Origin of the sequence: Agathobaculum sp., assembly GCF_034098985.1 — a bacterium.
Lineage (GTDB): Bacteria > Bacillota > Clostridia > Oscillospirales > Butyricicoccaceae > Agathobaculum.
Map to the genome: position 1 here is coordinate 56,842 of NZ_JAXEOA010000030.1, position 57,447 is coordinate 114,288.

At 57.7% G+C, this 57,447-nt stretch carries 53 protein-coding genes and 1 pseudogene (1 of these 54 only partly in view); 24 read left to right on the forward strand and 30 right to left on the reverse strand.

Features of this window, described 5'->3' with window-relative positions:
- The 8 genes from purF to SO058_RS10520 form a co-directional block, all read right to left on the reverse strand.
- Window positions 1-818: the 5' portion of an amidophosphoribosyltransferase gene (purF, locus tag SO058_RS10485; RefSeq protein WP_320842950.1), read on the reverse strand. 643 nt of this gene lie to the left of the window's left edge; the window shows 818 of its 1,461 coding nt (coding positions 1-818); its start codon is at window positions 816-818; its stop codon lies beyond the left edge, outside the window.
- Window positions 819-824: 6 nt separating this feature from the next.
- Complete coding sequence (purC, locus tag SO058_RS10490) at window positions 825-1,535, reverse strand: phosphoribosylaminoimidazolesuccinocarboxamide synthase (RefSeq protein WP_320842951.1); 711 nt, start codon at window positions 1,533-1,535, stop codon at window positions 825-827.
- A gap of 77 nt (window positions 1,536-1,612) precedes the next feature.
- Entirely contained in the window at window positions 1,613-2,104 is a 492-nt protein-coding gene (gene purE / locus SO058_RS10495) for a 5-(carboxyamino)imidazole ribonucleotide mutase (protein WP_320842952.1), read from the reverse strand.
- A gap of 297 nt (window positions 2,105-2,401) precedes the next feature.
- Window positions 2,402-3,580, reverse strand: a complete 1,179-nt coding sequence (locus SO058_RS10500; RefSeq protein ID WP_320842953.1) for a glycosyltransferase — start codon at window positions 3,578-3,580, stop codon at window positions 2,402-2,404.
- Window positions 3,577-5,805, reverse strand: coding sequence for a polysaccharide pyruvyl transferase CsaB (gene csaB / locus SO058_RS10505; RefSeq protein WP_320843059.1), 2,229 nt, complete (start codon window positions 5,803-5,805; stop codon window positions 3,577-3,579). Before csaB ends, SO058_RS10500 begins: the two co-directional genes overlap by 4 nt.
- Before the next feature lie 108 nt (window positions 5,806-5,913).
- Window positions 5,914-7,002, reverse strand: a complete 1,089-nt coding sequence (locus SO058_RS10510) for an ABC transporter permease subunit (protein ID WP_320842954.1) — start codon at window positions 7,000-7,002, stop codon at window positions 5,914-5,916.
- A 5-nt stretch (window positions 7,003-7,007) separates the two neighbouring features.
- Window positions 7,008-8,537: a sugar ABC transporter ATP-binding protein gene (locus tag SO058_RS10515; protein WP_320842955.1), complete on the reverse strand. Its 1,530-nt coding sequence runs from the start codon at window positions 8,535-8,537 to the stop codon at window positions 7,008-7,010.
- 45 nt (window positions 8,538-8,582) lie between these two features.
- Window positions 8,583-9,623: a sugar ABC transporter substrate-binding protein gene (locus SO058_RS10520; protein WP_320842956.1), complete on the reverse strand. Its 1,041-nt coding sequence runs from the start codon at window positions 9,621-9,623 to the stop codon at window positions 8,583-8,585.
- Between the two features lie 348 nt (window positions 9,624-9,971).
- On the opposite strand from SO058_RS10520, the gene SO058_RS10525 reads away from it, so the two are divergent.
- The 3 genes from SO058_RS10525 to SO058_RS10535 all read left to right on the forward strand — a co-directional run bounded on the left by SO058_RS10525 (window position 9,972) and on the right by SO058_RS10535 (window position 13,265).
- The gene (locus tag SO058_RS10525; protein ID WP_320842957.1) at window positions 9,972-11,417 is read left to right on the forward strand and encodes a lipopolysaccharide biosynthesis protein; all 1,446 of its coding nucleotides are present in this window, start codon (window positions 9,972-9,974) and stop codon (window positions 11,415-11,417) included.
- 85 nt (window positions 11,418-11,502) lie between these two features.
- Window positions 11,503-12,828 carry an aspartate--tRNA(Asn) ligase gene (gene aspS / locus SO058_RS10530; protein WP_320842958.1) on the forward strand — a complete coding sequence of 442 codons (1,326 nt, stop codon included), beginning with the start codon at window positions 11,503-11,505 and terminating at the stop codon, window positions 12,826-12,828.
- A 197-nt stretch (window positions 12,829-13,025) separates the two neighbouring features.
- Entirely contained in the window at window positions 13,026-13,265 is a 240-nt protein-coding gene (locus SO058_RS10535; RefSeq protein ID WP_320842959.1) for an HPr family phosphocarrier protein, read from the forward strand.
- A 17-nt stretch (window positions 13,266-13,282) separates the two neighbouring features.
- On the opposite strand, the gene SO058_RS10540 is transcribed toward SO058_RS10535, so the two are convergent.
- The 5 genes from SO058_RS10540 to SO058_RS10560 are packed head-to-tail and all read right to left on the reverse strand — an operon-like array spanning window position 13,283 to window position 16,901.
- The gene (locus SO058_RS10540; RefSeq protein ID WP_320842960.1) at window positions 13,283-14,020 is read right to left on the reverse strand and encodes a GNAT family N-acetyltransferase; all 738 of its coding nucleotides are present in this window, start codon (window positions 14,018-14,020) and stop codon (window positions 13,283-13,285) included.
- A 17-nt stretch (window positions 14,021-14,037) separates the two neighbouring features.
- The gene (locus SO058_RS10545) at window positions 14,038-15,105 is read right to left on the reverse strand and encodes an aminopeptidase P family protein (RefSeq protein ID WP_320842961.1); all 1,068 of its coding nucleotides are present in this window, start codon (window positions 15,103-15,105) and stop codon (window positions 14,038-14,040) included.
- Entirely contained in the window at window positions 15,102-15,536 is a 435-nt protein-coding gene (gene aroQ, locus SO058_RS10550) for a type II 3-dehydroquinate dehydratase (RefSeq protein ID WP_320842962.1), read from the reverse strand. Before aroQ ends, SO058_RS10545 begins: the two co-directional genes overlap by 4 nt.
- Complete coding sequence (locus SO058_RS10555; RefSeq protein WP_320842963.1) at window positions 15,533-16,396, reverse strand: TIM barrel protein; 864 nt, start codon at window positions 16,394-16,396, stop codon at window positions 15,533-15,535. Before SO058_RS10555 ends, aroQ begins: the two co-directional genes overlap by 4 nt.
- Window positions 16,389-16,901: a YqeG family HAD IIIA-type phosphatase gene (locus SO058_RS10560; RefSeq protein WP_320842964.1), complete on the reverse strand. Its 513-nt coding sequence runs from the start codon at window positions 16,899-16,901 to the stop codon at window positions 16,389-16,391. The genes SO058_RS10555 and SO058_RS10560 overlap by 8 nt, the downstream gene beginning before the upstream one ends.
- Window positions 16,902-17,016: 115 nt before the next feature.
- Between SO058_RS10560 and SO058_RS10565 the strand changes: the two genes are divergently transcribed.
- Window positions 17,017-17,787 (forward strand): hypothetical protein, encoded by a 771-nt coding sequence (locus tag SO058_RS10565; RefSeq protein WP_320842965.1) that lies wholly within the window; start codon window positions 17,017-17,019, stop codon window positions 17,785-17,787.
- Here the strand turns inward: SO058_RS10565 and ybaK are convergent.
- The 5 genes from ybaK to SO058_RS10590 all read right to left on the reverse strand — a co-directional run bounded on the left by ybaK (window position 17,774) and on the right by SO058_RS10590 (window position 23,939).
- On the reverse strand, window positions 17,774-18,253 hold the full coding sequence (ybaK, locus tag SO058_RS10570; RefSeq protein ID WP_320842966.1) for a Cys-tRNA(Pro) deacylase: 480 nt from the start codon (window positions 18,251-18,253) through the stop codon (window positions 17,774-17,776). The genes SO058_RS10565 and ybaK overlap by 14 nt on opposite strands.
- 97 nt (window positions 18,254-18,350) lie before the next feature.
- On the reverse strand, window positions 18,351-20,201 hold the full coding sequence (locus SO058_RS10575) for an S-layer homology domain-containing protein (RefSeq protein ID WP_320842967.1): 1,851 nt from the start codon (window positions 20,199-20,201) through the stop codon (window positions 18,351-18,353).
- A 19-nt stretch (window positions 20,202-20,220) separates the two neighbouring features.
- Entirely contained in the window at window positions 20,221-21,399 is a 1,179-nt protein-coding gene (locus tag SO058_RS10580; protein WP_320842968.1) for an ABC transporter permease, read from the reverse strand.
- A 3-nt stretch (window positions 21,400-21,402) separates the two neighbouring features.
- Window positions 21,403-22,131 (reverse strand): ABC transporter ATP-binding protein, encoded by a 729-nt coding sequence (locus SO058_RS10585; protein ID WP_320842969.1) that lies wholly within the window; start codon window positions 22,129-22,131, stop codon window positions 21,403-21,405.
- Window positions 22,131-23,939, reverse strand: a complete 1,809-nt coding sequence (locus SO058_RS10590; RefSeq protein WP_320842970.1) for an HlyD family efflux transporter periplasmic adaptor subunit — start codon at window positions 23,937-23,939, stop codon at window positions 22,131-22,133. The genes SO058_RS10585 and SO058_RS10590 overlap by 1 nt, the downstream gene beginning before the upstream one ends.
- A 174-nt stretch (window positions 23,940-24,113) precedes the next feature.
- Between SO058_RS10590 and SO058_RS10595 the strand changes: the two genes are divergently transcribed.
- The gene (locus SO058_RS10595) at window positions 24,114-24,773 is read left to right on the forward strand and encodes a response regulator transcription factor (RefSeq protein ID WP_320842971.1); all 660 of its coding nucleotides are present in this window, start codon (window positions 24,114-24,116) and stop codon (window positions 24,771-24,773) included.
- A 246-nt stretch (window positions 24,774-25,019) separates the two neighbouring features.
- On the opposite strand, the gene SO058_RS10600 is transcribed toward SO058_RS10595, so the two are convergent.
- The 5 genes from SO058_RS10600 to rplM all read right to left on the reverse strand — a co-directional run bounded on the left by SO058_RS10600 (window position 25,020) and on the right by rplM (window position 29,213).
- Window positions 25,020-26,216, reverse strand: coding sequence for a DNA recombination protein RmuC (locus SO058_RS10600; protein ID WP_320842972.1), 1,197 nt, complete (start codon window positions 26,214-26,216; stop codon window positions 25,020-25,022).
- Window positions 26,217-26,236: 20 nt separating this feature from the next.
- Complete coding sequence (locus SO058_RS10605) at window positions 26,237-26,902, reverse strand: GTP pyrophosphokinase (RefSeq protein WP_320842973.1); 666 nt, start codon at window positions 26,900-26,902, stop codon at window positions 26,237-26,239.
- Between the two features lie 56 nt (window positions 26,903-26,958).
- A complete protein-coding gene (gene rsgA / locus SO058_RS10610) occupies window positions 26,959-28,026 on the reverse strand; it encodes a ribosome small subunit-dependent GTPase A (protein ID WP_442872244.1) in 1,068 nt (355 codons plus the stop codon).
- Between the two features lie 335 nt (window positions 28,027-28,361).
- Window positions 28,362-28,769 (reverse strand): 30S ribosomal protein S9, encoded by a 408-nt coding sequence (gene rpsI, locus SO058_RS10615; RefSeq protein ID WP_320842975.1) that lies wholly within the window; start codon window positions 28,767-28,769, stop codon window positions 28,362-28,364.
- Window positions 28,770-28,784: 15 nt separating this feature from the next.
- Window positions 28,785-29,213, reverse strand: coding sequence for a 50S ribosomal protein L13 (gene rplM / locus SO058_RS10620; protein ID WP_320842976.1), 429 nt, complete (start codon window positions 29,211-29,213; stop codon window positions 28,785-28,787).
- Between the two features lie 267 nt (window positions 29,214-29,480).
- Between rplM and SO058_RS10625 the strand changes: the two genes are divergently transcribed.
- Entirely contained in the window at window positions 29,481-30,221 is a 741-nt protein-coding gene (locus tag SO058_RS10625) for a tRNA 2-thiocytidine biosynthesis TtcA family protein (RefSeq protein WP_320842977.1), read from the forward strand.
- Window positions 30,222-30,257: 36 nt separating this feature from the next.
- On the opposite strand, the gene SO058_RS10630 is transcribed toward SO058_RS10625, so the two are convergent.
- On the reverse strand, window positions 30,258-30,677 hold the full coding sequence (locus tag SO058_RS10630; protein ID WP_442872245.1) for a pyridoxamine 5'-phosphate oxidase family protein: 420 nt from the start codon (window positions 30,675-30,677) through the stop codon (window positions 30,258-30,260).
- On the reverse strand, window positions 30,674-32,398 hold the full coding sequence (gene ilvD / locus SO058_RS10635) for a dihydroxy-acid dehydratase (RefSeq protein ID WP_320842978.1): 1,725 nt from the start codon (window positions 32,396-32,398) through the stop codon (window positions 30,674-30,676). Before ilvD ends, SO058_RS10630 begins: the two co-directional genes overlap by 4 nt.
- A 141-nt stretch (window positions 32,399-32,539) precedes the next feature.
- On the opposite strand from ilvD, the gene SO058_RS10640 reads away from it, so the two are divergent.
- The 3 genes from SO058_RS10640 (at window position 32,540) to SO058_RS10650 (ending at window position 35,967) form a co-directional block, all read left to right on the forward strand.
- The gene (locus SO058_RS10640; RefSeq protein ID WP_320842979.1) at window positions 32,540-34,516 is read left to right on the forward strand and encodes a fructose-1,6-bisphosphatase; all 1,977 of its coding nucleotides are present in this window, start codon (window positions 32,540-32,542) and stop codon (window positions 34,514-34,516) included.
- Between the two features lie 343 nt (window positions 34,517-34,859).
- Window positions 34,860-34,997 (forward strand): hypothetical protein, encoded by a 138-nt coding sequence (locus SO058_RS10645; protein ID WP_320842980.1) that lies wholly within the window; start codon window positions 34,860-34,862, stop codon window positions 34,995-34,997.
- A gap of 397 nt (window positions 34,998-35,394) precedes the next feature.
- Window positions 35,395-35,967, forward strand: coding sequence for an N-acetylmuramoyl-L-alanine amidase family protein (locus SO058_RS10650; protein ID WP_320842981.1), 573 nt, complete (start codon window positions 35,395-35,397; stop codon window positions 35,965-35,967).
- A 67-nt stretch (window positions 35,968-36,034) separates the two neighbouring features.
- Here SO058_RS10650 and SO058_RS10655 read toward each other — a convergent pair whose 3' ends face one another.
- From SO058_RS10655 to SO058_RS10670, 4 genes are all read right to left on the reverse strand, one after another.
- Window positions 36,035-37,243, reverse strand: a complete 1,209-nt coding sequence (locus SO058_RS10655) for an FprA family A-type flavoprotein (protein WP_320842982.1) — start codon at window positions 37,241-37,243, stop codon at window positions 36,035-36,037.
- 15 nt (window positions 37,244-37,258) lie between these two features.
- On the reverse strand, window positions 37,259-39,154 hold the full coding sequence (locus SO058_RS10660; protein ID WP_320842983.1) for an acyl-CoA dehydrogenase family protein: 1,896 nt from the start codon (window positions 39,152-39,154) through the stop codon (window positions 37,259-37,261).
- Window positions 39,155-39,377: 223 nt separating this feature from the next.
- On the reverse strand, window positions 39,378-40,118 hold the full coding sequence (locus SO058_RS10665; protein ID WP_320842984.1) for a sulfite exporter TauE/SafE family protein: 741 nt from the start codon (window positions 40,116-40,118) through the stop codon (window positions 39,378-39,380).
- Complete coding sequence (locus tag SO058_RS10670; protein ID WP_320842985.1) at window positions 40,115-41,017, reverse strand: AraC family transcriptional regulator; 903 nt, start codon at window positions 41,015-41,017, stop codon at window positions 40,115-40,117. The genes SO058_RS10665 and SO058_RS10670 overlap by 4 nt, the downstream gene beginning before the upstream one ends.
- Before the next feature lie 616 nt (window positions 41,018-41,633).
- Here SO058_RS10670 and SO058_RS10675 point away from each other — a divergent pair.
- The 14 genes and pseudogenes from SO058_RS10675 to SO058_RS10740 form a co-directional block, all read left to right on the forward strand.
- Window positions 41,634-42,650: a sugar ABC transporter substrate-binding protein gene (locus tag SO058_RS10675; protein WP_320842986.1), complete on the forward strand. Its 1,017-nt coding sequence runs from the start codon at window positions 41,634-41,636 to the stop codon at window positions 42,648-42,650.
- Window positions 42,651-42,773: 123 nt separating this feature from the next.
- Complete coding sequence (locus SO058_RS10680; protein ID WP_320842987.1) at window positions 42,774-44,273, forward strand: sugar ABC transporter ATP-binding protein; 1,500 nt, start codon at window positions 42,774-42,776, stop codon at window positions 44,271-44,273.
- Entirely contained in the window at window positions 44,270-45,289 is a 1,020-nt protein-coding gene (locus SO058_RS10685) for an ABC transporter permease (protein WP_320842988.1), read from the forward strand. The genes SO058_RS10680 and SO058_RS10685 overlap by 4 nt, the downstream gene beginning before the upstream one ends.
- A 288-nt stretch (window positions 45,290-45,577) precedes the next feature.
- A complete protein-coding gene (gene iolM / locus SO058_RS10690; RefSeq protein WP_320842989.1) occupies window positions 45,578-46,756 on the forward strand; it encodes a scyllo-inosose 3-dehydrogenase in 1,179 nt (392 codons plus the stop codon).
- 33 nt (window positions 46,757-46,789) lie between these two features.
- On the forward strand, window positions 46,790-47,752 hold the full coding sequence (gene iolN / locus SO058_RS10695; protein WP_320842990.1) for a 3-dehydro-scyllo-inosose hydrolase: 963 nt from the start codon (window positions 46,790-46,792) through the stop codon (window positions 47,750-47,752).
- A gap of 150 nt (window positions 47,753-47,902) precedes the next feature.
- Complete coding sequence (locus SO058_RS10700) at window positions 47,903-48,985, forward strand: zinc-dependent alcohol dehydrogenase (RefSeq protein WP_320842991.1); 1,083 nt, start codon at window positions 47,903-47,905, stop codon at window positions 48,983-48,985.
- Window positions 48,986-49,012: 27 nt separating this feature from the next.
- The gene (locus tag SO058_RS10705; protein WP_320842992.1) at window positions 49,013-49,825 is read left to right on the forward strand and encodes a sugar phosphate isomerase/epimerase family protein; all 813 of its coding nucleotides are present in this window, start codon (window positions 49,013-49,015) and stop codon (window positions 49,823-49,825) included.
- A 169-nt stretch (window positions 49,826-49,994) separates the two neighbouring features.
- Complete coding sequence (locus tag SO058_RS10710) at window positions 49,995-50,138, forward strand: hypothetical protein (RefSeq protein ID WP_320843064.1); 144 nt, start codon at window positions 49,995-49,997, stop codon at window positions 50,136-50,138.
- Between the two features lie 178 nt (window positions 50,139-50,316).
- Window positions 50,317-51,087 carry an ABC transporter ATP-binding protein gene (locus tag SO058_RS10715; RefSeq protein ID WP_320842993.1) on the forward strand — a complete coding sequence of 257 codons (771 nt, stop codon included), beginning with the start codon at window positions 50,317-50,319 and terminating at the stop codon, window positions 51,085-51,087.
- A gap of 9 nt (window positions 51,088-51,096) precedes the next feature.
- Window positions 51,097-52,749 (forward strand): ABC transporter permease subunit, encoded by a 1,653-nt coding sequence (locus SO058_RS10720; protein ID WP_320842994.1) that lies wholly within the window; start codon window positions 51,097-51,099, stop codon window positions 52,747-52,749.
- Window positions 52,746-53,765: an extracellular solute-binding protein gene (locus SO058_RS10725; RefSeq protein WP_320842995.1), complete on the forward strand. Its 1,020-nt coding sequence runs from the start codon at window positions 52,746-52,748 to the stop codon at window positions 53,763-53,765. Before SO058_RS10720 ends, SO058_RS10725 begins: the two co-directional genes overlap by 4 nt.
- A gap of 20 nt (window positions 53,766-53,785) precedes the next feature.
- The gene (locus SO058_RS10730; protein WP_320842996.1) at window positions 53,786-54,892 is read left to right on the forward strand and encodes a 2-aminoethylphosphonate--pyruvate transaminase; all 1,107 of its coding nucleotides are present in this window, start codon (window positions 53,786-53,788) and stop codon (window positions 54,890-54,892) included.
- Window positions 54,889-55,665 (forward strand): phosphonoacetaldehyde hydrolase, encoded by a 777-nt coding sequence (gene phnX / locus SO058_RS10735; RefSeq protein WP_320842997.1) that lies wholly within the window; start codon window positions 54,889-54,891, stop codon window positions 55,663-55,665. The genes SO058_RS10730 and phnX overlap by 4 nt, the downstream gene beginning before the upstream one ends.
- Window positions 55,666-55,754: 89 nt before the next feature.
- A pseudogene (locus SO058_RS10740) lies at window positions 55,755-55,868 on the forward strand (LysR family transcriptional regulator); the annotation flags it as partial.
- 201 nt (window positions 55,869-56,069) lie between these two features.
- On the opposite strand, the gene SO058_RS10745 reads toward SO058_RS10740, so the two are convergent.
- Window positions 56,070-56,462: a VOC family protein gene (locus SO058_RS10745; protein WP_320842998.1), complete on the reverse strand. Its 393-nt coding sequence runs from the start codon at window positions 56,460-56,462 to the stop codon at window positions 56,070-56,072.
- 672 nt (window positions 56,463-57,134) lie between these two features.
- Between SO058_RS10745 and SO058_RS10750 the strand changes: the two genes are divergently transcribed.
- Window positions 57,135-57,332, forward strand: a complete 198-nt coding sequence (locus SO058_RS10750; RefSeq protein WP_320842999.1) for a hypothetical protein — start codon at window positions 57,135-57,137, stop codon at window positions 57,330-57,332.
- Window positions 57,333-57,447 lie beyond the last annotated feature (115 nt).

A 57,447-nucleotide genomic window follows, 5' to 3' on the forward strand; every position in this document is an offset into this window, starting at 1 on the left:
ACCGAATCCGGGCGGGCGAAATAGATATACTCAAACACACACGCCGAGGTCTTGCATTTCTTCTCGCAGTGCAGCGAACGCAGCACGCCGTCCTCGACCACGCAGACCTCGCCCGGTTCCACATCGCGGACAAACTCTGCGCCAAGCGCGTCCAGCGCGCACGTTTCGGAGGCGAACACATAGCAGCCGTCCAGCCTGCCGATGCAGAGCGGGCGGAAGCCGTGCGGGTCGCGCGCGGCAATCAGCTTGCGCGGGGACATGACGACCAAACAGTACGCGCCCTCAATCACACCCATTGTTCGCAGAACGGCCTCTTCGATAGAGCCACATTTCAAGCGCTCGCGCACGATGGTGTACACCAGCGCTTCAGTATCGCTCGACGAGCGGAAAATACCGCCGGCGAGTTCGATCTCCCGGCGCAGTTTCCCTGCATTGACCAGGTTGCCGTTGTGCGCAACGGCGAGGTTGCCCTTTACATGGGTGATGGCGATGGGCTGCGCATTTTCGCGGAGGGCGCCGCCCGTTGTCGAATAGCGCACGTGGCCGATGGCCATTTGGCCGGGCATGGAATCCAGCGTCTCTTGGCTGAACACCTTGCTGACCAGGCCGGTATCCTTGTGACACCGGATGACGCCGTTTTTGTTGACCGCGATGCCCGCGGCCTCCTGGCCGCGGTGCTGCAAAGCGAACAGGGCGACATATGCCTCGTGCGCGGCAGAGATCTCCTTGCCGTCCGGCGCGGCGATGCCGAACACGCCGCACTCTTCATGGAGTTTATCAAACGGGGTTTTGCTGTGCTTTTGGATACGGTATTTCATAAAATTTTATTTGCCCATCACGCGGCGCATGATCTCCTGATACGCGTCTTCCACGCCGCCCATATCGCGGCGGAAACGGTCCTTATCCAGCTTTTCCTTAGTGTCCTTGTCCCACAGGCGGCAGGTGTCCGGGCTGATCTCGTCGGCCAGCACGATGCTGCCGTCCGCCGTCTTGCCGAACTCGAGCTTGAAATCAACCAGAATGACATTCAGCGTGTCAAAGTATTCTTTCATGACCTCATTCACCTTGAACGCCATGGCCTTGATCTGCTCGATCTCCTCGCGGGTTGCGAGCTTCAGGGCCAGCGCGTGATAATCGTTGATGAGGGGATCGCCCAGATCGTCGTTTTTATAGGAAAACTCGACCGTGGGCTGGTCGAACACGATGCCCTCGGAAACGCCGTAACGCTTGGCAAACGATCCGGCGGAGATGTTGCGGATAATGACCTCGAGCGGCACGATATCGACCTTTTTGACCACAGTCTCACGATCGGAAAGCTGCTCGACGAAATGCGTCGGCACGCCCTGCTTCTCCAAAAGCTGGAACATCTGGTTCGACATCACGTTGTTGATCGCGCCCTTGCCGACGATAGTGCCTTTCTTTTCGCCGTTAAAGGCGGTCGCGTCGTCCTTATAATCTACAATAACCAGGTTCGCGTCGTCCGTCGCAAATACTTTCTTGGCCTTGCCTTCGTAAAGCTGTTCTTTCTTTTCCATGATGTTTTCCTCCATTTTTCTATGTAATTTAAAAACAAACCGGATTGTTTTTGGGTTTTACCCAGCCTGCGCAATGGTCACGCAAACTGCGCCTTTACCTTTTCGTCCTTGGCCATGACCTCGCTTGCCATGTCGGCCTTGAACTTTTGGAGTTTGTCGGCGAGCGCCTTGTCCGAAATCGCGAGCATCTGTGCGGCGAGAATGGCGGCGTTGTCCGCGCCGTCGATCGCGACCGATGCAACCGGGATGCCCTTTGGCATCTGCACAATGGATAAAAGGCTGTCCATGCCGCCCATCACGCTCGTCGCCATCGGCACGCCGATAACTGGCAGCGTCGTATAGGCCGCAAGCACGCCGCCGAGGTGCGCCGCTTTGCCCGCGGCCGCGATGATGACGCCGAAGCCGTTATCAGCGGCGTTTTTGGCAAGTTCCTCCGCGACAGCCGGGGTGCGGTGCGCCGAACAGATGCGCACTTCCACCGGGATCTCAAAGCTTTTCAGTCGGTCCACGCATTTTTCCATGACCTTGAGGTCGCTGTCCGACCCCATGACGACGAGCACTTTTTTCATATTGAAATTCCTCCTCAGAAAAAACACGTAGGGCACGGGTATACCCGTGCCCTATCTGTTCTCAATTGGCTGCACCTGTGCCCAAAACCGTGCACGAGTGCCCTTTCTGGTTGTGAAACTGCATGCGGATAGACTGGCCCGCGCGATACGAAACCGTAAAGCCTGTCATTGCCGCACCTCTTTTCCAACATTCTCGCTGATACGTTATTATTTTATCGAAAAAGCATACTTATTGCAAGGGTTTTGCAAGGGTTTTTCACGTTTTGTGCAAATGCCCAAGAAAGCTCGAAAAGCGTCTCAGCTTTCGTGCAGAACGCCTTTTTTATATAGGACGCCTTCCATCTGTCTCACGCGCTCGCTCCACGAGCAGCTTTGCCCATAGGCCAGGCGTTTATGCATTTTGTCCGGATCGTTTTCGGCCGCCGCCGCGTCGCACAGCGGCAGGAATTCCTCCGGCGTGCGCGCGATGTACACCACGTCCGCAAACTCCTCGACCTGCAGCGGCTCGCGCGTCGAGACCACGGGCTTGCCGGTGGCAAGGTATTCATAAAACTTCAGCGGGGACACGTCCCTCGACAGCGCGCCCGCCCGGAACACGTTGAGGCACACGTCCATCTGCGCGAGGTAGGCAGGCAGCTCAGGCTGCGGCACCAAGCCGTGGATGACCACATTGGGGTATTGCCGCAGCCGCGTCAGGTCGACGCCGGGCAGTTCCCGGCCGATCAAAAACACGGTCGCGTCCGGCCGTTCGCGGGCAAGCGTTTCGAGCAGATCGTAGTCGATACACTCCTGCAGCATGCCGACAAAACCAAAAACCGGATGCGGCAGATCTATCATGTCGTCCGGGCAGGGCAGGCTGTCCTTTTCCGTCTGGACGCGCGAAAAGATCTCATAAGCCGCGCCGTTCGGGATCATTTTCGTCGTCTGGTTGACCGTCCCCAGCGTTTCCGCCAGACCAACCGCAGTCGCGAACACCTGATCGGCGGGGCCGGCCAGATCGCGCTCCATTTGGTCGACGACCGCGGGCGTGATATGCCCCTTGTACGCCGAATGACGGTCGACGCAGTCGTACACCAATTTGGCGTGCGGCAGGTGGGGCACGATATCGCACGAGGACGGCGAATAGCACCAAAGCACCGTTTCTTCCCCGAAGCCGTGCTCACGCATCTTTTGACGGACAAATTTGGCCTGCCGCTTCTGGTTCAAGCGGTTGACCCAACGGAACTTATTAAAAAACGGCAGCACGGGCGGCAGCGCGTAGACCGTGATGTTCTCATGCCCCTCAACGGCCTCTCCGGGTTCTTTGTACTTCCCGATATACGCCGCAGCCTTTTTGTCCTTGAGCGGCGCGATGACCGACACCGGCGGGTCGAAATACAGCACTTCACTGTTCCGCAGGCGGCTCATCACATTCTGTTTGCGTGTCGGCAGCGGGTGGTAATTGGTCGTCGACAGGCAGACGATATGGTTTTTCACGCGTTCTCCTCCTCCAGCCCGAGCAAAATCGCCGCGCCGTTAACATTTTCCTGCTCGCGCTCGCGCAGCATTTCCGCCGTGCGGCGCACCTCGCCGTCAAGCGCGCCCGAAACGCACTCGTCGATGAGCGCGCACAAGTCGGCGGCGCGTACCGATTTGAGCTGCAGGCAGGTGCGGCTGCCGATGTATTTCAAAAAGCCGTCCACCTTGATATCATAGCTCATGCCGACCACCGGCACGCCCTGCCCCGCCGAGAACATCAGCGAGTGCAGGCGGATGCCGACAACCGTCTCCATGCGCGCCAAAATGCCGATGGTCGTTTCGATCGGCAGGCGCGTGCGGATGGCGTGCCACGGGCATTTGAGCAGCGCGCCCACCCGTTCGGCGGGCATCAGGTCGTTCGGGAACTCGATCGGCACGAACACCGGCGTCAGCCCGTGCTTTTCATAAGCGTAGGTCGCCGCGGCGGCGATCTCGGGCAGCGCCGCCTCCAGCCCGCGCCAGTTGCGCAGGCCAAAGCCGATATACCGCCCCGCCGGGTCAATGCCGGACTGCTCGAGCGCGAGATTCACCACCTCACGCGGCGCGGGGTCGAGGATGATGGTCGGGTCGGCGGACACGCGGATATCCGGGCTCGTCACCCCCATGCGCGCAAGCTCGGTGCGCGAATTGTCGTCGCGCAGCGTGATGCGGTCGACCGACCGTTCGATCACGCGCGCCGCCATGCGGCGGTTGCCCGCACGGTTGATCGGACCGATGCCGCAGCCGTACATCATCACCTTGCAGCCGTGCCGCTTGGCGGCGTGCAGCGTATAGCAATAATACCAGATCGACCGGGTCGAGGTCACGTCCTGCATGAGCGAGCCGCCGCCGTTGATATACAGCGCGGCACGGCGGAACCTTGCCAGCACCGCGAACACGTTGAAAGTGTAGATCGCGCCCGTGCGGTAAACGAGCCGCGTCTCCTTGGGCCGGCGCGACATTACGCAGATCGGCCGCGACGGGTCGAGCGCGCGCATTTCCTGCACGATGGCCTCGAGGATGGCGTCGTCGCCCGCGTTGCCGCGCCCATACGCGCCGCAGATGACGATATCGCGCCGCGCATCCTTTGGCGTGTGGAAGCGCGCGAGCACGTGGCGGTAGTTCTCCTCCTGCCGCTCGCACATTTTATCCTTGGAAAAATCGCGCGACGCCTTTTCATACAGCTTGTCCGCAAATTCCTTGCGAAGCGCCGCGTCGTTTCCGAGCCGCGCGAGATAGCGCGCGAGCTGCTTTGCGTCCCCGACCGGAAAAATGTAGCCGTTTTCGCCCGTGTCGATCAGCTCGGGCATGCCGCCGACATCCGAGCTGACCGTCGCGCAGCCCGCGCACACGCCCTCGAGGATGGAATACGGGAACGTTTCGGACACAGAGGACAGCACATTGATATCCATCGACCGGAAAAACGGCTCGACCGGCGACACCCAGCCGCAGAACGTCACCCGCCCGGAAACGCCGAGTTTGGACGCGAGCTTTTGCAGCATGTCGAGGTCTTCCCCGTCGCCCGCGATAAAAAGGCGCAGCCGCGGCGCTTCTTCGAGCGCCTCGGCAAAGCCGCGCACGGTCGTCGCGATGTCCTTGACCGCGGTCAGCCGCGCCGCGATGCCGACCAGCACGTCGCCCGCCGCGATCTCCGCTCCGTAGGTCTCTTTCAGATAGGCCGCGCGGTCGAACGCCCCCTCCGGACGCTTAAACTCCATGCCATTGTAAATTTTCACGATCCGCTCGGGGTCGAACCCACGCTGAATGAGCGTGCGTGCCATCCGGTCGGCCACCGGCTGGTAAAAATCCAGAAACCGCAGCGCGACCGCGTTGGCCGTGCCGAACGTGTGCTGCTTGACCGGGTTGCCGAGATAGTCGAGCTTATAATCCGAATGTACGGTCGTGATGACCGGGATCTTGCGGCTGCGGCGCACCATCGCGCCCATCAGGTTGGCGCGACCGCCGTGGCAATGGATGATATCGGGCTTGAATTCGTCCACCAGGCCGCGCATCGCGCGCGCCGCGCGAAACGGGCTCATCCGCTCGATCACGCGCACATCGATGCCGCGCTCGCGCGCCTCGTCGGCAAACGGTCCCGCCCGGAATGACAGCAGCATCACTTCGTTTCGCTCGTTCAGCCCTGTCACCATATTCATAATGTGGGTCTTGGCGCCGCCCACGTCGCCGCCGCCCATCACATGCATGACTCTCAACGTCTTTCCCTCCGAAAGCAAATACTCTAGCCTAGTATAGCACAAAAAGCGCGCGCTGCACAGAAAATTCCGCACAGCGCGCGCATCTTTGCCGTTATTTTACTTCTGGGTCGACGTCACCTTATCAAGTACGACCGCGCCGAGGATGATCAGGCCCTTGAAGATCATCTGGACGTTGGTCTGCACGTTCATCAGGGACAGCATGTTGTTCAGTACGCCGATCAGCAGCACGCCGATCACCGTCTTGCTGAGTTTGCCCGAGCCGCCCGTCATGCTCGTGCCGCCGATGACGACCGCGGCGATCGCGTCCAGCTCCCAGTTGGTGCCGATCGTCGGAGCGCCCGCGCCCAAGCGGGCCGCTGTCAGCACGCCGCCAAGCGCGGCCAGCATCGCGTCCACCACGTACACGCTCACCAGCACGCCCACCGTCTTGACGCCCGCCATGCGCGCCACATCAATGTTGCCGCCCACCGCGTAAATGCCCTTGCCGAACACTGTATGATTTAGCACAAAGTTGAACACCAGGATCAGCGCGATGCAGATGAGCGCCATATATGGCACACCCTTGCTGTTCAGCACTAAGTACGCGCAGTACGCCAGGATCGCAATATAGACGATGTTGACCCAACGGAACGCGCCGCTTTTCGCGCCCTTGACCATCTGCCAGACGCAGAACGCCGCGGCGACCGCCAGCAGCACCAGCGAAGGCACGGACGGCAGGCTCAGGCTGCCGATACCCAGCGTCACCTTTTCCGTCACGCCGACGGCCGCGCTGTCCGTCAGCACGAGCGCCACGCCCTTGCAGACGTTGACGCCGGCCAGCGTCACGATAAACGGCGGGATGCCGACCTTGGCCACGAAAAAGCCGTAGCACAAGCCGAGCAGCAGGCCGAGGCCAAGCATAGCGATCGTCGCCACGCCAAAGCCCATGCCCTTTTGCAGCAGCATGGCGAACAGCACGCTGACAAGCGCGCAGATGCCGCCGACCGAAAGGTCGATACCGCCCGAGATGATGACATAGGTCATGCCGATCGCGAGCAGGCCGGGCACCGCCAGTTGCCGCACAATGTTCATCAAATTGCGCGCCGTGAGAAAGCTATCGTTTAAGATGATCGAGATGATGCACAGCAGCACCAGCCCGATGATCGAGGTGTATTTTTTCCAATCGATCTTTTTTAATTGCGTCATGACCCTCACCCTCCAATTGCGTTTTTGAGCAGCAGCTCTTCTGTGGCTTCGCTGCGGTCTATTTCCGCGGCGATCTTGCCGCCCTTGACGACCAGAATCCGGTCACTGACGCCCATGACCTCGGGGATTTCCGAGGATACCAGCACGACCCCGACGCCGGCTTCCGACAGTTTCCTCAATATCGAATAGATCTCTTTTTTCGCGCCCACGTCGATGCCGCGCGTGGGTTCGTCGAGCAGCAGCACATGCGGGTTGTTCAGCAGCCACTTGGCGAAGATCACCTTTTGCTGATTGCCGCCCGAGAGCTTGGCCACCGAGCTATTGATATCCGCCACCTTGATGCCGAGCTTTTTCACCATTTCGTCCTGCGCCGCTGTGCCTTTCTTGTCACTGATGCAGCCGACGCGGTTGGCATAGTTTCGCAGCGAGGCGAGCAGGATGTTCTCGCTGACCGAATGGATCAGGCACAGCCCGGTCTTGCGGCGATCCTCGGTCACATATCCCAAGCCACACTTGATCGAATCAAGCGCGGTATGGTTTTTGACCTCCTTGCCGTTTACAAAGATCTGCCCGTCGTGCTGGTAGCGCTCACTGTCGAACATCGAGTTGAGCAGGCGGGTGCGCCCCGCGCCCATCAGCCCGTATAGCCCCACGACCTCGCCCGCGCACACGTGGAACGACAGGTTATCGACCGTTTTGATCTGGTCGGCTTTGTTGGTGCCGGTCTTGTACACGTTCCAGTTGCGCACCTCGAAGAGTACCTTGTCCCGCTGGACAAGATCCTTGTCGTGCGGCGGAAACTGGTCGCTCATGCTGTGACCAACCATCCAGGTGATCAGCTTGTCACGGTCTATCTCGGCGACCGGCGCCTCGTTGACATACGACCCATCTTTCAGGATGACAACGCGGTCGCACACCTCGAAGATCTCCTCCAGTTTGTGCGATACGTATAGGATGGTAACGCCCTTTGCCTTGAGCTTGCGCATGATGGCGAACAAAGTGTGAATCTCCTTGGCGGCGAGCGAACTGGTCGCTTCGTCAAAGATAACGACCTCGGGATCGCGCGCGATCGCCTTGGTGATTTCGACCATCTGCTGCAGGCTGGTGGACAGATTGCGCACCGTCTCCTTGGGGTCGATCTGGATCTCCAGTTCTTTGAAAATCTCCAGCGTGCGGCGGGTCATTTCGTCGTAGTCGACATGTCCGAACTTGACCGGGTAATCGCCCAGAAAGACATTTTCCTCCACGGTCAGGTCCGGGATCAGGTTCAGTTCCTGGTGCACAAGCACGATCTTTTCCTTTTCCGCGTCCAGCGTGTTGCGGAAGTACACCTGCCGTCCGCGGATATAGATCGCACCGTCGTAGCTTTTATGGTCGTAGATCCCGGCCAGCACTTTGCCGAGGGTCGATTTTCCTGCACCGTTCTCGCCGCAAAGCGCGGTGATCGTGCCCTCTTCAAACTCTACCGATACGTCGTTCAGCGCCACAACACCCGGAAACTGCTTTGTGATGTGCTCCATTTTGATATGGCTCATAATGGCTTCCTTTCCCCTCAGGTTTTCCAATTTGGAGCGTCTGTTTTATTTAAACAGTTCGGGGAATTTGATCTTGCTCGGCTCCATATTGTCGTAGCCGACCATCGTGAGCTTCGCCCATTTGCACTTATAGCCTTCGTCGTCTTCTTCGTCATAAGCCGCTTCGCCATCAGTCGCCAGCTGATAAGCCGCGTCAGTGATCATTTCGCCATGCGCATAGGAACCGCGGTCGACGACAAAAATGTTTTCCGCGCCCGCCAAGATCATCTCGTTGGTTTCCTGGTCGTTGTCGCCGCCATAGAACAGCATATCTTTCTCATAGCCCGCGTTCTGCGCGGCCTTGTACGCGCCGAGCGCCATGCCATCGTTCGCCGCAAATACGACGTTGATTTTATTGCCATGCACCGAGATCGCATCTTCCATTGATTTCATTGCTTTTTCACGGTCCCAATCCTGAATGGTCTGCTCAAAAACCAGGTCAAGCTGGGGATATTTCGCAACCGTGTCCTTAACGCCGCGCTTGATCTCTTCGGCGGCAAAGTCGCCGTCCGTGCCTGCCAGCATAACGCAGGTCGCGGGCTTATCCTCGCCCCAGCGCTTGACGAAATCTTCCACCTGCATGCAGCCAATCTCATAGTTGTTGCCGGTGATCCAGACGTCCGGCGCAATGCCGTCCATTTTCTGCTCAATGAAAATCAGCTTGATGCCCGCGTCGCGCACTTCCTGCGCCTGCTGCACCATGGAAACCGAATCGCAGGGTTCGATGGCGATAACGTCATAGCCTTGGCTGATAAAGTTCTCGACAATGTTTTTCTGCTGTGCGATATTGAGGTCGCAGGCCTGCCAATCGATCTGGAGGTTGTCATAGTCCTTTGCTTTCGCCTCGGAGCCCTGCTGCATGAACAAATATGCGGATTCTTTGAAAGTGCGGTTTGCTACGCCGACTTTGATCGTGTCGCCGGATTTTCCGCCGCCATCGGCATTCGGTTCCGCAGAACCGTCGCCGCCGTTGCTGCAGGCGGTCAGGAGCAGGGTCATGCTCAATAGGATCAGTCCAAGCGTTCTTGCAAACGTATTCTTTTTCATAGCTCTTCACTCACTTTCTTTCGCACGGTTTCTTTCTTTCACTTCTCTCACAGCCCCTAGGGCCGCGCGGCCGTTCCCGGACCGCTCTTTCGCGGTGCCACCTCCGTATCTTTTTTCGTTTTTCGTTATGCTATTGTCAAGGTTTCCATCGGTTTATATGAACATTCTAACGTCTTTCTCAAAAATGTCAATACTTATTTTAACCATTTTATTAATTGTAACTAAAAACTCCTCCGGAATTTATTTATTTTACCAAACCTCAAAAAACCATCCGAATTCCGGTGGTCGTTGCCAGAAAGCTGGATCCATGGTATACTAATAATATCTGTCTGAAAGCGGGGTGTCCCCTTGTCTTCCAAAAATACCATGACGCGCGACGCCATGCTTTTCCTGCCGGCCAAAGTGGTCGAAGGGCTGCTGATCATCGCGTGTTCCTCCTTGTATACGCGCATTTTCCTTGAGCCCGCGGTTTCCGCATTTAACCTGACTAACACAACCGTGCAGCTTGCCTATCTGATTCTGGCGGGCTGGATGGCCAACGCGGCGACGAGGTATGTCGGAGAACAATATCAGGCGGACGAGGGCCGCGGACTGTTTTCGACTGTGTCGACCATCTATATCCTGCTGTGCCTGCTGATGGCGGCGGGCTGTGCTGTAGGCGCGGCGGTCACGCACGACCCGGTTTACCTTGGCGGCGCGCTTATGTTCTGCTCCTATACCGCGTTTCAGATTTTAAACGCGGCGCTCATCCAGCTCGGGCGGGTGCGCGCGTCCATCGTGCTTTCGCTCACGTCGGCTGTGCTCAAGCTGGCGGTCGCGTTCGCGCTCGTTGGCGGGCGATCCAATTTCCCCTCGCCCGCTCCCGCGATTGCGGCCAACACCATCGCGGACGGTATCGCCGCCGTCGGCGCGGCATTCGCGCTCAGCCTGCCGGTCATCGTGCGGCTGCGTTTTTTCTCCAAGGAGCTGCTGCGAAAATTCCTGCATTACGGCTTGCCGCTGATGGGAGTCTCCATCTCGGTCGCGCTGCTCAACCAGATTGACAAATATCTGGTTGTCGGCTTTTACGGCGATGTGCAGTATGCCTATTATTCGACCAACAACTCGATCGCCAGCGGGCTGTTCACCATGATCTCCGCCGGTATCATGCGCGGCGTGTACCCCGCCGTGCTGCGCGGCTGGCGCGAGGGCGGACAGGCCGAGGCCAAGCCCCTGCTTGACGCGGGCGTGCGGCTCTACCTACTGATCGCCCTGCCGGCAGTGGCCGGTCTGTGGGCGGTGTCCTACCCCATGAGCCGTTTTCTGTTCAAAGCCGGCTACGACGCGGGCGCGCCGGTCATTGCGTACACCGCGCTCGCCATGCTCTTCATGGGGCTGACCGAATACGCCAACAAAGCGTATGAGCTCGAGCAGTCGACCGTGCAGGTGCTGCAAAACAGCGCGGCCGCGGCGGTCATCAAGGTGCTGTCGAGCATCGTGCTGCTGAAAGCCTTCGGCTTTACGGGCGGCGCGCTGGGCTCGGTCGTCGCGTTTGCTTCGTATTTCATCATTACGGCGGTCCGCGTGCGGAAACGGTTCCTGTTCCATGTGCCCGCCATACGTTTGATCCGTATTCTCGCCAGCGCGATGCTGTGCGGCGCAGCGGCGTTCGGCTGCACGCTCCTGCCGCTCGGCAATCTGGCGCGGCTGGCGCTCGCAGTCGCAGCGGGTGCGGCGGTCTACGCGGCGGCCATCATCCTTTCCGGCGAGGGCAAGGCCGAATTTCAGGCGATTATGAGCAAAATCCACCGCTAAACCCGGGTTTTACTTGCGTAAAAACCGGTCAAGTGGTATAATATTACCCTATATGAAAATGCTGAAACAGAGAGGCGTTGAAACAATGGAATTTATTAACGATCCCAAACAGTATACGGATACGGTCGAACTGGTCAAAAACAGCGTCGGCCAGGAGGTCACGTTCCGCGGCACGGTGCACCGTGTGCGCGATATGTCGGACTTTGCGTTCCTCATCGTGCGCACTGAGCGCGGCCTTGTCCAGTGCACGTTCCAGGGGGATACGCTCGGCGATATCCAGCGCGCGGACGTTAAGGATGCGATGGTCGTCGAGGTCACGGGCAAGGTGCATGAGGAGCCCCGCGCCGAGCACGGCGTCGAGGTCGTGCTTTCACGCATTTCCATCCTCGCCCGGCCGTACGACCAGCTCCCCGTGCCGCTCGGCAAAAAATATATGGGGCTTTCGCTCGACGTCGACCTGCCGCTCCGCCCGGTGACGCTGCGCCATCCCATCAAGCAGGCGGTGTTCCGCGTGCAGGGCGCCATTGCGGACGGCTTTGCCGAGTATATGCTCTCGCAGGGCTTCACGCATATCCACACGCCCAAGATCGTTTCGGCGGGCGCCGAGGGCGGCGCGAACATTTTCAAGCTCGATTACTTCGGCCAGCAGGCCTACCTCGCGCAGTCGCCGCAGTTCTATAAGCAGTATACCGCGGGCGTATTCGGCCGCGTGTTCGAGATCGGAAACGTCTACCGCGCCGAGCGCCACAACACCTCGCGCCACCTGAACGAATATATCGGCCTCGATTTTGAGATGGCGTACATTGATTCGATGTACGACGTGATGCAGATGGAGACCGGCATGCTCAAATATGTGCTGAACTATGTCAAAGAGCACTGTCCCGAGGAGCTCGCGCTGCTAAAGGCCGATATCCCGGAGATCAAGGAGATCCCCTCCATCCGTTTCCATGAAGCCAAGGAAATCATGGAAAGCAAATTCGGGCATAAGTCCAAGAACCGCTACGATCTCAATCCCGACGAAGAGGTCATGCTGTGCGACTGGGCGAAGCAGGAGCATGGAAGCGAATTTGTTTTCGTCACGCACTTCCCGTCCTCCAAGCGCCCGTTTTACGCCATGGACGACCCCGATGACAAAAAGCTCGCATTATCGTTTGACCTGCTGTTCCGCGGCCTTGAAATTACGACCGGCGGCCAGCGCATCCACGACTATCAGGAGCAGATCGACAAGCTTGCCGAGCGCAATATGAATGCAGAGTTGTTTGAATCGTTCACGATGCTGCACAAATACGGTATGCCGCCACACGGCGGTCTGGGCATCGGCCTTGAACGCCTGACCATGCAGCTTCTGAAGCTCGCAAACGTGCGCGACGCTTCCATGTTCCCGCGCGATATGAACCGGCTGGAGCCGTAAGCGATACAGCAATATTCACAATTTGTCCATTTTCAATTTGTGCACATCTTCCAGTTTTGTGTGCACGCAGCCTCCCGTTGGCAGAAAAATGATGAAAATGCGAATTCTTGTAAAAAATTCTTTTCTTTCGTCCGGATTATGCTATAATGATAGCAGAATCATGAAATGTATCGCATTCAAGAGGAGGTAACTGAAGTATGACCAGAGGCATCCGCGTAAAGAATACCGATGATATCCAGCAGATCAACAAGATTGTCACCAAGTACGGCTTTGATATCTGGATCCACGGCAAGAGCGGCATGGTAGATGCCAAGAGCTTGCTCGGCATGTTCCTGCTTTCGCTCAACGAGCCGCTGCAGATCGTGCTCGAGGACGACGTTGACCCCACCGCGCTGTTCAAGGATCTCGCTGATTATCTCGAAATCGACGACGAGTAATAAAAAAGAACCGCTGGCTAAGCCAGCGGTTCTTTTTTTGTGATTTCATAAGCTAGATACGCCCGTGGCTCTCCAAAACCGAGGGTCTGCGCCAGATGCGCAGACTCCGGGTTGGCTGCGTCCCACGAGGGGACAAGGCCGCGGCGCAGGCATTCCAGAATCAGCGCGGACGCGCAAGCGCGCGCCAGCCCTTTACGGCGAAATTCTGGTTTGGTATCAATTTCGATTTCGATGCCGCCGTCATAATACGTATAAGTCGACGCGCCGCAGACCGGCTCTCCACAGTTTAACGCCGCGACGCCGACGCCATGCGCCGCATACGCCTGAAAATCCGGAAACTGAGATACCAGATCGCGGCTCCACTCCTGCGAACGCAGCGCGCGGTACAGCGGTTCGTCCACCAACTGCAGCGGATACGCCGCTTGCCCGACGAACGCCCGCAGACACGCCTGGTCAAACGCCGGCTGCGCGTCAAAGGCATAGCGGGTGATTGTCTTTGCGTTTTCTCCCCACTGCCGTTCGATCAGCGACTGCCAATCCTCCGTGCGGGGAATCCATATTTCGAATTCGCCCAGCAGATGCGAGGCCAGTTCCCCATTTGGCGCACCTGCCAGAAAACAAAAATCTGCAATGCAGAGCTGCGCCGCGCGCGGGGCTTGCGCATTGTCTGCATAGGCCGCGCCCATTTTCCCCTGCAGCACCGACCAGACCATCGTCTCCTCCCAGCCGGCAAACAGCGGCGCGATACGCGCCATATCCCTGATCCGTACCATTAAAGCACGATCAGGTTTTTGGGGGCTTCGGTCAGATTGACGCAGCCATCCTCAATGATATACAGCATATCCTCGATGCGCACGCCGAACTTACCGGGCAGGTAGACGCCCGGTTCTGCGGTCAGCACACAGCCCGCGGGCAGCGGCTCAGACGCGCCGGGAGAGGCGTTCGGGCTTTCGTGGATCTCAAGGCCGACGCTGTGGCCAAAGCCATGCCCAAACGCATCGCCATAGCCCGCCTGCTCAATGACCCGCCGCGCCGCCGCGTCCACCTCGCGCCCCGGCAGCCCGGCCTTGGCGCGCGCGATGCCCGCGAGCTGCGCGTTCAGCACCGTATCGTATACACGCTGCATCTCGTCGGTCACATGGCCGACCGCTACCGTGCGCGTCATGTCCGAGCAATAGCCCTCGTAGATGCAGCCGAAATCCATGGTGACGAAATCGCCCGCTTCGATCGCCTTATCCGAGGGCACGCCGTGCGGTTTGGAGCTGTTTGCGCCCGAAACCACGATCGGGTCGAACGACATATTCTCCGCCCCATAATGCAGCATGAGATACGTCAGCCGTGCGGCGATCTCCTTTTCGGAAACGCCCGGCCTAATCTCATTGAGCACCTCGGAAAACGCCTGCTCCGCGATGCGCTGCGCCGCCACGATTGACGAAATCTCTTCGTCGTCCTTGACGGCGCGCAGCGACGCAAGACGGCCGCCGAGCGGCACGGTTTCCGCATGCAGCGCGCCCGACCAGCGTGTGTAGTCGGCAAAGGTCAGCGCGCCGTCTTCCAGCGCGGCGGTTTTTGCGCCGTCTTCCTCAAGCAGGGCGTTCACCGCTTCGCTGTACGTCCTGCCCGCGCCGATCTCGCGCGTTGCAAAGCCGTCCACCGCGGCACGCGCGGCTTCCGCATAGCGGAAATCCGTGTAGAACACGGCCTGCCGGCGCGACAGGTAGCACACGCCCGCCGAAGAATGAAACCCGGTAGCATAGCGGCGGTTCACTTCGCTCGTCAGCACGAGCGCGTCAAACGGCGCGTCCTCGAGCATCCGCCGCAGGTCTTCCACGCGGTTCATCCCAGCACCGCCTTGACCGCGTCGACCGCGAGCAGATAGCTGTGCTTGCCAAAGCCGGCGATCACGCCAGCGCAGACGGGCGCGAGCACCGAGGTGTGCCGGAACTCCTCGCGCGCGTGCACATTGGACATATGCACCTCGATGCACGGCAGGCGGACGGCGGCGATCGCGTCCCGGATGGCATAGCTGTAATGCGTGTACGCGCCCGCGTTCAGGATGATCGCGTCGCAGTCCTCGCGCGCGGCGTGGATGCGGTCGATCAGCGCGCCCTCGGAGTTGGACTGGAACACCGCGCAGTCCATGCCGAGCTTGGCGCATTTGTCAACCACCTCGGCGTTAATGGCAGCCAGCGTTTCCGTGCCGTAAACGCCGGGCTCGCGAAGACCGGTCAGGTTCAGGTTGGGGCCGTGCAGCAAAAGAACTTTTTTCATTTTTGTGTCGCTCCTTTATAGAGATTGCTCATAGTCACCGCGTCCTCGGCCTGCGTGCCCGCCGATTCACAGATAAACGTCGGCGCGTAGCCGCGCCGCGCCACCTCCTCGGCCAGCGGCGCAAAATCCGGGCCAAAGCCGGGGTCGGAAGCAAACGTCAGGTGGCGGATCTCCCCTTTGTCGTTATATTCGATGCGCGAAAAATGCGCGTGGAACCGGCTTGTCCGCGCGGCGCCGATGGTGTTCTCCATCAGATCGAACAGGGCGGCATAGGCCGCGCGGCTGTTCATACCGCCGCCCGTGCGGGCGTTCAAATGACCAAAATCGATGCAGGGCAGCAGCCTGTCGTCTGCCGCGACCAGCTCGCACACCTCCTCCGCCGAACCAAGCACACTCCTCTTTCCCATCGTTTCCAGGCAGACGGTGCAGCCGGTAAGCCGTTCCTCCTCCAAAGCGCGCAGAATATTGCGCACGTTTTCATGGGAATTTTTCATGGCGCGCTCGCGCGTCAGCTTGCCCTGCCCGCCGCAGTGGACAACCATGCGCACTGCGCCCAGATGCGCGGCGACGCGCGCCGTATCGAGCACATACTGCACATTTTTCTCCATGCGCTCATGTTCCTCGCTCGACAGATTGATGAAATACGGCGCGTGGATGCTCATTTGGATGCCGTTTTTCCGCGCGGCCGCGCCGATCCTGCCCGCAGTCTCCGCGCCGACATGCACGCCCCGGCCGCACTGGTACTCATACGCGGTCAAGCCCATTTGGGCGAGCCACGCGGGCGCGTCCTCGCTTTTTTTATAACCGGCGGCGGAAAAGGACTCCGCGTTCCCCGCCGGGCCGAACCGTGGTTCATTCATGCCGTATGCTCGCCTCCATGCGTTTTTTGCCGCGGTCGATAAAGCCGCGCTCCAGCTGATAGCGGACGTTCACCCAGAAAAACCGCCGGTCGAGTGTCTGCACATAGCAGGTCAGCGCGTTCGCGCGGTGGCCGCCGAACACGTCCGTAAAGATCTGGTCGCCCACCACGGCGAGCTGCCTCGTTTCTAGCCCGAGCTTTTCTGCTGCCGCCTGAAAGCCCCGCCGAAACGGTTTTTTCGCCCGGCTGATAAAGGGCACGCCGAGCGCCTCACAAAATTTGCCGACACGCCGTGCATTGTTGTTGGAAAAAACCAGCACCTTTAGCCCCGCCGCCTGCATACCGCGCATGAATGGCGTGAGCGCTTCCGAGGGCAGCGCCGCCTTGTGCGACGCCATCGTGCCGTCCAAGTCGATCAGCACGCCGCGCACGCCGTGCCTGCGCAGAAAATCGGGGGTGATATCGTATATGGAATCGAAAACATAATCGGGGATCAGGCTCTTCATTCGCTCTCTCCTGCGTTCTGAAAATTCGGGGGAATACATATAGTGTAAAGGATTTTCCGGACAAAGTCCAGTCAAAACCGGCGGCCCATCCGGCTGCCCACGGAGGGAATGGATTATGGTGTTAACAAAAAATTTGATTTTGGTCTGCTCGGGACGCGACACCGCCAAGGCCGTGCAAAGCGGCCTGCCTGTGCTGCATCTCTGCCTCGGCGTCACCGAAACCGGGGCGCTGCGCCGTTTACAGCTGTCTACCGTACCGACCCGCTGCCTGCTCGGCCTGCGCGATCTGCCCGATTCCCTCCCGGACCTGGGCGCCGACCGCCTCGCGGCCGATCTGCTGTATGAAGCGCAGCGGACCTCCGCGCCCGGCGTATTTGCGGACTTTGAACGGGACACGCCCCAAGCGCGCGCGGTGCTCCATGCGCTCGACCGCGTGTTTGAGCAGGCGGGCATCCCGCTCTATGTGCCGCTGTCGTGCCAGCGCGCGGTATCGCACGCGGTGCTGACCGTCGAAACCGCGATTTCGGGCGGCAGCCTAACCGCGTATTTTTCCTCGCTTCAGGGAATCCACGGCGCCCGGCGGGTCGCTGCGTTTTTACAGCCCGTCTCGCGCGATTTCACGCTCCCCTCCAATTCGCCGGACGGCAAACCGCTTGCAGAGGACGCGCGAAACGCGCTTTTGCAGCGCACAGGCTCGCAGGTGTTCTTCTCGCGCGAGCTATGCGCCAAGTATTTTACTTATACCGACGAGAGCGGGAACGCACACTTCGTCCTGTTCGACGACCGTTCGACCATTGAGGCCAAGCTTGCGCAGCTTTCCGGCTGCGGTGTGCATACCGTGTTTGCGCTCTATCCAGACGCGGAAGCCCTGCTCAATCAGCCGTGAGCGGCGCTAAACCGGCATGTGTCAGCGCGATAAGCGCTTCGGGCGCGCACTCGACCTGAAAGCCGATCTTGCCAGCCGACACCATGACCGTCGGCTGGGCGGAGGCGGTTTCGTCAAACACGGTCGGGAACGCCTTTTTCATACCGACCGGAGAACAGCCGCCGCGCACATAGCCGGTCAGTGCAAGCAGTTCCTTGACATGCACCAGTTCGACCGACTTTTCCCCTGCGGCTTTGGCGGCTTTCTTCAAATCCAGCTCGCGCCCGACCGGGATGACGAACACATGAAAGCCGCCTGACCTGCCCCGCGCGACCAGCGTTTTAAACACCTGCTCCGGGTTCTGCCCGAGCAGGCGCGCCACCGTCTCGCCGTCGACCGCTTCCTTGCCGTGCTCATATTCATGCGCGGTATACGCAATTTTATGCTGCTCCAGCACGCGCATGACATTGGTTTTGACTGCCGCCATCCTGATCCGCTCCTGTTTATTCAAAATCACCATATATTATAGAGCCGATTTGGGCAAAAAGCAAGAAGCGCCTCGTTTGAGGCGCTTCTTTGCCTTTTCATCCCTTGGCGCGGGCGACCACGATGCGGATACGGCCGCCGTCCCGGGTTTCATTATCGTAATAACAAGTGATATTGTAGGAATCAAAGTTATTTCGCAGTTCGGTCAGAGACAGCAGGCTGTAATTGCTGTTTGCATAGAGATACACCGCGCAGTCATCGGCAAACAGCCAGCTTTCATCGTCCTTGGTCACGCCCAGCAGCGTCACCGCGTCCGGTGTTTTTATTTGCTCCAGCGCGCGCACCGCGGAAAGCTGTCCGTTCTCAATGGTAAGCCGCGCCGGACCATAGGACGCGCCCAGCGTTTTGCCGTTTGTCGAGATGGTTTTCTTTTCACCCGCGAGCAGATAGGTATAGCTGCCTGAAAGGCTCATGCCGCTCGATTCTTCTTTGGCGCTCGTGATCAGGCCGTATTCATACAGATCCCCCGTAAAGTCTTTCAGGATCAGATCGGTGATCTCGCCCGCGGCGTTGGTCTGATACCAGCGCACATCGGAGGAATCCAGCGTCGCACCGTCCAGCCGCGAGGCGTAGACCCGCCCCGCCAAGGTATCCCTGACGTCCAAAATGCGGATATCCTTTGCCATCGTCAGCTTGCCGACTGTATCGCCCGACACCTTGCCCGAGAGCGTATTGGATTTCAGTGAAGAAACATCGGTTCCGGACTCTCCGAAACCGATGCTCACAAAATCGCCCTCGCTGATCGAGGTCTTGTCGCAGGGAAGCTGATAGGAATTGCCGTCGGTCGCGGTCAATGTGATGGTGCGCGCCGAATACGAATTGCCGACTGCGTTCTGATAGGTTGCGGTGCCGACCGCGGTCACGACCCCCGCCAGCGCCCCCGCATAATCCGCGGCCGGCAGTGCGTAGACCACCTCTCCGTCCCGTCCGAGCAGCAGCGTGACGATATCGCCCACATTCAGCCCGCCGAGCGAGGACAGCGCGAGCGCGGCCTCGCCCGTGCCGACCGTATAATCGTTGCCCGCGACCTTGACCGTGGACGGCGACGCCGCCGAGGGCGAGGCCGACTGGTAGGTGCCGGTCACCGCGTTGGCGTACGCCCAGATGGTCGAGCCGGTATAGTACACCACATCGTATTTCCGCACCGCGTCCGCGCTCGATGCATAGCCGTTGCGGTAAACCGTTTTGCCGCCGGGCGAAACGACCGCATTCAGTGTGCTTTCCACCACATAAGGGCCCTCCATCGTGCCGCTGAGCACGCTCAGGTAATCGATATTGCCGTCCGCGCCGAGCGAGTATCCCAGTGTTTCGCCATATGCCTTACCGTCCTTGGTGTCGGACGATAGCAAATTGTAGAATAGATACATCATATTACGCCGCGTCATATTCATACCCTTGGACGCGGTGATTTTGGTATCCAGATCAAGCGATTCATACAGCGCGAGCTGGCCATATGGATAGGAACCGGAAAAATCTTCGGTCGTATAGCCGAGCAACTTGAGGCAGCCGGTCGCGGCCTCCTCGAGCGTGACTGGGTTCGACGGACGGTAGGTGCCGTCCAGATAGCCGGTCAGCCAGCCTTGCTGCACCGCCGTCTTAACATAGCCTGCCGCCCAGTTTGTATAGGGCACATCCTTGAACGGCGACGAATTGGAGGACGAGCTGACCTTATCCTTATAGCTTGACGCGCATACCAGCATCTTGGCAAACTCCGCCCGCGTGACGTTGTGATCGAGGTTCATATTGCCGCTGCTGTCGCCCGTCATGATGCCGATGGCGCTCACGACCTGCTGGATCACGTCATCCGACGTCTCCGAAGCCGCGAATGCGGCGGGCGCAAGGCCGGTCAGCATTGCCGCGCAAAGGGTCAACGCAAAAAGTTTTTTCATAGAAACGATATCCTCCCTTTTAATCATACCGCAGCGCGTCGATTGGATTGAGTTTGGCCGCCTTGCTCGCCGGCATAAATCCGAAAAACACGCCGATGAACACCGATACACCAAAGCTCAGAAGCACCGCCGACACGCTCGGGTCCGCGTCAATGCCGATCGCCCGCCCCAGAACGACCGCCACCAGCGCGCCGAACACAATGCCGATTAGCCCGCCGAGCGCCGAGGTGGTGCCCGCCTCAATGACGAACTGGCGCATAATATCCCTGCGCTTGGCGCCCAGGCTCTTGCGGATGCCGATCTCGCGCGTGCGCTCGGTGACTGACACCAGCATGATGTTCATGATGCCGATGCCGCCGACCAGCAGCGAGATGCCCGCGATGCCGACCAGCACCATGGTCATCATGCCGGTCATTTCCTCCATGGAGTCAACGATCTCCTGCATGTCGCTGATGGTATAGTAGTTTTCATTTTGGAACACCGCGTATAGCGCGGCATCGATCAGATCGGTCGCCTGTGTGTTGAGCGAAACGTCCCGCGTGGCGAACGTAAAGCTGGAAATCTGGCCGAATGTCAGCTTGGACGCGGTCGTATAGGGGATATACACGCAGTCGTCGGCCGAACCCTCGGTCGAATCCCCCTGTTCCTCCATCACACCCACAATGGTAAAGGCATTGCCGTTGATCTTGATGGACTCGCCGACCGGATCGCCGCCAAAAACCGTGTCGGCAATATAGGTGCCCACCACCGCGACCTTGCCGCGTGATTCAAGATCCGCATAGCTGATAAACCGCCCGCTTGCAAGCGTATAGCCCTTGATCTCGGTATACTGCTCGGACACGCCGGTCACGCTGGTTGAATCAAACGAGTCGGAATCGGTGCCCGTTTTCACGGTGCCGTTCACCGACACGGTCGGGGACAGGCCGAGAAAAACGTCGGTGTTTTCTTCATACAGGTCATATAAATCATCCACATCCACGGTACGCGATGAGCCGCGGCCCGTAATCATGACGGAAAGCGTGTTGGTGCCCATGTCTTCGAACATCGAGGTCACCTCGCCCGTCATGCCCTGCATGAGCGACACCAGGATGATGACCGACGCGACGCCGATGATGATGCCCAGCATGGTCAAAAACGCGCGCATCTTGCTGCCCGCGAGGCTTTTAAACGCCAGCTTGAACGCTTGTGTAAATCCCATCGGTCAGTCCCCTCTCGGAAAGGCCTCGCGTGCCGGGCCGTCGAATATGATCTTCCCATCGGCCACGCGCACAACGCGTTTGGCCTCCTGCGCGATGCCGTTGTCGTGCGTGATAAGCACGATGGTGTTTCCCTCTTCATTGAGCTTTTGCAGAAAATCGAGCACCTCGCGGCTGGTGCGCGAATCGAGCGCGCCGGTCGGTTCGTCCGCCAAAATGACCGATGGATCGCCTGCCAGCGCGCGGGCGATCGAAACGCGCTGCTGCTGTCCGCCCGAAAGCTGGCTTGGCAGGTTTTTTTCCTTGTCCGCAAGCCCGACGCGCCGCAGCTGCGTCTGCGCCCGCTCGGCACGCTCGTCGGCGGGGAGACCTGCGTACAGCAGCGACAATTCCACGTTTTCCAGCACATTCAGCTTAGGGATGAGGTTATATTGCTGGAAAATGAAACCCAGCGTCTTGTTTCGCAGCTCGGCCTGTTCGTCGTCGGTAAACTCGGAGACATCCTCCCCTTTCAGGAAATACTGCCCGCTTGTCGGCACGTCGAGACAGCCAATGATGTTCATGAGCGTCGACTTGCCCGAGCCCGACTGCCCGACGATGGCGACAAATTCGCCCTCGTAGATTCTGAGGGAAACGCCGTCGGACGCGCGCACCTCGTTATCGCCCATGGTGTAAATTTTGTAAACGTCGCGCAGCTCGATCAGCGGGGCCTGCGCCTGCATCTGCTCCCTCATCACGGCATACCGCCTCCGCCGCCCATTCCGCCGCCGGAGGGCATGCCGCCCCCGCCAGAAGGCATACCGCCGCCTCCACCGGAGGGTATGCCGCCGCCCGCCGGCATTGCGCCGCCCATTACCATTTCCATTGGCTCTCCCGAGGACTCGCGCTGGATCTGCGGCACAAACACGATATCGTCCTCGCTGAGGCCGGACACGATCTCGATATAGCTATCGTCGGTCAGCCCGGTCTCGACCTCGACCGCCTCCCAGCCGTCGGGCAACAGCGTGCCGCCTACTATCACGCCGTCCGTATTTTTCGCGCCCTGCTTTTTGACATAGACCGTGTTGCCGCGCTGCACCGCCGCAATCGGCACCGCCAGCGTGTCCGGCGCTTCATCGACCACGATGGTCGCGTCCACGTTCATGCCGGGCAGCAGGCCGTCGGGCGGGTCGTCGATGCGCACGGTGACCGGATAGGTGGTCACGCCGTTCTGTGTCGTGCCCGCAACCGAAACCTTGGTTACTTCGCCCTCGAATTCTCCCGCGCCGGTCAGCGAATCACAGGTGATCCTGACCGTCTGGCCGACCTCGACCCGCCCCACATCCAGCTCATCAAGCGCGATATCAAACGTCAGATAGGACAGATCGTAGATCACGGCGAGTGTGGTCTGGCCGTTGGTTGCGTCCAGCGTATCGCCGACCTTGGTGTTCTTGGTGATGACCGTGCCGTCGATCGGCGCGGTGATCGTATAGTCGTCCAGCTGGTCGACCGTCTTCTGATAGGAAAGCTGTGCCTGTTCGAGCGACAGCTTGCTGTTCGACACCTGGTTTTCGGTCGACGTGGAGGATAACGACGCCACCACCTGGTTTTTTGAAACGCTCGACCCCTCGCGGATAGAAAGGCTCGTGATTTTCCCCGAAGCGCCCGCGGTGATCGTCGACTCGCTGAGGTATGTAAAATTTGCGCCCTGGTTGCAGGCAGCGCCGTTCACAGTCGCCGTCGCGGCCGACGTGGTAGACAGGCCGCCCGGGTTAGACACACGGATGGTCACATATTTAACGATCTGATAGCCGTCGAGCACGGTTTCAGCCGCGTCAATCGCAGAAACGGTGCCGGAAAGCGTCTCGAACGAGCCGTCCATCGTCACAGTCGCTGCCGCGCCCATGCCGAAAGAATCGGCGTCTGACGCATTAAAAGGAACCTTGAGTTCCATGGTGGAGGAATCCCGGATATCCGCGATCGCCGTGCCGTTCTGCACCTGATCGCCCACGCTTACATGCAGCTCGGTCACCACGCCGGATGCGTCCGCCTTGACTTTCAAGTCGTCCAGGCTTTCGAGTGTCTGGCTATAGCTGTTTTGACTCTGCTGGAGCGACAGCTTGGCTTGGTCGATGGAGTTTTGCGCGTCTGTTTTGTCGATCTCATAGAGCACATCGCCTTTTTTGACCTCGTCGCCCTCCTCAAAGGTCGAGCTGAGCACCTCGCCCTTGACCGACGCGGTCACGTCGTACTGGTTGGCCGGGGCGACCGTGCCGGTGGACGACAGCGTAAGCTGGATATCCCGGCGTTCGGCGACGCTTTCGGTATACGTCTGCATCTCCCCGCCCTTTTTTGCGCCAAGAAAATGGCGCGCGCCGAAACAGCCGACGGCGATCAGCACGATCACAATAGGGATGAGCACTTTTTTGTTCCGCTTCTTTTTCTTCTTTCTATGCGCGCCGGGCGCGGCGGCGTCCGCCTGCTCGGCTTTTTCCGGCTGCCGCTCGGCTGCGCGCTTTTTGTCCTTGCCCCATGGCAAGGCAAATTGCTTTGGCTTCTTCAATTGTGTTCCCTCCAACATGGCAAGCTTCTGAAAATCTAAAGCTATGGTACCCGGGAAAGCTTGAAGAAACCTGAAAAATTTCATCCTTTAACGAATTCTACACCACCCGTACACCAAATTTCCATAGAACACGCCTAAGGTAAAAGAAACACCGTAAAATAGGGAGGGAGCACAATGCGCGTGCTGGTATCAGGCGGTCCGGAGGCTGACAAAGCCGTGCTTTTGCTGCGGCGGGCGCGTATCCTGTGCGACCGGGCGCGCACACTCGACGCCGGCGGCGAATACGCGGGCAGCGGCACATGCGATGTACTCGTGCATTTTATCATCGCGGACGAAGCGGTATCCATCGCGCGCGGTCTGCGCGGCGACGGCATTATGACGCCCCTGCTGCTCGTCTCCTCCCACGCTTCGGCGCGCCAGCGCGTGCGCGCGCTCGACGCCGGCGCGGATGATTTTCTGACCGCGCCGTATGTCACCGCCGAACTGCTGGCCCGTGTCCGCGCGCTCGGACGGCGCGCACCTCTTCTGCGTCCGCATCTGCTGCCGCTCGGCGATCTGACACTAGACTGCGGTCGCGGCATGATCCAGTGCGGTGTGGACGAATTCCGTCTGCCCGCGCGTGAATTGCTGCTGCTCGAACAATTCGCCCTGAACCCAAGCCAGATCCTGCCGCGCGACCGGCTGCTGCAAAAGGTTTGGGGCTATGACTGCGAGGTGACCTATAACAACCTCGAGGTTTATATCTCCCTGCTCCGCAAACGGCTGCGCGAGGCTGGATCACGGCTTCGCATCCGGGCGCAGCGCAGCGTCGGCTATTATATGGATGGAATATAGCAAAACGCCGCAGGCTTTAAAAGCCTACGGCGTTTTTGTTTTCATCCTTCCGGCATTCTTGCCTTGCTCGATCGGCCCAACCAGGCGCATGAGCAGTGCTTGCAGGAATGTTAAAAGCGTTCTTTTCCGTTCCATCTTTTTTCACGCCGCCCGTTCCGGACGGCATCCTTTCCTATTTTCTGCTCCCAGTATAGCAAGCGATTTTTAGGAAAGTGTTACGGAAAAGATTAAGATTTCTTAAAATTTTTAGGTTTCGCCGAAATCCTCCGGCTCGTCCAGCCCTAAGACCGTCTGAGAGCTGATTTCGTCCAGCTGGGTCACGCCGCGAAGTCTCCGCTGGATCTGCCGCGTGCGCACGCCGACCAGCTTGTCCAACTCGCTGCTCGCCTGATTCAGGCGCGCCTGCGTCGCGGTGAGCGCGGCCTCAAACTTATCAAACTCGGTCTTGACCGCGCCGAGCACGCTCCACACCTCACCGCTGCGCTTCTGGATCGCAACCGCGCGAAAGCCCATTTGCAGCGAGTTCAAAAGCGCCGCCATGGTGGACGGCCCCGCGAGATTGACATGGTAATCCCGCTGCAGCGCCTCGACCATGCCGCGGTTGACCACCTCGGCGTATAGTCCCTCGAACGGCAGGAACATCAGGCCGAAATCGGTCGTGTTCGGCGGGTCAAGGTATTTATCCCGGATATCTTTGGCTTCGCTTTTAATCGTCGCGAGCAGCGTTTTAACGCATGCGTCAACCTGCTCCTTCGAGCCGCTGTCATACGCGTCGCGCAGCGCGGCATAGCTGTCGCCCGGGAATTTGGAATCGATCGGCAGATAGACAAAACCGTCCTCCACCGGCAGCTTGACCGCATATTCCACCACGTTGCGGCTGCCCGCCTTGGTCGCCACGTTGATATCGTACTGTTCAGGGGACAATATCTCCTCTAAAATCGCGCCGAGCTGTATCTCGCCTACGATGCCGCGCGTTTTCACGTTGGTCAGCACCTTTTTCAGGTCGCCCACGCCCTGCGCAAGCGTCTGCATCTCGCCGAGGCCCTTGTATACCTGCTCCAGCCGTTCGTTGACCAGCTTGAATGATTCGGTCATCCGGTCATTGAGCGTCTTTTGCAGCTTCTCATCGACGATCTGGCGCATATCGTCCAGCTTTTTATTGTTGTCCGCCTGCATCGCATGCAGGTTCTTGTCCACCGTTGCGCGGATATTTTCCAGGTTCTGCGTGGTTTCGGCGGTAAACGTATGCAGGCGCTGCTCAAGCTTGCCAAGCTGCTCGGACTGCGTTTCGCGGCCTGCTCTCAGGTTGTCGGTCACAAGCGAGCCCAGCGCGGCGATCGAGCCGTTGTCGTCCGTTTGCTGCGGTCTGCGGAATAACAGCACAAGGACAAGCACGATCAGCACCGCCACGAGTACCAGTGTGATCAGCGGTATGTATGGCATGGGGAATAATTCCTTTCTTCTTAAAGCGCGTCCAGTTCTTTGGCGATCTGCTGCATTTTGCGGTCGGTCGCTGAGATGACCTCGGCGCAGGCCTTTAAATCTTCCGATATGTGCGGCGGCACCTCAACGTCGGCCTTATACCGGAGCTGATGTTCTAGGCTCGCCCAGAAATCCATCGCGATCGTGCGGAGCTGCAGCTCAACGCGCACGGGCTGCGTGCGGTCGGATAGGAAAATCGGCACCTCGACGATCATGTGCAGGCTGCGGTAGCCGTTGGGCTTGGGATGCTCGATATAATCTTTCCGTTCGATCAGCGTCAAATCGTCCTGCCGCATCAGCATGTCGGCGACCGTATAAATATCATCGATAAACGGACAAATTACGCGGATGCCGCCAATATCGTTCAGATTTTCCATCATGGAGCGCAGGGAAACCGGAAAACCGCGCCGTTTCAGCTTTTTGATAATGCTGCGCGGCGTTTTGATGCGGCTTTTGATCGAGTCGATCGGATTAGGTTTGCCCGAAATGCGCGATTCCTCGCTCAGGATATCGAGTTTGGTCTTGATCTCGCGGATACCCGCTTCATACAGCATCATCATCTGCTGCAGCTGAAACGCGGATTCAATGAGCTGCTCCGCCGCTTTTTCATCGAGCACTTCGAGGCTCAGGATCTCGTTGATGTCCATGCATGCACCATGCCTTTCTTCCGCTTTCCAGATGCTGTTTTATCATAAAGCAAGCTTTATCGTTTCCGCTGCCCTTTTGCGAATTTCCGGGCGTTTTTCATACCGCCTACCTCTTTGAACATTCGATCCAGCTTTTGGGCTTCAATTTCTTTGCTGCTTAGGCCGTCATAGCCCGCTTCCTGCTGCAGCTTCAAATAACTGTCCAAACGCCGTTGGTCAACTACGCCGTTTTTTATCGCCGCCAAGACCGCACAGCCCGGCTCATTGGTATGTGTGCAGTCACGAAATCTGCACTGCTCAGCCAAGTCGTCGATCTCACAGAATGCCTTGGAAACATCCGCGCTTTCCGCACCCATTTCCCGCATACCAGACGTATCGATCACAACTCCGCCCAGTGGGCATGGGAACATTTCACGTCCCGTTGTGGTGTGCCGCCCCTTATCGTCTCTCCCAACTTCCTGCGTTTCGAGCACGTCTTTCCCAAGGATACGGTTAATGATGGTAGACTTTCCAACGCCTGAGGAACCAATAAAGGCACAGGTGTGTTCTTCGGAAAAATAGGGTGCAAATTTTTCGTCCAGCTGCTCATCAAACATCGACAGGACGAGCACATCGGAAAAAAAGGCTATCTGTTCCACCTCTTTAACGGCAGTTTCCAGATCGCAGCACAAATCCTTTTTTGTCAAAACGACCACCGGAGTCGCCCCGCTGTCCCACGCAATCGATAGATAGCGCTCCATACGGTTCAAATTAAAATTTTGATTCAACGACATACAGAGAAAAACGGTATCGACATTCGCCGCGACCGCCTGTGCCTGACCGGAAATACCAACGGCTTTTCTGAGAAAAAGACTCTTTCTTGTCAAAAGCCGGTGAATAACGGTCTCAGCATGTCCGTCATGTTTGCTGACCATAGCATAGTCTCCCACCGTGGGATACTGGGCCAACTCCTCCGTATCAAACCGCATTTTACCCGATAGCTGCGCCAACGCTTCTCCATGTTCGGTAACCACTTTATATCTGCCGCGATATTGGGCAGTAATCCTCGCCAACTCATATTCGGGGTATTGCGCAGCTTCTGCGATAAAACGGTCTTTTACACCATAGCGTTTTAAATAATTCAATGTATTTACCTCCATTCTTACGTCTCACGTCGTCAGACTGGAAGGAGGCAGCCAAATATTACTTTGTTATACCTCCTTCCGCCTTTACAATCTCCTTTTTATTATAGTTCATCATAAGAGCATACTCCTTTCATTTTATCTTCTTCATTATATCATACTCTTTCTCAAAATTGAAACCGCTGTTTAATGGATTTTATTTTTGCTTGCCTACCACAGCAAAGCAAAAACAACCTCGTACTGAAGCAGGCCGGGCCGGCATAGCGCAATCTTATGACCGACAATGCAAATAGACAAAAAAATACCGCCAAACACCAAGTTTGACGGTATTTTGTGTTTTAGCGCTTGGAGAACTGGGGTGCGCGACGGGCTGCCTTGAGTCCGTACTTCTTGCGCTCCTTCATGCGGGGATCACGGGTCAGGAAGCCGGCCGCCTTGAGCATCGGGCGGTATTCCTCAGTGTTCGCCTGCAGCAAAGCGCGGGCGATGCCGTGGCGGATCGCGCCGGCCTGGCCGGTGAAGCCGCCGCCGGTGACGGTGCACTCAATGTCGAACTTGCCGGTCGTGCTGGTGGTCTCGAGCGGCTGGCGGACGATCAGCTTGAGCGTATCCAGACCAAAGTAGTTATCGATGGTGCGGTTGTTGATCTTGATTTCGCCGGTTCCGCCGGGGAACAGACGAACGCGGGCAACGGAGGACTTTCTTCTGCCGGTGCCATAGAAATAAGCTTTCTTAGGTGTATACATCAGTTAGCTCCTCCCTTACTTTTCCCAAACTTCAGGCTTCTGTGCCTGGTGGTTGTGGTTCTCGCCCGCATAGATCTTCAGGCGGGTGGCCGACTGGCGGCCGATCGAGTTTTTGGGCAGCATGCCCTTGACAGCCAGCTGCATGGCCATTTCCGGCTTCTCGGCCATCATGGTCTTGTACTGGACTTCCTTGAGGCCGCCGACCCAGCCGGTGTGGTGGCGGTAGTACTTCTGCTCCAGCTTCTTGCCGGTCAGAACAGCCTTGTCCGCGTTGATGACGATGACGAAATCGCCGCCGTCCACATGCGGGGTGAACTCGGGCTTGTGCTTACCGCGCAGCAGCATAGCGGCGGTAGCGGCGGTGCGGCCAAGCGGCTTGCCCGCGGCATCCAGCACATACCACTTACGCTCGACAGTCTCTGCCTTAGCCATAAAAGTAGACATGTTTTTTTCCTCCGTTTTTTATAATCAAAATCATTTGATAACAAATTGAGCGCTCCAAACGAGCATATTTATTAAAACACATCCAAAACCACAAGTCAACGATTATTTTCATTTTTTCATGCAAATCCGCCATGTACTCTTTTATTCTCTTTTATACGCTTTATATCTCTTGTTTTCTATCTTCTGAATTTAGAATTTTTATTTGCGTGTGCGCGGCTTTTCTGTTATATCTATAAGGAAGACTAATCTGAAAACCGGAGAAAACCTATGCAAAAAATGCTTTCCTATGTGCGCCGTGCGGTCGACCACTACCATATGATCGAAGATGGCGACAAGATCGCAGTCGGTGTGTCGGGCGGCAAGGATTCGCTGGCTCTGCTTGTGGCGCTGGCCGAATTGCGGCGTTTTTACCCCAAGAAATTTGAAGTCGTGGCGATCACGCTCGAGATGGGCTATGAGGAAATGGACTTTGCGCCCGTGCAGGCGCTGTGCGACCGACTCGGCGTCCCATATATCCGCGTCCCGACCCAGATTAAGCAAATCATATTCGATATCCGGCATGAGGAAAACCCCTGTTCGCTGTGCGCCAAAATGCGGCGCGGCGCGCTGCACGAGGCCGCGCTCGCTGCGGGGTGCAAAAAGGTCGCCCTCGGGCATCATTTCGACGACGTGGTCGAGACCTATCTGCTCTCGCTGTTCTACGAGGGGCGCATTTCGTGCTTCCAGCCGGTCACCTTTCTCGATCGCATGGGCGTGACACTGATCCGTCCGCTTCTGTACACACCCGAATATTATGTGCGCTCGTTTGCCGCGCGGCACGAGCTACCCATCGTGCATAACCCCTGCCCTGCGGACGGCAACACCAAGCGGCAGGAGGTCAAGGATCTGCTCAAAAAGCTGGAGCAGGACATGCCCGGGCTGCGCGAGCGCATTTTTGGCGCCATGCAGCGCTATCCCCTGAAAGGCTGGGCGCCCGACCGGACGCGCACGCCCAAAAAGCCCCAATAATAAAAAGCGTATCGCTTTAGCGATACGCTTTTTTCGTCAGACCGGAAAGTCCTCGGAGCTGAAGTTGGAATAGTAGCGGCCGCGTGTCACGGTGATGCGGAGCACGCAATAATCCGGGTCTGTCACGCCGCCGGGATAGTACATCGTGTCGCCCTCGCGCCAAATCTCGCGCTTGGTCTCATCGTCCTCGAGCACCTCGGCGGTGCCGAGCATCTGCACGCCGCGGAAAAACCGCTTGTCGCAGAAGTAAACACAGGCTTTGGGATTCTCCCTATACTGCGCGACACGCCGGGAGGACGTATTGGTTGTAAAATAAAACACCGAGATGCCCTCGCGCTTCCGGGGCGGCAGCATGGCTTTGACGTTCGGGAAACCCTCGCCGTCGACCGAACCGATATAGGCCACGCTCTGCTTATCGATTAAATTTCCAATGGTCTGCACCGGGTCGCGCATCATTTCATATACCCGCCTTTCATCGGCCCAACCGCATGCTCAGAATAGAATTTGAGCACGCCGTCCGTGTAGCGCGGCGGACGCGGCGACCACGCCGAGCGGCGCTTTTGCAGGATGCCGTCCATCTCCCCGGGCGTTTTCCGCTCGCCGTTTACGCCGACGATAGCGAGCACGCGCGCCGGGATATCGATCTCGATGAGGTCGCCCTCCTCGACGAGCGCGATCGGTCCGCCCTCCGCGGCCTCGGGCGACACATGCCCGATTGCCGGCCCCTTGGACGCGCCCGAAAAGCGGCCGTCCGTGATCAGGGCGATTGTCTTGCCCAGCTCGGGATCGGACGAAATGGCCTCGGTGGTGTAGAACATCTCGGGCATGCCGCTGCCCTTGGGGCCCTCGTAGCGGATGAATACCGCGTCACCCGGGCGAATTTCGCGCGCGATGACCGCCGCGATCGCATCTTCCTCACAGTCGAACGGGCGGGCGCGCAGCACCGCCTTGTGCATCTCCTGCGGCACCGCCGAATGCTTGACGACCGCCCCCTCGGGCGCGAGGTTGCCGCGCAGGATGGCGACCGTGCCATTGTCGCTGATCGGCTTATCAAACGGGCGCAGGATATCCTCTTTTTTCACGCCGGTTTTGGCAAGCGCGGCCGCGCACGCCTCATACCAGCCGAAGGCCTTGATCTCGTCCAGATTTTCGCCAAGCGTTTTGCCTGTCACTGTCAGAACGTCCAGATGCAGCAGGCCGCGCAGCTCCTCCATGACCGCGGGCACGCCGCCCGCATAATACACATATTCGGCTGGCCACTTGCCCGCCGGGCGCACGTTGAGCAGGTAATGCGCGTGCTTGTGGATGCGCTCAAACGTGTCCGCGTCGATCTCGATGCCGAACGCGTGCGCGATGGCGGGCAGGTGCAGGATGGCGTTGGTCGAGCCTGAGATCGCCGCGTGGACGATGATGGCGTTTTCAAAGCTGTCCTTGGTCACGATATCGCGCGCGGTCAGGCCGCTCTTTGCAAGCGCGGCCGCCTGCTCGCCCGAGCGGCGCGCCAGCTCGTGAAGCTTTTCCCCGGTCGCGGGCAGCAGCGCCGCACCCGGCAGGGTCAGCCCCAGCGCCTCCGCCATAACTTGCATCGTGCACGCCGTGCCCATAAAACTGCACGCGCCGCACGAGGGGCAGGCGTTGTGCTTATAATAGGTAAACTGCTCGTCCGTGATTTCGCCGCGCTGGCACATTGCGCTGTACGCGCCGATCTGCTCAAGCGTCAGAAGATCCGGCCCCGCGCACATCACGCCGCCCGGCACAACGACCGCCGGCAGGTTGGTGCGCCCAATGCCCATCAGCAGGCCGGGCAGGCCTTTGTCGCAGCTTGCGAGAAACACGCCCGCGTCGAATGGCGTGGCGTTATTGTGTATCTCGACCATGTTGGCGATCATATCGCGGCTCGCGAGCGAATAGTTGATGCCGTCGTGCCCCTGCGCCATGCCGTCGCAGATGTCGGTCGCAAAATAGCGCGCCGCCTTGGCGCCGGCCGACGCCGCGCCCTCCGCCGCCGTGTCGGCCAACGCGAGCAGGTGTGCGCTGCCCGGATGGCTGTCTCCAAACGTGCTTTCCACCAAAATTTTAGGCTTGTCCAAATCCTCCGGCACCCACCCCATGCCCATGCGGAGCGGGTCCATTTCGGGCGCAAGCTTCCGAACCTCTTCACTGCGGTACACTGTCATCCATCCTTTCCGTTATCCGGTGCTTTCATCATAGCATACCGCCGCTTTCCGCGCAAGCGCGCGAAATTTTAACCGAAATGCTTTGTGCTTTCCGGCAAAGTATGGCATACTGGACATAGGAAAACCAAAGGAGGCGTTTTGATGCAGCGAACCGAACGACAGAAATATTTACGCCTGCTCGCCCGCCAGTACCCCAGCGTACAAGCGGCGGCCAGTGAGATCATTCATTTACAAGCCATTTTACGGCTTCCCAAAGGCACTGAGCATTTTATGAGCGACCTGCACGGCGAAGCCGAGGCGTTCGTACACATCCTCAACAACGCTTCGGGGGCAGTGCGCGAAAAGGTTGACATCGTGCTGCGTGACAGCCTGCCCGCCGACGAACGCGCGCAGCTCGCCACGCTCATCTATTATCCGGAGGAGAAGCTTGAAGAGCTGGCCTCCGCCGCGCCCGACCGCGCCGAGTGGTACCGCATCACGCTCGCACGGCTGACCGAGATCTGCCACCTGTGCTCGTCCAAATACACGCGCGCCAAGGTGCGCCGCGCGCTGCCGCCGTGGAACGGCGATATTATCAACGAGCTCTTAAACAAAAACAACGACATCCTCAACAAGCGCGAATACTTCGAGGGCATCATCTCTTCGATCATCGAGGTCGACCGCGCGGACGATTTCATCATCTCCATGTGCAGGCTCATCAAGCGCCTGGTGGTCGACCATCTGCACATCGTCGGCGATATTTTCGACCGCGGCCCGCGCGCCGACATCATCATGGATCTGCTGATGGACCACCACTCGGTCGACATCCAGTGGGGCAACCACGACGTGCTGTGGATGGGGGCGGCGACCGGCAGCCGCACCTGCATCGCAACCGTGCTGAGCAATTCCATCACCTACAACAACCTTGAAATGATCGAGACCGGCTACGGCATCAGCCTGCGCCCGCTCGCGCTGTTCGCAAACGAGGTGTATAAGTGCAGCGCCGAGCAGTCCTGCTTCCAGGTAAAGCAGCTGGACGACGATGCGACCCCCAAGGATCTCACGCTTGCCGCGCGCATGCACAAGGCGATCGCGATCATCCAGTTCAAGCTCGAGGGGCAGACCATCCTGCGCAATCCTTCTTTCCGCATGGAGGACCGCCTGCTGCTCGACAAGATCGATTTTTCCCGCCGCGTGGTCACGATCGGCGGCAAGGAATACCCGCTGCGCGACTGCGACTTTCCGACCGTCGACCCCGCAAATCCTTACGCCTTGTCGCCCGAGGAGACCGAGGTAATGGCGCAGCTCAAAAACGCGTTCCTACGATCGGAAAAGCTGCAAACGCACATCCGTTTCCTCTATTCCAAGGGTGGGCTATACAAATGCTTTAACGGAAACCTTTTGTATCATGGCTGCATCCCGATGACCGAGGACGGCGCGTTCATGCAGTTTGAGTTCGGCGGCAAAACGCTTTCAGGCAAGGCGCTGATGGATTACTGTGAGGCTGTCGCCCGGCAGGGCTACTATGCCCGCGAGGGCACGAGCGAGCGGCAGTTCGGCAAGGATTTCCTGTGGTTTCTGTGGTGCGGCCGGCACTCGCCGCTGTTCGGGCGCGATCACATCGCGACCTTTGAGCGCCGCCTGATCGCGGACGAACACACCTGGGTCGAGCCAAAAAACGCCTATTATTCGTATTATAACGACGCTTCGGTCTGCATCCGCATTTTAAAGGAGTTTGGCCTTGAGGGCGGTCACTGCCATATCGTAAACGGCCATGTGCCTGTCAAGAGCAAGGACGGAGAAAGCCCGGTCAAGGCGGACGGACGGCTCATCGTGATCGACGGCGGCTTCTGCCGCGCCTACCAGCCGACCACCGGCATCGCCGGCTATACGCTGGTGTTCGATTCGTGGGGCATCCACTTGACCGCACACGAGCCGTTTTCCGGCAAGCGCGACGCGATCGAAAACAACAAGGACATTTTCTCGACCTCTATGGCGTTCGACCGCTCGGAGGCGCGCATCCGCATTGACGAGACTGACGTGGGCGCGGGACTCCAGCGCACCATAGACGACCTCAAGGATCTGCTCGCTGCCTACCGTGCAGGCGAGATCAAAGAGGACAACGGCCAGCTCGACTGACAGAAAAAAGCCCGCATACCTTTCGGTATGCGGGCTTCTCATTTTTAAGGTGTCCCGCCCGCTTGGTGGTGGTGGTAAGCGGACGGGACGGTTGGACGCAGGGATGGCGGTTCCCTATTGCGTCCAGCTATATTTTACCACACCGCCTTCAGTTTGTAAACCATCCGCGTGCATTCTTAAATCCTACATTCTGCATGTCACCGCAAACTGGGAAATCATTCCCTCGCGCCTTAATTTTTCCCACTCCTAAGGTAAAATTAATTTAAAAGCAGCCGGAATCGGGTTTGCAGCGCCGTGCTATGGGAGAAAACGGCGGCGGGATTGGCTGTCCCAGCGGGGGGCGGTGCCTGCATATACGACCGATCCCGCGCAGATCAAATCTTACCTTGCAGAAACGAACGATGCATTTACAGATAAATGGCTGGCGGAGTATCCGAATTTCCTTGAGGATAACTTTAAAAGCGAAGCCTCGCGCGCCTGAGTCGATCAAGGCTTTTCAGAGGGCCTTGCCAGAGCCCTAGTCCAATATGACCACCCGGCCCGGGGCTTGGGAAATATCACACGGTCTTTATCAATATCAATGGCGACCTACATCCTCTATAAACGGCGTGACCTATCTTGCTGAAGTGGCGCCTTTCACGACCACGAGAAAAAAGCTGGATGAGAAGCTTTCCGCGTTCACCAGCCAATTTTAAGAAACAAGGATCGGAAGAATGAAACGATTTTTTGCCGCGCTGCTTTCCACAGCGATCAGCCTGAGCCTACTCTGTCCCGGCGCGGTGGTTTTCCCACTGCGCCGGGATTTTTGCCTTGTCCGGTCATACAGCCTCGCACGCGTCCCCCCTGCGGGGCATAGACTGTAGCGAGGTGGTGAAACCTTGGCAATCCGAATTTTTATCGATCAGGGGCACAACCCGAGCGGCCCGAACACCGGCGCGGAGGGCAACGGCCTGCGCGAGCAGGACGTGACGTATCTCGTCGGCGTCTATCTCGCCGATATTCTGCGCGCCGACCCGCGTTTTGAAGTGCGCCTCAGCCGCAACTCGCCCGATGAGGTGCTCGGCACCAGCAACGCGACCAGTCTCGCCGCGCGCGTCAACATGGCGAACTCCTGGCCCGCCAATTACTTCATCAGCATCCACTGTAACGCCAACGTCAACCCCGCCATCAACGGCACCGAGGTCTACGTATACCAGCAGAATACGCAGTCCTACTGGCTGGCGCAGCATGTGCTGAACGGCATTGTCGAGCGCGTGGGAACGCGGGATAACGGCGTGCGGCTCAATCCCGGCCTATATGTCCTGCGCCGCACCAATATGCCAGCCATCCTCGTCGAGCTTGCGTATTTGACCAATGTAGGCGACGCGGAAAAGCTGCGCGACGACCCTTACGGCTTCGCGCAGGGCATCTACAACGGGCTTTTGAGCTATTTCGGCTTCTCCCCTGTTTAAAACGCGCGACGGCCCCGGAGGCAAGTCCTCCGGGGCCGCCGCTATGAATGGAGAATGTAGGTGGCTGTTATTTCATTGACGCGATAAGCGCATCGGCCATTGCATCGAGGTCGGGCGCGGCCTCATCATGCATCGCGCTGTTGAGGGACAGGCCAGCATCTAAAACGTCCACGTTTTTCAGCTCGTTTTCGAGAAATTCCCGCATCAGCGTGCCAGCTTTACACGCCCAAGAACCGTTTTCAATGATGGCAAATGTTCGCTTTTGCAGGTTGAGCGCTTTCATATCCATCAGGTAATTGTGCATCACCGGATAAATACCGAGGTTATAGGTCACCGACGCGAGCACAACATGGCTCAAGCGGAATGTTTCGGAGATTAGGTAAGACACATGCGTGTTCGATACGTCGTACATACGGACATTGGTCATGCCTTTCTCGCACAGCTTGGTCGCGAGTGCGTTCGCGGCGGCTTCGGTATTGCCATACATCGAGGCATAAACGATCATCACACCCTGCTCCTCAGGTTCGTAACGGCTCCAGTGATCGTATTTATCGATGAAATAACCCAGATCCTTTCTCCACACCGGGCCGTGCAGCGGGCAGATGAATTTGATCTGGTCGAGGATACCCGCGGCCTTGCCGAGCAAAAGCTGCACATGCGGGCCGTATTTGCCGACGATGTTGGTGTAATACCGGCGCGCGTCGTCGATCCAGTCCCTGTCGAAATCGACCTCGTCCGCGAACAGCTTGCCGTCCAGCGCGCCGAACGAACCAAACGCGTCGGCGGCAAACAAAACGCCGTTCGCCGTGTCAAACGTGACCATGGCCTCCGGCCAATGCACCATGGGCGCCGCGACAAAGGTAACCGTATGTCCGCCGAACGAGAACGTATCGCCCTCTTTGACCTCGATCATGCGGCCCGTCACGTCAAAGCCGAACTGGCGCATAAGCATGAACGCCTTTTCCGTCGAAATGACCTTGGTTTCCGGATGGCGCAGCAGCACCTCCTCGATAGATGCGCCGTGGTCAGGCTCCATATGGTTGATAACCAGAAAATCGAGCGGACGGCCGTCCAGCACGTGCTCAATGTTCTCCAAAAACTGCCGGCACGCCGACCAATCGACTGTGTCGAACAGCACGGTCTGCTCATCAAGCAGCAGATAGGAGTTATAGGATACGCCGCGCGGGATGGGATGAATATTTTCAAACAGGGTGAGCCTGCGGTCGTTGCCGCCCACCCAGAACAGGTCTTCTGTCACCTTACGCACACAATACATAACGCTACCTCCTCGTCAAGCCTCAATAAACTGTGTTTTGTCCTCGCCGCACTCGGGGCAGATCCATTCATCCGGCAGCTTCTCAAACGATGTGCCGGGTGCGATATCGCTTTCCGGATCGCCCACCGCGGGATTGTATTCATAGCCGCAGCCGCCGCACACGTGCACCGGGTAGCTTTGTTTCGCGGGCTTTGCGCGCTTCATCTTCTTCATAGGCGGCGCGGGCTTCTTTTCCTCACCATTGTCGAGCGCGGCTGTCAGCAGCGGCAGGATCTCCTCCAGATCACCGACAATGCCGTAATCGCAGTTTTTAAAAATTGGCGCGTTCGGGTTGTTGTTGATGGCGACGATGGTTGCCGCGTCCTTGATCCCTTTGAGGTGCTGGCCTGCACCAGAAATGCCGCAGGCAATATATAGGTTGCCGCCAAATTTCTGGCCGGACATGCCCACATAGCGGTTAAGCGGCACATACTGCAGCGTTTCCGCAACCGGGCGGGACGAACCTACCGCCGCGCCGGCCTGCACCGCGAGCGCCTCGATCATCTGCATATTTTCTTTCGCGCCAATGCCCTTGCCCGCCGAAACGACGCGCTCGGCCTGTGTGATCGGCGTGTCGATCGGGATGCCGACGGTAAAATCATAGCCGTCCGCTTTGAGTGCCCCGACCAGTGTATCGACGCGCTCCTGCGCGCTACCGTCTTTCAATATCTGCTTTTTGCGGTGTCCGGTAATTGGGCCGCGCTTCTGCGCGGGCGCGTTCTCCTTAGGCGGCTTGCCGACGATATGCGAGGCGATGACCACACGCTGGATCTCGTTCGTGCCCTCATAAATGGTACAGATCTTGGCATCGCGGTAAAAGCGCTCGACGTCCATGCCTTTGAGGTAGCCGTTTCCGCCGTAAATCTGCAGCGCGTCGTTGACGATTTCCAGACAGCGGTCGGAGGCATACTGCTTCGCCATTGCGGCCTCCATCGAATAGGACTCGTGATGTTCTTTCAGTTCGGCCGCCGAATAGACCAGCAGGCGCGAGGCGCGCAGTTTGGTCGCCATGTCCGCCAGCTTAAACGAGATAGCCTGCTGGAACGCGATCGGCTTACCGAACTGCTCGCGCTCCTTGGCATATTCCAGCGCCGATTCAAACGCGCCCTGCGCGATGCCGAGCGCCTGCGACGCGATGCCGATACGTCCGCCGTCGAGCGTGGCCATGGCGATTTTGAAGCCCTCGCCCTCCTTGCCGAGCAGGTTTTCCTTGGGCACCCTGACGTTGTTAAACAGCAATTCGGCCGTCGCGGAGGAACGGATGCCCAGCTTATCATAGTGGTCACCGAATGTGAAGCCATCCCAGCCCTTTTCTACGATAAACGCCGAAATGCCCCGCACACCGATTCCCGGTGTGGTCACTGCGAACACCACGTAGGTATCGGCCTCGCCGCCGTTTGTAATAAAGATTTTGTTGCCGTTTAAGATGTAATAATCGCCGTCCAGTTCGGCAGTCGTCTCCGTACCGCCCGCATCCGAACCGGCGTTAGGTTCAGTCAGGCCGAATGCGGCGAGTTTCTCGCCCTTAGCGAGCGGGGTAAGATATTTTTGCTTTTGCTCCTCATTGCCGAATGCGAAAATCGGCCAAGAGCCCAATGAAACATGCGCAGACAGGATAACGCCCACGCCGCCGTCGACCCGCGAAAGCTCCTCGACCGCGATCGCATAGCTGTTAATGTCCCGTCCTGCGCCGCCATATTCCTCCGGGAACGGAAGCCCCATCCAGCCGTTTTCAGCCATTTTCTCAACGATCTCGCGCGGAAAGCGGTTTTCCTTGTCTAAAAGGAAAGAAATCGGCTTGATTTCGGCCTCCGCGAACGCACGGATGTCGGCGCGCAGTTTTTCATGCTGCTCAGTCGTTTGATAGAACATATGGTTGCCTCCTTATCATCTGCAGTCATTATCTATGTAATTGGTATAGTTTTCTTTCGTTCATCATAGCACTTCCGAAGGCAGGAAGCAATCCATTATTAAGAATTCATATTAGAAAACAATATGACCAATTTTGTGCATTTAGACGAGGCATAAAAAAGCCCCGCTTATAGCGGGACTCGAAACGAATATTTTTCAGCGCGCAGCCGTCCTGCCCGTCTCCTCAAGACCGGAACAGCAACGCTTTCATAAGAATGCTTGCGCCTCCCAGAATAAAAACGGCAATCACCAGCTTTTTCGCCAGCTTTTCATCCATGCGCTTGTCGATCCTTCCGCCGACATAAATACCGAGCACCGCCGCCGGGATCGAGATTGCGGTGATGGATAAGGTCATCGGCGTAAAAAGGCCGTTCCAGAAATAGACGGCCGCGCGAAACGCATTTTCGATCAGGAACACGAAACATACGTTGGTGCGGAACTGCTGCCGGTTTTCCGCCACGCGTTCCAGATAGGCCAGAAACAGCAGGTTGATGCCAAACAGCGCGGCCATCACGCCAGACGCGAGCGAGATCACCGCGCGGACGGCCTTGCTGGGCGCCATGGCCTTGGCGCGGTCGCGCGTCAACATTTCGATGCCCAGCCCAATAATGAACACGCCGAGCAGCGCCTTAATAACCCATGGGGAGGACAGCTTCAAAAACATCGTGCCCGGGATGACGCCGAGAACGATCCAGAATGCGACTGGCAACGCGACCTTGGCGTCGAACGAACGCCGGTTTTTCAACACGATATATGTATTGACCGGCAAGTCTAGCAGCAGATTGCCGGGCGTAATGACCCGGTTATCCAGCTTCATGGCCAGCAGCGGACCGGACAACAGCGGGTTACCAAAGCCGACAAGCCCTTTAATAATGAACGCAAAAAACTGGACGGCGAATATATAGATCCCAAGCGTCAGCGTCATACAGTGCCCTCCGCGTCTTCAGACGCATCCTCTCCATTCCGCACATAAGACGCGCGATATTTACTCGGCGGCATCCCGATATATTTGGAGAACATGGTGTTGAAGTGGCTGGGATTGCCGAAACCGACGGCCACGGAGATCTCCGTGATCGTCATATCAGTTGCGATCAGCAGGCTCTGCGCTTCGCCCAGACGGCGGCGGAGTGTGTACTGCATAGGAGAATAGCCCGTCTGCTCTTTAAAGATATGCGCGAGATGGTACGGGCTGATGCGGATCGCGTCCGAAATATCCTGAAGCGTGAAGCGCTCGTCAAAATGTGTGTCGATGTACTGCCTCACCTTGCAGGCAATGATGTCGGGCGAGGTTTGAATGGTGTTGCCCGTTTTTTCGCAGTATCGCCGGATCACCAGCAGCAGCTTACTGAGCAGCGCCATCGTCAAGTGATGGCAGGTCTCAATGGCATTGTCCGGGTCGGTCGCGAGCAGGCTGTGGATCATGGTAAGCAGCGAACAAAGCATGTCCGCACACTCCCCCGCAGGGAACACCGGGCTGTAATTGGGCGCAATCAGGCTGTTTGGGTCGAGGCCGCGCACAAACACGCCGCCTACCGCCACGCTCACCATATTCAGATCCTTGCTGTAAGCCGGATCCTCGTCATGCAGGCAGCCGGCGTTGCAGATGATGATATCCCCGCCTTTAATATCGTAGCGGCATTCGTCCACAATATAAACGCCCGTTCCGGTGCGGACATACATGATCTCCAGGAAATCCGGATGCTTGTGCAGAATGCGCGGATGGACCGAAAATACGGAATCGATTTTGCTTGCAGAAAGGAGTTTCGGCTGTGTGCCAGGGACAAAGCTGGAGACAGGATCTTTTTTCACAAAACACTGAATCATATAAACCTCTTTTCAATGTGCAAACTGGGCAACCTCCACGCATTGCGCAAGACGACGCATGTTTGCATTTCTTGCGCCGATCCGCGCTTTGGGTACATAGTCCTTGTATATCATCGGTGCATACCGATGTCAATTGTGCATTTTCAACCTTTGCAGACAGCTTTTCCGCAAGAAAACAAAATTCGCTTTTCTGCGCACAAGGAAAATTGCCGCCTTTTAAATTATTCTCCCCGCAAGAAATATAAAAACTCGTCACAAAAGCCATCCGCTTGAAAACATACACAAATTTTCCTTCTATCATTTGTGCATTTTTCCCCCTCGTTTTTCCAATTGACTGGATAAAAAAAGCCAATTCGCAAGAATGCAAAATCCATCCCGGAAATGCGTCTGAAAAAGCCTGAAATATGATAAAACCCGCACAAGAAAGCGGTGGCGGTATGCCTAACGCTTTTGCTACACTAGTTTCATCACCAAGCGCTTCGCATTTACAATTCGCCGGTGGCTGCCATGCCGGACAGGCAGACCATTTATGCGGCGCTTAGCCCGGCATTTTTTATTGCATATGAATCGGCAACGATTTATATAGAAAACCACAGAGAACAGAGGAGGAAATTTCATGAAAAAGAAGTTACTTGCGGGGTTGCTGGCAGCAGCCATGGCGTTTTCCCTGACCGCGTGCGGCAGCGAGCCCGCGCCGGCTGATCCGGGCACCGCCGATCCCGGCGCCGGCACGGATGCGCCTAGCACCGGCTCGGAAAAGGTGCATGTCGGCTTTGTCGTCAAATCGCTGGCCGACCAATACTGGGTGCTGGTTAAAGCCGGCGCCGAGGCCAAGGCGGCCGAGCTTGGCAACGTCGAGCTCGAGTTCATCGCGCCGAACTCAGAATCCGACGTGCAGATGCAGGTCGATATGATCCAGAACCTGGTTGGCAAGGGCATCGACGTACTGTGCCTGGCGCCGTCCTCTCCGGACACCGTGCTTCCCGTGCTTCAGCAGGCGGATGAGGCTGGCATTAAAGTGCTCGCGGTAGACACCGACCTGCCGAACTTCGATAAGAAGGTTTCCTTCATCGGCACCGGCAATGAGGACGCGGGTAAGATCGGCGGCGAATTTGCGGCCAAGAAATACGGCGAAGGCGCGAACGCGGTCATCCTGCGCGGCCGTGCGGGCGACACCACGCACGACCAGCGCGAGGCCGGCATCCGCGCCGGACTGGAAGCTGGCGGCGTTAACATCCTAGAGGTCAAAGCCGCAGACTCCGAGTCCGAAAAGGCCATGAACATCATGCAGGATCTGATGAACCGCTACGATAACATCGACGTTGTCGTCACCACGGCCGACTCGATGGCGCAGGGCGCGGAGCGCGCGATCTCGGGCGCTGGCAAGAACATCGGCGTAATCGGCTTTGACGGCACGATCCCGGTCTGCGAAATCATCGCGGACGGCAGCGAGATCATGTTGGGCACCGTGGCGCAGAGCCCGTACAAGATGGGCGAGCTCGGCGTTGAAAACGCAGTAAAGGTAGCAAACGGCGAGACCATCGACGCGCGCATCGATTCCGGCGCCGAAATGGTCAGCTCGGAAAACGCCGCGGACTTTGTGGCGAACCTGAAGAGCCTGGTTGGCGAATAAGGATTGGGAGAACAAAACCTCGATATCCTGAACCATAAGGGGTAAAGGCAAAGCCGGGGGACACGCGCCCCCGGCTTGCTGTTCCAATATCGGTATTTATCGAAAGTGGGTGATTGCGGTATTATGCACGAAGTTATCATGGAGCTCAAACATATCACCAAGTACTTCCCCGGCGTCATCGCGCTGGATGATATGTCGTTCACCGTGCGCAGCGGCACCGTGCACGGCCTAATCGGTGAAAACGGCGCGGGAAAGTCCACGCTCATCAAGGTGTTCACCGGCGTAAACCAGCCGGATAAAGGTGAAATCTACATCGACGAAAAAAAGGTCCATCTGTCCAACCCGATGGTCGCAAAGGCCGCGGGCGTCGGTTGCGTATATCAGGAGCTGAACATTGTTCAGGAGCTGAATGTCACAGACAATCTGTTCATTAATTACTATAAGACTCGCGGGCCGCTGTGCGACTACAAGGCGATGCACGCCAAAGCCGCCGAGATTATGGAGAGCCTGGGTCAGCCGGTCGACCCGCGCACCGAATGCTCCAAGCTCGGCCTCGGCGTGCAGCAGACCATCGAAATCGGCAAGTCCATTTTATCCGAGGCGCGCCTCATCATCATGGACGAGCCGACCTCTTCCCTGTCCGAATCCGAGGTTGCGCAGCTGTTCAAGACAATTGAAATGCTCAAAGCCAAGGGCATTGCGATCATTTTCGTGTCGCACAAGCTGGAGGAGATCTTCGAGTGCTGCGACGATATCACGGTCATGCGGGACGGCAAATGGATTTCGACCTCGCCGGTCGAGGAGATGACCAAGGATAAGCTCATTTCCCATATGGTCGGGCGCAGCCTGGACAACCTGTTCCCCAAGGAAGTCGCGACCAAGGGCGAGGAAATGCTGCGTGTTGAGCACTTAAACAGCACGGGTGTACTGTTCGACGTCAATTTCAGCGCCTATGCCGGACAGATCCTCGGCTTTTCGGGGCTGGTCGGCGCTGGGCGCACCGAAACCATGCGCGCCATTTTCGGCGCGGACGTGCGCGACAGCGGCGATATTTACATACGCGGCAAAAAGGTGGAGATCGTCCGTCCGGCGGACGCGATCCACAATAAGATTGCATTTTTGACCGAGGACCGCAAGGGCGAAGGCCTGATTTTGGACGCCTCGGTGCTGCACAACCTGCATCTGGCCACCATCGATCGCGACCGCAAGGGCGTGCTGCTCGACCAGAGCAAGCACCGCCGCATCGGCGAGGAGAACGTGGCCACCTATAAGATCAAAACGCCGACCCTCGACACTCCGGTGGGTTCGCTGTCGGGCGGCAACCAGCAGAAAGTGGTCATCGGCAAATGGGTCAACACGGACGCGGATATCTATATCTTCGACGAGCCGACACGCGGTATCGACGTCGGCGCCAAGATCGAGGTCTACAACGTGATGAACGATCTGGTGAAAAAGGGGAAATGTGTGCTGATGGTATCGAGCGAGCTGCCTGAGATCCTCGGGATGTCCGACCGCGTGATCGTCATGCGGCACGGCAGGATCATGGCCCAGATCGACCGCGATTCCGCGCATTTCAACCAGGAAGACATTATGAAAGCCGCATGGGGAGGAACCTTGTCATGACTGAAACGAAAAAGCCCAATTCGAGGATGAAAGAAATCCTCAGCAAGCTCGGCCCGTTGCTCGCGCTTGCGCTGATCTGCATCGCGCTGGCCATTGCGACGCAGGGCAAATTTGTCACCACTGCCAACATTCTGAACCTGCTGCGGCAGGTGCCAATCGTCGCGCTGATGTCGGTCGGTATGCTGTGCGTCATCCTGCTTGGCGGCATCGACCTTTCGGCCGGCTCGCTGCTCGCGATCTCAACCGGCGTCACCGCCGTTTTAATGAAACGGTTCTTCACGGCTGATACCGCTGTCAATTCCATTCTGCTCGTCGTCATCTGCCTAGTGGTCGGCACGGTGGCGGGCATGATCAACGGCCTGCTGCTTACCAAGCTGCACCTGCCGCATCCCTTTATCGCGACGCTGGGCACCAAAAACATCTACCGCGGCATCACGCTTGTCATCATGGGGTCTGCGGCCATCGCGGGCTTCCCGAAGGGTGCGCTTCTGGTCGGCACCGCGGAGCCGTTCGGCATCCCGCTGTCGTTCATCCTGACCGTTGTCGTGTTCGTCCTGATGCATATTTTCCTTTCGAACACGCCGCTCGGGCGTAAAATCTATTCGTTCGGCGGCAATTCAGAGGCCGCGCGGCTGGCCGGCATCAACACCGACCGCGTGCAGGTGACCTGCTATGCGCTCAGCGGATTCTTCTGTGCGCTCGCCGGCATCGTTTACATCGGCCGCTTAAACTCGGCCGTGCCGCTCGCCTCGCAGGAGGGCGACCTGGATGCCATCGCGTCGTGCATCATCGGCGGCGCTTCGTTCCTCGGCGGCAAGGGCAACGTTTGGGGTACGCTCATCGGCGCGTTCATGATCACAGTCATCCGCAATGGCTGCAACCTGCTGGGCGTTTCGTCTGATTTGCAGCTGATTGTCATCGGCGCGATCATCATCATCGCAGTATTTGTGGACGTGGTGCGCAGCCGGATGGAGGCCAAGAAAAAGCGCCTCGAGGTTGCAAAAGCAAGCGAATAACAGAAGTTTTATCGATTTTCAACAGGCCCGCGCTTTTGCGCGGGCCTATATTTTGGGGTCTCACCCGCAAGAAATCAGTGCTTCGCAAGATTCCGAAACCCAGCAGCGGATCACCCGCAAATCCGCTTGAAATTCGCTAACTTCGCACAAGAAAAGTATAGTGAAAAAAACAGCCGGTTTGTATAATGAAGGCACAAAAGAAACAAGGGCCGACCGACATATCGGGCAGCCCAGAAAATTTAAATTCAACACTGTTATCTTCCAAAACGATCGAAGAGAGGAACGATTATGAGAGCATTTTATGTGGAAGCGGAACATAAGCCACGCGAGGGCTATGTCCTCTCCGAACGCGAAAAGCAGACCGGCCGCGCGCTGCGCGGCAACTCGGTATGGCACAACATCCACGGTTCGGTCACCGACCGTCCGGAACCTGTCTGTGGCGATGATCAGGTCAAAATCCGGGTGGGCGCTGCCGGCATCTGCGGCACCGACGCGCACCTGCTGAAAAAGGACGCGGACGGCTACACCATGTACGATGGCCACTCCAAGTATCCCATCATCACCGGGCATGAATTTGCGGGCGAGATCGTCGAAACCGGCAAAAACGTAAAGCGCCTCAAGGTGGGTGATCTGGTATCGGTCGAATCCATGCACTGGTGCGGCGAGTGCGACGCGTGCCGCCGCGGCATGTTCAACCAGTGTAAAAACCTCGAAGAGCCCGGCCTTACATATGACGGCGGCTTTGCCGAATTCGCCACCGTGCACGCAAAATACTGTTACCCGCTGAACGCCATCATGGATTACTACGGCGGCGACAAGATGACCGCTTTCGAACTCGGCGCGATGATCGAGCCAACGGGCGTTGCATACAACGGCCTATTCGTGCGCGGCGGCGGCATCCGTCCGGGCGGGCATGTGGCGGTATTCGGTTGCGGCCCAATCGGCCTTGCGGCCATCCAGCTGATGAAGACCGCGGGCGCCGCCAAGTTGATCGCGTTTGAGAGCGTGCCCGAACGCGTCGAACTGGCCAAGGCCTGCGGCGCGGACTGCGTATACGATCCTACCGCGTTTGCATCGCCCGACGAGCAGGCGCAGCTTCTAATGGACCTGACCGACGGCGCGGGCATCTCGCTGTTCGCCGAGTGCGCGGGCGCGACCAAGTTCACCTATCCCGTCATGGGCAAGGCGCTGGCCATCGGCGGCAAGACCGTGCAGATCGGGCACACGGTCGGCATCACGCCGGTCGACATCTTCAACTGGCAGTGGAACGCAGGCTCTATTTCGGGTTCCAACGGCCAGTCCGGCCAGGGCATTTATCCGGACGTAATCGCGCTAATGGCCTCGGGCCGCATCGATATGCGCAAAATGGTGACCGGCCGCTTTAACCTCGAGGACATCGAGGAAGGCATGAAGATCACGGCGGGCAAGGTACTGGTTTCGACCGCTTACCCCCGCCTGTCCAAATAAGAAAATCAACCAGAAAACAAGGAGGAATATCCCATGAGCAAATGGAATCTGCCCGCCAAGGGCGGCCACATGGAAGCGCAGGACGGCATCTACTATCAGAACATGACGACCAAGATGCTCGAAGCGCGCCTTAAAAAGAACGACGTGCTGCTGATCCCGGTCGGCTCGACCGAAAATCACGGCCCCTCGGCGCCATACGGCGAGGACACCTATCTGGACACCCGTTTGTGCGAGCTGGTCGCGGAAAAGACCGGCTGCACGGTCGCCCAGCCCATCTGGTACGGCTCGCACCCCTATCACCATCTGGGCCAAAAGGGCACCATTATGATCCCCGAGAAGATTCTCGCGGATTATCTCGCTTACGTTATGGCCGGCTTCTGGAACACCGGCTTCCGCAAAATGATCATCGTCAACGGCCACGGCCAGGACTACGTGATCCCGCTCGCCATCCACACCTTCGGCAAAAAATGGCAGGTGCCCGGTATCGTGCTGTACACCCACTTCTGGAATTGCGCGGGCGAGCAGATGTTCACCAAGGACAAGGGCGGCCCCTACGATATGCCGTTCGTGCACGCCGACGAGGTCGAGCAGTCCTGGTGCCTCGAGCTGTTCCCTGAATTTATCCACATGGAAGACGCGATCAAGGTCGACAAGGCGCCGCTGCTGCCGCCCGGCCATATCAACACCTCCGCCGAGGACGGCGCGGGCCCGATCAAGTGGTACAACGCGTTCGGCTCGTGCGGCATGGAATGCATCTGCCAGCCCGAAGGCGTCATCGGCGACGCGCGCATGGCGGACGGCAAAAAGGCCGAGGCAGGCATCGTCAAAACGCTCGACTATCTCGAAAAGCTGGTAAACGACATCTTGGAGAAGTACCCCGCCGGCGAGCTGCCGCCGATCGACAAGATGACCCAGCGCAGCCGTGAGGATATCGAAGCCGTCATTAAGGGGCCGACCGAGCCCGGCGGCCGCCACATCTATACCCTCGAATATTAATCTGCCCAAATCTCTCTCTTCACTTTGCTGCGAAAGCGGCAATCTCTTCTTAACGTGCCGGAGGTATTCTCTTTCGCCTCCGGCGGCGCACCCAGCAAAGGGCGCTTCGCCCTTTTCCCATACATCAAAACCCGGAAAGGAAGTCTTTTTATGAAAAACCGCCCCACAAAATGCAAAGCGGCCTTTATGCACGGCCCGTTTGACCTGCGCATCGAGGAGCTGGAGCTGCCGCCGCTGAAGCCCAATCAGGTGCTCATCAAGCTGCGCGCCTGCGGCATCTGCCAGTCCGACGTGGAATGCTTTGAAGGCGAATCCGCCGAAGGCCGCTACGACCTCGGCCCCTATACGCCCGGCCACGAATGGGTCGGCACCGCGGTCGAGATTGGCAGCGCGTGCAGCTCGGTCAAGGTCGGCGACAAGGTCGTGGGCGACTGCGTGCTCCCCTGCCACCAGTGCGCTAACTGCAAGGACGGCAAAATGTCCTCCGCATGCCTGAACATGCGCGAGGTCGGGTTCCGCCCCGACTCGCCCGGCGGCTTTGGCGAATACATGATTCTGGAAGAGGCTTACACCCATGTCATCCCGGACGACTGGTCGGACGAGATCGGTATTTTTGTTGAAAACTTCAACGTCGGCTACTGGGGCGTTTGGGGCAACGGCTGCAATCCGGACGCTTCGGACGACTGCGCAATCATCGGCGGCGGCCCGATCGGCTGTTCGGCCGCCATGGTCTGCGCGACCGCGGGCGCGAACGTCATCGTGATCGATCCGGTCGAGTCCCGCCGCCAGAACGCCATGCAGTACGGCGCGAACATGACCGTCGATCCCTCTCAGTTTAAGGAGCCGGGCGCACTCGAGGCCGAGCTCAAGCGTCTGACAGGCGGCCGCGGCCCGTCGGTCATCATCGAGTGCTCGGGCAATGATATCGGTATCGCTTCCCTGTTCGACATCGCCGGCCACTCGGCGCGCGTGGGCGTTGTCGGCCACTCGATTGGCCGCAAGGTGCCGGTCGAGATTGGCAAGACCATCTGGAAGACTCTGCACATCGCGGGTTCGGGCGGTACGACCAACTGGTTCCCGCGTACCATCCGCTTTATGTCCAAGATCAAGGATAAGTATGATTTCAAGGCGCTTGTCTCACACTACTACAAGTTTGAAGATCTGGACGAGGCCATGAAGATGGCGCAGAACAAGGAGGTCGCCCGCAAAGTCATGCTTACCTTCGACGACTAAGAGGGCGTCCAAGAAAGAGGAACAGCAATGTATCAGTGGAAATACGCGGTCTCGTCGGCAGACGACGCGCCGGACACCGCGCCCATCCTGCTCAAAGGCTCCATTGAGCAGAACCTCGAAAAGGCGGCCGCGCTCGGCTACGACGCGATCGAGGTGCACACCCGCGAGGACGCCGTGCTCGACTACGCCGCCATCCGCGACACCGAGCAGCGCACCGGCGCCAAGGTCGCCATGGTTATCACCGGTCGGCTGAACACCGAGGGCGAATGCAGCCTCATTTCAGATATCCCCTATGTGGCGGCGGCCGCGATGGAAGGTATGCGGCAGTATATCGACATGGCGCAGCAGCTCCACGCGGATATCGTGATCGGCTGGGCCAAGGGAAACGTGCCCAAAGGCGGGGCGCGTGAAAAATACATGGCACGGCTTGCGAACAACCTGAAAGCCCTCGCGGACTACGCGCAGGCGCGCGGCGTGCGCATCCTGCTCGAGGTCATCAACCGCTATGAGGTCAACGTCTTTACAACAGCGGACGAGACCATGTCTTTTCTGGAAAAATACCAGCTTGCAAACTGCTATGTGCATCTGGACACGTTCCATATGGGCATTGACGAATGCGACCCCGTGGAGGCCATCCGGCGCTGTAAGGGCAGGCTCGGCTACGTCCATCTCGCGGATAATTCGCGCCGCTATCCCGGCAGCGGGCAGTTTGATTTCCGCCGCATTCTGGACACGCTCGTGGAAACCGGTTACCAAGGCTATCTCTCGGTGGAATGCCTGCCCTATCCAGACGGCATCGAGGCTGCGAAGCGCGCGCTCGCGCACATGAAATCGCTTTAAAGCGGTTTTGACAAAACTGTTTCCCGCGCGGCCTTTGCACATACGGCCCGCGCGCGTACAGCAATCTTTTCTCTCATGCGGAAAGCCGCCCGGCATTGCCGGGCGGCTTTCTGTTTGTGTGAAACAGCCAAAGCCGGTTATACTACCTGCAAAGAGAGGTGTTATAGTGATGTCTTATGTCAATCCAGCCATCCGGACACAGTTTGAAAGCCTGTCCGTCGATTTGAAAAATGAGATTCTATCGCGCGACGTGCAGCTCAACAACCTACACGACCTCATCGCAGTGCTTGAGCAGATCGTTCAGCAGGGCTGAGCCGCTTCAGCCGCAAGGCGTTCCCATGGGTTTGGGAACGCCTTTTCCTTTGCCAGAAAAGCCGCTTTTACCCATTTCTTACACAAAGTTAAACTGCATTTGGTTGCGGCTTCTCGATGAAATTGTTAACATTTCAGATGGATAACAAGGAAAATGTGCAGAAGAAAGGAGCATACCCATGCTGGAACTCAAGCATATCCATAAGTCCTTTGATGGCACACCGGTGCTCAGGGACATTTCAATCCAAGTGCAGGATGGCGAAATCGTTTCGATCCTCGGCCCCTCGGGCTGCGGCAAGACGACGCTGCTCAACCTCATTCTTGGCATCATCGAAGCCGACAGCGGTAAGGTCTTGTATAACGGCGAAGACCTGACCCACACCGCGATGGAAAAGCGCGGCTTTAACATCGTTTTTCAGGATTACGCGCTGTTTCCCAATCTAAACGTTTATCAAAATATTACTTACGGCCTAAAAAACAACCCCGGCGTCTCCTCGCAGGAGGAGGTTGAAGAGCTAATTGGCCTTCTTGGCCTGCGCGAGCATTTGCCCAAGCGCATCCCCCAGCTTTCCGGCGGCCAGAAGCAACGCGTAGCGCTGGCGCGCACCTTGGTGATGAAGCCGCGCATCCTGCTGCTCGACGAACCGCTTTCCGCACTCGACGGTGTCATTAAGGAATCAATCAAAGAGCGCATCCAGACCATTGCCCGTGAATTCCGCCTGACGACCATTATCGTCACACACGATCCAGAGGAGGCGCTCACGCTCTCTGACCGCGTTCTGATCATTGACCAGGGCATGATCTCACAGTACGCACAGCCCGCTGAAATCATTCACAAGCCGGAAAACGAGTTTGTTCGGAAGTTTATTTTGCAGCAGCTTGAGATCAAGCGCAGCAATATTTACGCCTTGTTCGGAGACCGCCCGCTTCTTACTGCCGAAGCGGTGTAAGAGGACGATATGAAGCGGAAAAACCTTGAACTCAAGCTCATCTTCGCCGGTATCACCGTGCTGTTTACCGTCTTCCTTCTGGTTCCGGCCGCACGGCTGTTTCTCAAATCCGTTTGGGACGGCGCGGGCTTCACCGGAGAGTTTTATACCGCCGTATTCTCACAGCGCGGCTTCGGACGGGCGCTGCGAAACAGCTTTGCGGTGTCCGCTGCGGCGGCGGTGCTGTCAGTCCTTATTGCGTTTTTGATTGCGTACGCCGTGCACTACACCAACCTCCCCCGCTGGCTGAAACGCGGATTGCAGGTGGCGGCAACGTTCCCCATGTTTCTGCCGACGATCACCTATGGCTTTGCCATTATTTATTCTTTCGGCAAGCAGGGGTTGATCACCCAGCTACTGGGCCGCCAAATCTTCAATATTTACGGTTTCTGGGGACTGATGACCGGCTATGTGATCTACACCATCCCGACCGCATTTTTGCTGCTCCACAACACCATGGGGTATATCGATAAAAAAACGCTGGTCGTGTCCAAGGCGATGGGCGACAGCCATGTATCCACGTTCTGGATCGCTGTTCTCCGGCCGCTGCTTGGCACGCTGGCCGGGGCGTTTATCCAGTCCTTCTTTCTCTGCTTTACCGACTTTGGCATCCCCGCTTCGGTTGGCGGCAAATACGAGGTCGTTGCCACCGTGCTCTATAACCAGATGTTGGGCGGTATTCCAGATTTCCACCGCGGCGCAGTCGTAGCGGTCGTCATGCTTCTGCCCTCGGTCGGCAGCATTTTCCTAATGCAGTTTCTGGAGAGATACAACATCCGCTACAACCGCAGCTCGGACGCCGGGCTTCGCAAAAACCGCGCCCGTGACGCTGGCTGGGGGGCGGCCGGCATGCTGGCGTGCGCCGCCATGCTGTCCATCTTCGCAGTGGTGTTCGTCGTTCCCATGGTCGAGGATTGGCCCTATAAAACCGCCTTTTCGTCCACGCATTTCCGCGCGGTCTTCGCGGACGGCGAGCTGCTTGCGGTATACTGGCACTCCATCGTCATGGCGCTGCTCACCGCGCTGTTCGGCACACTGCTCGCTTACGGTGCCGCACTGGTCACCGCGCGCAGCACGCTGCCGGACGGCTGCAAAAAAGTGATGGAGAGCATCGCGCTTGTCACCAATACCATCCCCGGCATGGTACTCGGGCTCGCGTTCCTGTTTTCCTTTTCCGGGACGCCGCTGCAAAACACGCTCGGGTTGATGATCCTGTGCAACATCGTGCATTATTTCTCCACACCTTATCTGATGATGAAAAACTCCCTCTCCAAAATGAACGCAGGCTGGGAAACCACCGCCATGCTGATGGGCGACAGCTGGATCAAGACCATTCTGCGCGTGGTCACCCCGAACGCGCTTTCTAGCCTGATCGAGGTTTTCAGCTATTATTTTATCAATTCCATGGTCACCATCAGCGCGCTCATCTTCATTTCCGGCGCACGCACGATGGTGCTGACCACCAAAATCAAGCAGCTGCAGTATATCAACAAATTCAACGAGGTTTTTGTGCTGTCTCTGCTGATTCTGGCGACCAATCTGGCCGCAAAATACATTTTCTCCCGCCTAGCCAATCGAAACAGTAAAAAACAATCGAATGTCAGAAAGGAATCCATTATATGAATCTCAAAAAACTGCTTGCCCTCGGGCTCTCCCTATCCTGCGCCTGTTCATTCCTCACCGGCTGCGGTTCCGGCGATACCGTCGACAGCGGCAGCGGGCAGGCCAGCGGTGCGGCCGCGCAGGTCGTCCTATACTCCAACGCGGACGATGAAGCGGTCACGGCCATGACGAACGCGCTGGACGCGGGCGGTTATCAGGGCCAGTATTTGGTGCAGACGCTTGGCACCTCCGAGTTGGGCGGCAAGCTGCTGGCCGAGGGCGCAGACATCGAGGCCGACCTCGTCACCATGAGCACCTTTTATGTGGTGAGCGCGCAGGAACAAAACCAGATGTTCCTTCCGTTGGATTTTGAGGTAAAGACGCTGGCTGAAGCCGCTGATTACACCGCGCCCATCACCTCGCAGGAAGGCGCTATCATCGTTAACACGGAGCTGCTTGCTCAGGAAAACCTGCCCATGCCGAAAAGTCTGAAAGATCTGGGAGACCCGGTCTATTCCGGCCAGCTGGCCGTCACCGATATCCAATCCTCTTCAACCGCATGGCTGCTAATTCAGGCACTGGCCGATTCCTATGGGGAAGACGGTGCGCGCAAGGTTCTGTCCGCCATTTATCAAAACGCGGGCGACCACATAGAAACCTCGGGTTCGGCGCCGCTCAAGCTGTGCCGCGCTGGCGAGGTAGCCGTCGGCTTCGGCCTGCGCCACCAGGCGGTCGCTGATAAAGCCTCCGGCCTGCCCATCGACTTCGTCGACCCCGCTGAGGGCAACTTTTCACTGACTGAATCAGTCGCAGTGATCGACAAGGGCGATCAAACCAACCCGCTTGCCATGGAGATGGCGCAGTGCATCATTGAAAACGCCCGGGCCGAACTAATCCAGACCTATCCGAACCCACTGTATGCAGGCGAGGCCGCAGATCCAGCCAACCAGTCTGCACATCCCATGACCTTTCCCGAGCCGCTGACCTTTGAGCTGTTCCAGCAGCACCAAGCGCTTTCCGAAAGCGCCAAGCCCTAAACGAAAGGATGCACACCTCCATGAATACCTACAAGCTGCTCACCCCCGGCCCGCTGACCACGACCGATACCGTCAAGCGAGAAATGTTGACCGACCGCTGCACCTGGGATGACGACTATAAGGCCGTTACCCAAAAGATTCGCGCCCAGCTGCTCGAACTTGGGCACGTATCCGCCGACCGCTATACGGCTGTCCTCATGCAGGGCAGCGGCACGTTCGGCGTGGAAAGCGTGCTTTCCAGCGTGGTCGGCGGCAGCGATAAGCTGCTGATCTGCTCGAACGGTGCGTATGGCGAGCGCATGGCTGAAATCTGCCGGCACGCCTGCATTCCCTATGTGCATTACGCCGAAGCCTACGACCGGACGCCGGACGCGGCGCACATAGCGCGTCTTCTCTCAGCCGATCCCGCCATCACGCATGTGGCGATGGTGCACTGTGAAACCACGTCCGGCATCCTAAACGACGTGGAGGCCGTAGGCAGGGCGGTCAGCGCCGCTGGCCGCACGTTCATCGTCGACGCGATGAGTTCTTTCGGCGGCGTGGATATCCCGGTGCAGCAATGGGGCATCGATTTTCTCGTATCAAGCGCCAATAAATGCATCCAGGGCGTACCCGGCTTTTCGTTTATCCTATGCCGCCGGGACAAGCTGCTTGCAAGCAGGGGCAAGGCCCGGTCGCTTTCGCTCGATCTATACAGCCAGTGGAAAACCATGGAAGCCGACGGAAAATGGCGCTTTACCTCGCCGACCCATGTCGTGCTCGCGTTTTCCAAAGCCCTGGACGAATTGCTTCTGGAGGGTGGCATTGCCGCGCGGCAGCGCCGCTATGCGGAAAACAACCGGCTGTTAATTGAGAAAATGACCGCCATGGGCTTTTCCTCTTATATCGGCGCTGAACGCCAGTCCCCAATTATCACGACATTCTTTTATCCCGCCGGCGCAGACTTTGCGTTTGATGCATTTTACCAGTATATCAAGGCGCGCGGCTATGCCATCTATCCGGGCAAGCTGACCGAGCTGGACACATTCCGCATTGGCAACATCGGAGAAATCTATCCCGAGGATATCGAAACGCTGTGCGGCATCATCGCCGCGTTTTTGTCCAGTCGAAAGGAGGCCACCGCATGATTGAGGCCGTCATTCTGGATTGGGCGGGTACGGCTGTCGACTATGGCTGCTTCGCTCCGGTCCAGGCGTTTATGGACGCGTTTTCCCACTGCGGCGTGCCCGTCACGGTGGAGGAGACCCGCGGCCCCATGGGCATGCTGAAGCGCGACCATATCCGAGCCATGCTGCAAACGGAACGGATCGCCGCCGCCTGGCAGACCGCATATGGCCGCGCCGCTTCCGAAGCCGATGTGGACGCCGTATACCGCCAATTTGAGCCAAAACTCTTTTCCATTCTGCAAAATCATGCCAAGCCCAAGCCTGGGGTTCTAGAGGCTGTGGCTACGCTGCGCGGCATGGGGCTGAAAATCGGCTCGACCACCGGCTATACCGACGCAATGATGCAGGTCGTCGTACCGCGCGCTGCCGAACAAGGCTATTCCCCCGATTTCTGGACCAGCCCCGACCGCGTCGGCGGGCAGGGCCGCCCATTCCCCTATATGGTTTTTGAGAATCTCAAAGCCCTTGGCGTGCGCACGGTAAAAAACGCGCTCAAGATCGGAGACACGGTTTCCGATATCAAAGAGGGTGTCAACGCGGGCGTTTGGACAGCGGGCGTGATCGAGGGTAGCTCCCAGCTTGGGCTGTCGCAGGAGGAATATGCTGCTCTGCCCAATGCCGAACGGGAAGCCCGGTGCCATCATGCCGGGCAGGCCTTCTTTGATGCCGGTGCACATTTCGTTTTGCAAACCCTCTCTGAACTACCGCAGCTGATCCAAACGTTAGGCGCCTGACCTTTCGCCTCTTCCTTCTCTTTTCTTTATAAAACGATCCTCCGGCGGGTTTCTGCCGGAGGATCGTTTTTCTATTATCGGCCGCCGCTTTCAAGCTGCAGAAGCGATATCCGCAGATCCGCTATCATCTGCACAGCGGCAATGCCGACGACATGGCCGAACGTCTGGATAAGGGGCTCTTAGATTTCGGTATTTTGATTGAATGGAAAAAATATCAGGTCTTTTCCGAAGTGACAGAAAAATTCCTTGAGCATTTACAAGCAAAATTTTTGGAGAACCGCGCCGGATGAACGTCTGCTATGCTGTGCCCTTAGCCAATACCGAAATATCGCGGCAATAGACAGCGTGATTTTTCATTTAAGCCCCCTAACAGCGGTAAGGTTAGCTCACCGGCAGGCCAAAATTTACATCCACGGCATAATAGGAGGTAGGATACAGAACGGATGTCCCGCAGGGTCAAGCATTACTCGCCAGCGGTCATCGTATTGAATATCAGACATTGTTGCTCCACATGCCAACGCATGCTTCACACCTTCTTCCACATCTTTAACGTGAAAATCCAAATGCGCCATTTGCTGTTGTTCATCCCGGGTCGCAGGCCAAACGGGCGGCACATAATCATCCACCTGTTGAAAGGTAATCCAAGTGGGAACGCCCTTTTGCTCTACATTCGTTAAAACCGTATATTCTTCGCCTTTAAACCGCGTCCAGCCAAGCAATCTTTCGTAAAATTCGGACAGCTCGTTTGCATTATCGGAATCCAGAACAACATTCCATCCCACAAGATTCAGTGCCATATAAGATGATACCTCCGTCTTTTTAAATTCCAGTTTGACAAATTCACCTTATTTGTCTAAGGCGAACAAACACGCAGCTGGCTTTTTCATTCTAATATTCGCACATAGAAATGTCAAATTAAAGAATACCAGTATCAGCTCTTATCAAACGCCGGCCGGTCAGCGGGGCGGCCTCAATAGCGCCCGACTTTTGGCTCTTCAGGCGCGAGTTAATCATGGCCGCCGCGATATTGCCGTCCCATGCGAAGGCTGCCGCCGGGCAATATGTATCGTTGCCATAGACGTTGACCCACTGTTGGAACTCTTCGTTTTAGGAATCCGCAAAGAATCCAAATCCGTCCGAGGCCATGCCGCAGGACTTGCTGTTCGCCGTGCAAACCTCGACGCCGATCGCAGCCCGACAGGTCGGAACTTAAAGTTACGACCGGAATACCCTGCGCACAAATCTGATTGACCGTTCCATAATTGAGATATGATCTTTCGCCAGCAGCGTAATTCCTATTACTCCCTTTATCACCAGCCGGTTGAGCCGTTCAATGGTTTCATCCGGAAGATTGGTCAAGCACGCTGACCGAAATTGCCTGGTATAATGCAGGAACTGCGTCGGTTGTCAGCACGTTCATATCCGATGAAAACTGTAAGAGGCTGGTCGCCTCCATCGGTCTGCCTGAGTTGCGATTTCACGATCTGCGCCATTCCTATGCGGTGGCTTCTATTCGCGCGGGCGACGATATTAAGACAGTCCCAGGAAATCTTGGTCTTGCCACAGCCGCTTTCACGCTGGACGTTTACGGCCATGTCACGGATCAGATGAAGCAGGAGAGCGCCAAGCGCATGGAAGGGTATATCAAAAACATTTTGGGGCTGTGACTCCACGCGCCGCGACCGTTTCGCATGATCCATCCCGGCTGATATGACCGGATAAATGGTATAGTAAATGGTACGGCGAAGTGTATATGTGATTTCCCGAACTTTTTCTTTTTCG

Excerpts from the sequence above, each read along its gene's own strand:
- SO058_RS10540 (WP_320842960.1), bottom strand. The coding sequence starts at position 14,020 with ATGGCGCGTATCGCGCCGCTGTTTGCCGGCTGGGAGGAGACGATGGTC.
- SO058_RS10725 (WP_320842995.1), top strand. The coding sequence starts at position 52,746 with ATGAATCTCAAAAAACTGCTTGCCCTCGGGCTCTCCCTATCCTGCGCC.
- SO058_RS10655 (WP_320842982.1), bottom strand. The coding sequence starts at position 37,243 with ATGTATTGTGTGCGTAAGGTGACAGAAGACCTGTTCTGGGTGGGCGGC.
- SO058_RS10560 (WP_320842964.1), bottom strand. The coding sequence starts at position 16,901 with ATGAAGAGCCTGATCCCCGATTATGTTTTCGATTCCATATACGATATC.
- SO058_RS10630 (WP_442872245.1), bottom strand. The coding sequence starts at position 30,677 with ATGATGCGCGACCCGGTGCAGACCATTGGAAATTTAATCGATAAGCAG.
- SO058_RS10565 (WP_320842965.1), top strand. The coding sequence starts at position 17,017 with ATGGTGTTAACAAAAAATTTGATTTTGGTCTGCTCGGGACGCGACACC.
- rpsI (WP_320842975.1), bottom strand. The coding sequence starts at position 28,769 with ATGTATACACCTAAGAAAGCTTATTTCTATGGCACCGGCAGAAGAAAG.
- SO058_RS10715 (WP_320842993.1), top strand. The coding sequence starts at position 50,317 with ATGCTGGAACTCAAGCATATCCATAAGTCCTTTGATGGCACACCGGTG.
- aspS (WP_320842958.1), top strand. The coding sequence starts at position 11,503 with ATGGAATTTATTAACGATCCCAAACAGTATACGGATACGGTCGAACTG.
- SO058_RS10705 (WP_320842992.1), top strand. The coding sequence starts at position 49,013 with ATGTATCAGTGGAAATACGCGGTCTCGTCGGCAGACGACGCGCCGGAC.
- csaB (WP_320843059.1), bottom strand. The coding sequence starts at position 5,805 with ATGCATGTGATGGGCGGCGGCGACGTGGGCGGCGCCAAGACCCACATT.
- purE (WP_320842952.1), bottom strand. The coding sequence starts at position 2,104 with ATGAAAAAAGTGCTCGTCGTCATGGGGTCGGACAGCGACCTCAAGGTC.
- SO058_RS10535 (WP_320842959.1), top strand. The coding sequence starts at position 13,026 with ATGACCAGAGGCATCCGCGTAAAGAATACCGATGATATCCAGCAGATC.
- SO058_RS10680 (WP_320842987.1), top strand. The coding sequence starts at position 42,774 with ATGCACGAAGTTATCATGGAGCTCAAACATATCACCAAGTACTTCCCC.
- SO058_RS10665 (WP_320842984.1), bottom strand. The coding sequence starts at position 40,118 with ATGACGCTGACGCTTGGGATCTATATATTCGCCGTCCAGTTTTTTGCG.
- SO058_RS10730 (WP_320842996.1), top strand. The coding sequence starts at position 53,786 with ATGAATACCTACAAGCTGCTCACCCCCGGCCCGCTGACCACGACCGAT.
- SO058_RS10670 (WP_320842985.1), bottom strand. The coding sequence starts at position 41,017 with ATGATTCAGTGTTTTGTGAAAAAAGATCCTGTCTCCAGCTTTGTCCCT.
- iolM (WP_320842989.1), top strand. The coding sequence starts at position 45,578 with ATGAGAGCATTTTATGTGGAAGCGGAACATAAGCCACGCGAGGGCTAT.
- ybaK (WP_320842966.1), bottom strand. The coding sequence starts at position 18,253 with ATGGCGGCAGTCAAAACCAATGTCATGCGCGTGCTGGAGCAGCATAAA.
- SO058_RS10640 (WP_320842979.1), top strand. The coding sequence starts at position 32,540 with ATGCAGCGAACCGAACGACAGAAATATTTACGCCTGCTCGCCCGCCAG.
- SO058_RS10745 (WP_320842998.1), bottom strand. The coding sequence starts at position 56,462 with ATGGCACTGAATCTTGTGGGATGGAATGTTGTTCTGGATTCCGATAAT.
- SO058_RS10595 (WP_320842971.1), top strand. The coding sequence starts at position 24,114 with ATGCGCGTGCTGGTATCAGGCGGTCCGGAGGCTGACAAAGCCGTGCTT.
- SO058_RS10605 (WP_320842973.1), bottom strand. The coding sequence starts at position 26,902 with ATGGACATCAACGAGATCCTGAGCCTCGAAGTGCTCGATGAAAAAGCG.
- SO058_RS10685 (WP_320842988.1), top strand. The coding sequence starts at position 44,270 with ATGACTGAAACGAAAAAGCCCAATTCGAGGATGAAAGAAATCCTCAGC.
- phnX (WP_320842997.1), top strand. The coding sequence starts at position 54,889 with ATGATTGAGGCCGTCATTCTGGATTGGGCGGGTACGGCTGTCGACTAT.
- rplM (WP_320842976.1), bottom strand. The coding sequence starts at position 29,213 with ATGTCTACTTTTATGGCTAAGGCAGAGACTGTCGAGCGTAAGTGGTAT.
- SO058_RS10660 (WP_320842983.1), bottom strand. The coding sequence starts at position 39,154 with ATGTTCTATCAAACGACTGAGCAGCATGAAAAACTGCGCGCCGACATC.
- aroQ (WP_320842962.1), bottom strand. The coding sequence starts at position 15,536 with ATGAAAAAAGTTCTTTTGCTGCACGGCCCCAACCTGAACCTGACCGGT.
- iolN (WP_320842990.1), top strand. The coding sequence starts at position 46,790 with ATGAGCAAATGGAATCTGCCCGCCAAGGGCGGCCACATGGAAGCGCAG.
- SO058_RS10580 (WP_320842968.1), bottom strand. The coding sequence starts at position 21,399 with ATGGGATTTACACAAGCGTTCAAGCTGGCGTTTAAAAGCCTCGCGGGC.
- SO058_RS10710 (WP_320843064.1), top strand. The coding sequence starts at position 49,995 with ATGTCTTATGTCAATCCAGCCATCCGGACACAGTTTGAAAGCCTGTCC.
- SO058_RS10700 (WP_320842991.1), top strand. The coding sequence starts at position 47,903 with ATGAAAAACCGCCCCACAAAATGCAAAGCGGCCTTTATGCACGGCCCG.
- SO058_RS10675 (WP_320842986.1), top strand. The coding sequence starts at position 41,634 with ATGAAAAAGAAGTTACTTGCGGGGTTGCTGGCAGCAGCCATGGCGTTT.
- SO058_RS10585 (WP_320842969.1), bottom strand. The coding sequence starts at position 22,131 with ATGAGGGAGCAGATGCAGGCGCAGGCCCCGCTGATCGAGCTGCGCGAC.
- SO058_RS10600 (WP_320842972.1), bottom strand. The coding sequence starts at position 26,216 with ATGCCATACATACCGCTGATCACACTGGTACTCGTGGCGGTGCTGATC.
- SO058_RS10720 (WP_320842994.1), top strand. The coding sequence starts at position 51,097 with ATGAAGCGGAAAAACCTTGAACTCAAGCTCATCTTCGCCGGTATCACC.
- SO058_RS10520 (WP_320842956.1), bottom strand. The coding sequence starts at position 9,623 with ATGAAAAAGAATACGTTTGCAAGAACGCTTGGACTGATCCTATTGAGC.
- purC (WP_320842951.1), bottom strand. The coding sequence starts at position 1,535 with ATGGAAAAGAAAGAACAGCTTTACGAAGGCAAGGCCAAGAAAGTATTT.
- SO058_RS10575 (WP_320842967.1), bottom strand. The coding sequence starts at position 20,201 with ATGAAAAAACTTTTTGCGTTGACCCTTTGCGCGGCAATGCTGACCGGC.
- SO058_RS10515 (WP_320842955.1), bottom strand. The coding sequence starts at position 8,537 with ATGAGCCATATCAAAATGGAGCACATCACAAAGCAGTTTCCGGGTGTT.
- SO058_RS10625 (WP_320842977.1), top strand. The coding sequence starts at position 29,481 with ATGCAAAAAATGCTTTCCTATGTGCGCCGTGCGGTCGACCACTACCAT.
- ilvD (WP_320842978.1), bottom strand. The coding sequence starts at position 32,398 with ATGACAGTGTACCGCAGTGAAGAGGTTCGGAAGCTTGCGCCCGAAATG.
- SO058_RS10555 (WP_320842963.1), bottom strand. The coding sequence starts at position 16,396 with ATGAATGAACCACGGTTCGGCCCGGCGGGGAACGCGGAGTCCTTTTCC.
- SO058_RS10545 (WP_320842961.1), bottom strand. The coding sequence starts at position 15,105 with ATGAACCGCGTGGAAGACCTGCGGCGGATGCTCGAGGACGCGCCGTTT.
- SO058_RS10510 (WP_320842954.1), bottom strand. The coding sequence starts at position 7,002 with ATGACGCAATTAAAAAAGATCGATTGGAAAAAATACACCTCGATCATC.